This is a genomic window from Micromonospora sp. WMMA1949, from assembly GCF_027460145.1.
Classification (GTDB): Bacteria; Actinomycetota; Actinomycetes; order Mycobacteriales; family Micromonosporaceae; genus Micromonospora.
Window position 1 is genome coordinate 1,314,566 of the sequence record NZ_JAPZBG010000001.1, and the last position, 56,606, is coordinate 1,371,171.

At 73.7% G+C, this 56,606-nt stretch carries 51 protein-coding genes, 3 tRNA genes and 1 pseudogene (1 of these 55 cut by a window edge); 18 read left to right on the forward strand and 37 right to left on the reverse strand.

Annotated elements, in window-relative coordinates:
- The first annotated feature begins 131 nt into the window (after positions 1-131).
- Positions 132-977, forward strand: a complete 846-nt coding sequence (locus O7607_RS05880; RefSeq protein ID WP_269701553.1) for a helix-turn-helix domain-containing protein — start codon at positions 132-134, stop codon at positions 975-977.
- A 4-nt stretch (positions 978-981) separates the two neighbouring features.
- A complete protein-coding gene (locus O7607_RS05885) occupies positions 982-1,173 on the forward strand; it encodes a DUF397 domain-containing protein (RefSeq protein WP_269701554.1) in 192 nt (63 codons plus the stop codon).
- 57 nt (positions 1,174-1,230) lie between these two features.
- Here O7607_RS05885 and O7607_RS05890 read toward each other — a convergent pair whose 3' ends face one another.
- The 5 genes from O7607_RS05890 to O7607_RS05910 form a co-directional block, all read right to left on the reverse strand.
- Positions 1,231-2,280 (reverse strand): ROK family protein, encoded by a 1,050-nt coding sequence (locus O7607_RS05890; protein WP_269701555.1) that lies wholly within the window; start codon positions 2,278-2,280, stop codon positions 1,231-1,233.
- Positions 2,281-2,365: 85 nt separating this feature from the next.
- The gene (locus O7607_RS05895; RefSeq protein WP_269701556.1) at positions 2,366-3,157 is read right to left on the reverse strand and encodes a putative protein N(5)-glutamine methyltransferase; all 792 of its coding nucleotides are present in this window, start codon (positions 3,155-3,157) and stop codon (positions 2,366-2,368) included.
- 172 nt (positions 3,158-3,329) lie between these two features.
- Positions 3,330-4,448, reverse strand: coding sequence for a cystathionine gamma-lyase (locus O7607_RS05900; protein ID WP_269701557.1), 1,119 nt, complete (start codon positions 4,446-4,448; stop codon positions 3,330-3,332).
- Between the two features lie 11 nt (positions 4,449-4,459).
- Positions 4,460-5,467, reverse strand: coding sequence for an NAD(P)H-dependent glycerol-3-phosphate dehydrogenase (locus O7607_RS05905; protein WP_269701558.1), 1,008 nt, complete (start codon positions 5,465-5,467; stop codon positions 4,460-4,462).
- On the reverse strand, positions 5,464-6,189 hold the full coding sequence (locus tag O7607_RS05910) for a lysophospholipid acyltransferase family protein (RefSeq protein ID WP_269701560.1): 726 nt from the start codon (positions 6,187-6,189) through the stop codon (positions 5,464-5,466). The genes O7607_RS05905 and O7607_RS05910 overlap by 4 nt, the downstream gene beginning before the upstream one ends.
- A gap of 95 nt (positions 6,190-6,284) precedes the next feature.
- Here O7607_RS05910 and cofC point away from each other — a divergent pair.
- The 3 genes and pseudogenes from cofC to O7607_RS05930 all read left to right on the forward strand — a co-directional run.
- A pseudogene (cofC, locus tag O7607_RS05915) lies at positions 6,285-6,908 on the forward strand (2-phospho-L-lactate guanylyltransferase); the annotation flags it as partial.
- 276 nt (positions 6,909-7,184) lie between these two features.
- The gene (locus tag O7607_RS05925; RefSeq protein WP_269701562.1) at positions 7,185-9,491 is read left to right on the forward strand and encodes an RNA degradosome polyphosphate kinase; all 2,307 of its coding nucleotides are present in this window, start codon (positions 7,185-7,187) and stop codon (positions 9,489-9,491) included.
- Between the two features lie 7 nt (positions 9,492-9,498).
- Positions 9,499-10,416, forward strand: coding sequence for an NUDIX hydrolase (locus O7607_RS05930; protein ID WP_269701564.1), 918 nt, complete (start codon positions 9,499-9,501; stop codon positions 10,414-10,416).
- A gap of 16 nt (positions 10,417-10,432) precedes the next feature.
- Here the strand turns inward: O7607_RS05930 and O7607_RS05935 are convergent, their stop codons facing one another.
- The 4 genes from O7607_RS05935 to leuC all read right to left on the reverse strand — a co-directional run bounded on the left by O7607_RS05935 (position 10,433) and on the right by leuC (position 15,344).
- Positions 10,433-12,397 (reverse strand): endonuclease/exonuclease/phosphatase family protein, encoded by a 1,965-nt coding sequence (locus tag O7607_RS05935; protein WP_269701565.1) that lies wholly within the window; start codon positions 12,395-12,397, stop codon positions 10,433-10,435.
- Between the two features lie 135 nt (positions 12,398-12,532).
- The gene (locus O7607_RS05940; protein WP_332367298.1) at positions 12,533-13,138 is read right to left on the reverse strand and encodes an HU family DNA-binding protein; all 606 of its coding nucleotides are present in this window, start codon (positions 13,136-13,138) and stop codon (positions 12,533-12,535) included.
- A gap of 160 nt (positions 13,139-13,298) precedes the next feature.
- Positions 13,299-13,886 carry a 3-isopropylmalate dehydratase small subunit gene (gene leuD, locus O7607_RS05945; RefSeq protein WP_269701568.1) on the reverse strand — a complete coding sequence of 196 codons (588 nt, stop codon included), beginning with the start codon at positions 13,884-13,886 and terminating at the stop codon, positions 13,299-13,301.
- A 15-nt stretch (positions 13,887-13,901) separates the two neighbouring features.
- The gene (gene leuC, locus O7607_RS05950; RefSeq protein WP_269701570.1) at positions 13,902-15,344 is read right to left on the reverse strand and encodes a 3-isopropylmalate dehydratase large subunit; all 1,443 of its coding nucleotides are present in this window, start codon (positions 15,342-15,344) and stop codon (positions 13,902-13,904) included.
- Positions 15,345-15,393: 49 nt separating this feature from the next.
- Here leuC and O7607_RS05955 point away from each other — a divergent pair, with 49 nt between their 5' ends.
- Positions 15,394-16,080: an IclR family transcriptional regulator gene (locus O7607_RS05955; protein WP_013284529.1), complete on the forward strand. Its 687-nt coding sequence runs from the start codon at positions 15,394-15,396 to the stop codon at positions 16,078-16,080.
- A 177-nt stretch (positions 16,081-16,257) separates the two neighbouring features.
- Here the strand turns inward: O7607_RS05955 and O7607_RS05960 are convergent.
- From O7607_RS05960 to O7607_RS05975, 4 genes are all read right to left on the reverse strand, one after another.
- A tRNA-Glu gene (locus O7607_RS05960) sits at positions 16,258-16,330 on the reverse strand.
- A 151-nt stretch (positions 16,331-16,481) separates the two neighbouring features.
- Positions 16,482-16,554 (reverse strand) — tRNA-Glu (locus O7607_RS05965).
- 74 nt (positions 16,555-16,628) lie between these two features.
- Positions 16,629-16,700: transfer RNA gene (locus O7607_RS05970), tRNA-Gln, on the reverse strand.
- 107 nt (positions 16,701-16,807) lie between these two features.
- On the reverse strand, positions 16,808-17,611 hold the full coding sequence (locus O7607_RS05975) for a fumarylacetoacetate hydrolase family protein (RefSeq protein ID WP_269701572.1): 804 nt from the start codon (positions 17,609-17,611) through the stop codon (positions 16,808-16,810).
- Between the two features lie 214 nt (positions 17,612-17,825).
- On the opposite strand from O7607_RS05975, the gene O7607_RS05980 reads away from it, so the two are divergent.
- Positions 17,826-19,277 (forward strand): hypothetical protein, encoded by a 1,452-nt coding sequence (locus O7607_RS05980; RefSeq protein ID WP_269701574.1) that lies wholly within the window; start codon positions 17,826-17,828, stop codon positions 19,275-19,277.
- Positions 19,278-19,311: 34 nt separating this feature from the next.
- Positions 19,312-20,196 carry a 3-methyladenine DNA glycosylase gene (locus O7607_RS05985; RefSeq protein ID WP_269701576.1) on the forward strand — a complete coding sequence of 295 codons (885 nt, stop codon included), beginning with the start codon at positions 19,312-19,314 and terminating at the stop codon, positions 20,194-20,196.
- Between the two features lie 24 nt (positions 20,197-20,220).
- Here O7607_RS05985 and O7607_RS05990 read toward each other — a convergent pair whose 3' ends face one another.
- The 9 genes from O7607_RS05990 to O7607_RS06030 all read right to left on the reverse strand — a co-directional run bounded on the left by O7607_RS05990 (position 20,221) and on the right by O7607_RS06030 (position 27,603).
- The gene (locus tag O7607_RS05990; RefSeq protein ID WP_269701578.1) at positions 20,221-21,378 is read right to left on the reverse strand and encodes a cellulose binding domain-containing protein; all 1,158 of its coding nucleotides are present in this window, start codon (positions 21,376-21,378) and stop codon (positions 20,221-20,223) included.
- An 86-nt stretch (positions 21,379-21,464) separates the two neighbouring features.
- Positions 21,465-22,037: a GNAT family N-acetyltransferase gene (locus O7607_RS05995; RefSeq protein WP_269701580.1), complete on the reverse strand. Its 573-nt coding sequence runs from the start codon at positions 22,035-22,037 to the stop codon at positions 21,465-21,467.
- A gap of 49 nt (positions 22,038-22,086) precedes the next feature.
- The gene (gene arfB / locus O7607_RS06000; RefSeq protein WP_030270056.1) at positions 22,087-22,512 is read right to left on the reverse strand and encodes an alternative ribosome rescue aminoacyl-tRNA hydrolase ArfB; all 426 of its coding nucleotides are present in this window, start codon (positions 22,510-22,512) and stop codon (positions 22,087-22,089) included.
- Positions 22,513-22,521: 9 nt separating this feature from the next.
- Entirely contained in the window at positions 22,522-22,818 is a 297-nt protein-coding gene (locus O7607_RS06005) for a hypothetical protein (RefSeq protein WP_269701581.1), read from the reverse strand.
- 154 nt (positions 22,819-22,972) lie between these two features.
- Entirely contained in the window at positions 22,973-23,833 is an 861-nt protein-coding gene (locus O7607_RS06010; protein WP_269701582.1) for a S1C family serine protease, read from the reverse strand.
- Positions 23,834-23,870: 37 nt separating this feature from the next.
- A complete protein-coding gene (locus O7607_RS06015; protein WP_269701584.1) occupies positions 23,871-24,830 on the reverse strand; it encodes a VWA domain-containing protein in 960 nt (319 codons plus the stop codon).
- Positions 24,827-25,843 carry a DUF58 domain-containing protein gene (locus O7607_RS06020; RefSeq protein ID WP_269701586.1) on the reverse strand — a complete coding sequence of 339 codons (1,017 nt, stop codon included), beginning with the start codon at positions 25,841-25,843 and terminating at the stop codon, positions 24,827-24,829. Before O7607_RS06020 ends, O7607_RS06015 begins: the two co-directional genes overlap by 4 nt.
- Positions 25,840-26,889, reverse strand: a complete 1,050-nt coding sequence (locus tag O7607_RS06025; protein WP_269701587.1) for an AAA family ATPase — start codon at positions 26,887-26,889, stop codon at positions 25,840-25,842. Before O7607_RS06025 ends, O7607_RS06020 begins: the two co-directional genes overlap by 4 nt.
- Before the next feature lie 192 nt (positions 26,890-27,081).
- Complete coding sequence (locus tag O7607_RS06030; protein ID WP_269701589.1) at positions 27,082-27,603, reverse strand: hypothetical protein; 522 nt, start codon at positions 27,601-27,603, stop codon at positions 27,082-27,084.
- Between the two features lie 285 nt (positions 27,604-27,888).
- Here O7607_RS06030 and O7607_RS06035 point away from each other — a divergent pair, with 285 nt between their 5' ends.
- The gene (locus tag O7607_RS06035; protein WP_269706902.1) at positions 27,889-28,872 is read left to right on the forward strand and encodes an endonuclease/exonuclease/phosphatase family protein; all 984 of its coding nucleotides are present in this window, start codon (positions 27,889-27,891) and stop codon (positions 28,870-28,872) included.
- Between the two features lies 1 nt (position 28,873).
- Here O7607_RS06035 and cimA read toward each other — a convergent pair whose 3' ends face one another.
- Positions 28,874-30,472: a citramalate synthase gene (gene cimA, locus O7607_RS06040; RefSeq protein ID WP_269701591.1), complete on the reverse strand. Its 1,599-nt coding sequence runs from the start codon at positions 30,470-30,472 to the stop codon at positions 28,874-28,876.
- Positions 30,473-30,711: 239 nt separating this feature from the next.
- On the opposite strand from cimA, the gene O7607_RS06045 reads away from it, so the two are divergent.
- The 3 genes from O7607_RS06045 (at position 30,712) to O7607_RS06055 (ending at position 32,634) form a co-directional block, all read left to right on the forward strand.
- Complete coding sequence (locus tag O7607_RS06045; protein ID WP_013284513.1) at positions 30,712-31,242, forward strand: carboxymuconolactone decarboxylase family protein; 531 nt, start codon at positions 30,712-30,714, stop codon at positions 31,240-31,242.
- A gap of 135 nt (positions 31,243-31,377) precedes the next feature.
- Positions 31,378-31,842, forward strand: coding sequence for a PRC-barrel domain containing protein (locus O7607_RS06050; RefSeq protein WP_269701593.1), 465 nt, complete (start codon positions 31,378-31,380; stop codon positions 31,840-31,842).
- A 51-nt stretch (positions 31,843-31,893) separates the two neighbouring features.
- Positions 31,894-32,634 carry a tyrosine-protein phosphatase gene (locus O7607_RS06055; protein WP_269701595.1) on the forward strand — a complete coding sequence of 247 codons (741 nt, stop codon included), beginning with the start codon at positions 31,894-31,896 and terminating at the stop codon, positions 32,632-32,634.
- A 51-nt stretch (positions 32,635-32,685) separates the two neighbouring features.
- Here the strand turns inward: O7607_RS06055 and O7607_RS06060 are convergent, their stop codons facing one another.
- Positions 32,686-33,780 (reverse strand): branched-chain amino acid aminotransferase, encoded by a 1,095-nt coding sequence (locus O7607_RS06060; protein WP_269701596.1) that lies wholly within the window; start codon positions 33,778-33,780, stop codon positions 32,686-32,688.
- A gap of 188 nt (positions 33,781-33,968) precedes the next feature.
- Positions 33,969-35,000 carry a 3-isopropylmalate dehydrogenase gene (locus O7607_RS06065; RefSeq protein WP_269701597.1) on the reverse strand — a complete coding sequence of 344 codons (1,032 nt, stop codon included), beginning with the start codon at positions 34,998-35,000 and terminating at the stop codon, positions 33,969-33,971.
- A 218-nt stretch (positions 35,001-35,218) separates the two neighbouring features.
- On the opposite strand from O7607_RS06065, the gene O7607_RS06070 reads away from it, so the two are divergent.
- The gene (locus tag O7607_RS06070) at positions 35,219-36,088 is read left to right on the forward strand and encodes an FAD:protein FMN transferase (protein WP_269701599.1); all 870 of its coding nucleotides are present in this window, start codon (positions 35,219-35,221) and stop codon (positions 36,086-36,088) included.
- A gap of 310 nt (positions 36,089-36,398) precedes the next feature.
- Positions 36,399-36,755 (forward strand): hypothetical protein, encoded by a 357-nt coding sequence (locus O7607_RS06075; RefSeq protein WP_269701601.1) that lies wholly within the window; start codon positions 36,399-36,401, stop codon positions 36,753-36,755.
- Positions 36,756-36,816: 61 nt separating this feature from the next.
- Here the strand turns inward: O7607_RS06075 and serA are convergent, their stop codons facing one another.
- Complete coding sequence (gene serA, locus O7607_RS06080; protein WP_269701603.1) at positions 36,817-38,415, reverse strand: phosphoglycerate dehydrogenase; 1,599 nt, start codon at positions 38,413-38,415, stop codon at positions 36,817-36,819.
- Between the two features lie 265 nt (positions 38,416-38,680).
- On the opposite strand from serA, the gene O7607_RS06085 reads away from it, so the two are divergent.
- On the forward strand, positions 38,681-40,363 hold the full coding sequence (locus tag O7607_RS06085; protein ID WP_269701605.1) for a tetratricopeptide repeat protein: 1,683 nt from the start codon (positions 38,681-38,683) through the stop codon (positions 40,361-40,363).
- Positions 40,364-40,444: 81 nt separating this feature from the next.
- On the opposite strand, the gene ilvC is transcribed toward O7607_RS06085, so the two are convergent.
- The 4 genes from ilvC to O7607_RS06105 all read right to left on the reverse strand — a co-directional run bounded on the left by ilvC (position 40,445) and on the right by O7607_RS06105 (position 46,556).
- Positions 40,445-41,458, reverse strand: coding sequence for a ketol-acid reductoisomerase (gene ilvC, locus O7607_RS06090; protein ID WP_269701606.1), 1,014 nt, complete (start codon positions 41,456-41,458; stop codon positions 40,445-40,447).
- 58 nt (positions 41,459-41,516) lie between these two features.
- On the reverse strand, positions 41,517-42,032 hold the full coding sequence (gene ilvN / locus O7607_RS06095) for an acetolactate synthase small subunit (protein ID WP_018786257.1): 516 nt from the start codon (positions 42,030-42,032) through the stop codon (positions 41,517-41,519).
- Entirely contained in the window at positions 42,033-43,928 is a 1,896-nt protein-coding gene (locus O7607_RS06100) for an acetolactate synthase large subunit (protein ID WP_269701607.1), read from the reverse strand.
- 180 nt (positions 43,929-44,108) lie between these two features.
- Positions 44,109-46,556, reverse strand: a complete 2,448-nt coding sequence (locus tag O7607_RS06105) for a putative bifunctional diguanylate cyclase/phosphodiesterase (protein ID WP_269701608.1) — start codon at positions 46,554-46,556, stop codon at positions 44,109-44,111.
- A 110-nt stretch (positions 46,557-46,666) separates the two neighbouring features.
- Here O7607_RS06105 and ilvD point away from each other — a divergent pair, with 110 nt between their 5' ends.
- Positions 46,667-48,514 (forward strand): dihydroxy-acid dehydratase, encoded by a 1,848-nt coding sequence (gene ilvD / locus O7607_RS06110; RefSeq protein ID WP_269701609.1) that lies wholly within the window; start codon positions 46,667-46,669, stop codon positions 48,512-48,514.
- Positions 48,515-48,596: 82 nt separating this feature from the next.
- Positions 48,597-49,319, forward strand: coding sequence for a hypothetical protein (locus tag O7607_RS06115; protein ID WP_269701610.1), 723 nt, complete (start codon positions 48,597-48,599; stop codon positions 49,317-49,319).
- A 94-nt stretch (positions 49,320-49,413) separates the two neighbouring features.
- Here O7607_RS06115 and O7607_RS06120 read toward each other — a convergent pair whose 3' ends face one another.
- Both O7607_RS06120 and O7607_RS06125 read right to left on the reverse strand, forming a co-directional pair.
- Entirely contained in the window at positions 49,414-49,587 is a 174-nt protein-coding gene (locus O7607_RS06120) for a hypothetical protein (RefSeq protein ID WP_269701611.1), read from the reverse strand.
- Complete coding sequence (locus O7607_RS06125; RefSeq protein ID WP_269701612.1) at positions 49,580-50,317, reverse strand: TetR/AcrR family transcriptional regulator C-terminal domain-containing protein; 738 nt, start codon at positions 50,315-50,317, stop codon at positions 49,580-49,582. The genes O7607_RS06120 and O7607_RS06125 overlap by 8 nt, the downstream gene beginning before the upstream one ends.
- Before the next feature lie 88 nt (positions 50,318-50,405).
- Here O7607_RS06125 and O7607_RS06130 point away from each other — a divergent pair, with 88 nt between their 5' ends.
- Positions 50,406-51,092, forward strand: a complete 687-nt coding sequence (locus tag O7607_RS06130) for a DUF4386 domain-containing protein (protein WP_269701613.1) — start codon at positions 50,406-50,408, stop codon at positions 51,090-51,092.
- Here O7607_RS06130 and O7607_RS06135 read toward each other — a convergent pair.
- The 5 genes from O7607_RS06135 to O7607_RS06155 form a co-directional block, all read right to left on the reverse strand.
- Entirely contained in the window at positions 51,089-52,783 is a 1,695-nt protein-coding gene (locus O7607_RS06135) for a SulP family inorganic anion transporter (RefSeq protein ID WP_269701614.1), read from the reverse strand. The two genes, O7607_RS06130 and O7607_RS06135, sit on opposite strands and share 4 nt — an antisense overlap.
- Entirely contained in the window at positions 52,780-53,118 is a 339-nt protein-coding gene (locus tag O7607_RS06140) for an ArsR/SmtB family transcription factor (RefSeq protein ID WP_013284484.1), read from the reverse strand. The genes O7607_RS06135 and O7607_RS06140 overlap by 4 nt, the downstream gene beginning before the upstream one ends.
- 78 nt (positions 53,119-53,196) lie before the next feature.
- Positions 53,197-55,644 (reverse strand): glycoside hydrolase family 2 protein, encoded by a 2,448-nt coding sequence (locus O7607_RS06145; RefSeq protein ID WP_269701615.1) that lies wholly within the window; start codon positions 55,642-55,644, stop codon positions 53,197-53,199.
- Positions 55,641-56,501, reverse strand: a complete 861-nt coding sequence (locus O7607_RS06150) for a carbohydrate ABC transporter permease (RefSeq protein WP_269701616.1) — start codon at positions 56,499-56,501, stop codon at positions 55,641-55,643. Before O7607_RS06150 ends, O7607_RS06145 begins: the two co-directional genes overlap by 4 nt.
- On the reverse strand, positions 56,498-56,606 hold the final stretch of the coding sequence (locus O7607_RS06155; protein ID WP_269701617.1) for a carbohydrate ABC transporter permease. It continues 905 nt past the right edge of the window; the window shows 109 of its 1,014 coding nt (coding positions 906-1,014); its start codon lies beyond the right edge, outside the window; it ends in the stop codon at positions 56,498-56,500. Before O7607_RS06155 ends, O7607_RS06150 begins: the two co-directional genes overlap by 4 nt.

A 56,606-nucleotide genomic window follows, 5' to 3' on the forward strand; every position in this document is an offset into this window, starting at 1 on the left:
CACCACCACCGTCGCCACGACAACCGGCGGTGAGGACGCCGTCACACAGTGACAGGTTTACCGGCGTGAATGCAACTCTCATCGACTTTCTCTCATGCCCGCTTTCCCGCCGGATGTGCGACCATCGATGCATGGCGCCGAAGACCGCCCGGGCCCGACGGCTCGGCATCGCCCTGCGGACCCACCGGGAGGCCGCCGGCCTCACCCTGGAGGCCGCGGCCGACGAGATCAACAGCACCCGGAGCACGTTGTCCCGCTACGAGAACGCGCAGACGCTGGTCAGTCCGGCCACCGTGCGCGCGCTGCTGACCAGCTACGGCGTGGGTCCGGCCGACATCGCCGCGGCGGTCGAGCTGGCGAAGGACGCGCGCAAGCCGGGCTGGTGGGTGTCCTATTCGTACCTGCTGGACCAGCGCACCATCGACTTCATCGCGCTGGAGGCCGAGGCGACGGGCATCGCGAACTTCGAACCGTCGGTGGTGCCCGGCCTGCTCCAGACCGCCGACTACATCCGCGGCGTGATGCGCGGCGGTCCCCACACGCTCACCGACGAGCAGGTGGAGCAGCGGGTCCAGCTACGGCTGGACCGCCAGCAGCGGCTCTCCGGCGCCGAGCCGCCGATCCTCGACGCCATCATCGACGAGGGCGCGCTGCTGCGCCCGGTCGGCGACCGCTCGGTCATGTCCGGCCAGCTCCAGCACCTGCTGAAGATGGCCGAACTGCCGAACGTCACGGTGCAGGTGATCCCGCTGGCCGCCGGCTACCACCGGGGCACCCGGGGCTCGCTGCACATCCTGGAGTTCGCCGACCCGGAGGACCCGATCATCGCCTCGGTGGAGACCGTCGCCGGGCAGATGGTCCTCGACCGGCCGGGTGACCTGCGCACCTGCGCCAAGATCATGGAGCACCTGCGGACCGTGGCGCTGAGCCCCGCGGCCAGCCGGGACCAGCTCCTCCGCCTGCTGAACGAGAGGTGACCAGATGAACGGCACGAATCCCGCACCGGCCCGCTGGCGCAAGAGCAGCCACAGTGGCGACGAGGGCGCGTGCGTGGAGATGGCGCCGCTGCCCGCAGCGGTGGCTGTCCGCGACTCGAAGGACCCGGCCGGCCCGGTGCTGATGTTCCCGCCGCACGCCTGGGCGGCGTTCACCGCCGCGCCGCCGCGCGCCTGAGCCCGCCCGCCACCGCACCGACCGCCACCGCGCGCCTGAGCCGGCCGGCAGGCGACGTCAGCCGAGTGGGGCGGCGGCGGTGACGGTCCCGCGGATCGCCTCCAGCGCCGCGATGGCCACCCCCCGCGCGCCGGCCATGTCCCGGTCCGGCACCAGCGCGAACGTGGCCACCGCGCGCTGCTCCTCCCGGAGCACCGTGTGCTCGGCGACAGCGGCGAGGAACCAGTCCCGGAACTCCGGCGCCGCCTCCACCACGCCCCCGCCGACGAAGTACGCGTGCGGGTCGGTGAAGTTGGCCGCGATGGTGAACAGCCGCCCCAGCGCCTTGGCCTGCTGGCCGAACACCTGACGGGCCAGCGGGTCGCCACGTTCGCCGTAGCCGCGCAGCAGCTTCGCCGCCCGGTCCGGCTCCTGTGCCGCGAGCGGATGCTCCGGGTGCCGGGCCAGCCAGTACGGCAGCAGGTTGCGCCGGATCGCGGTGAGCGAGGCGACGCTCTCCGCGTCCCCGGTGAAGCCGCAGGCGCAGACCGGTGCCGCCTGGTCCGGCTCGACCAGGCCGTCCAGCGGGATGTGCACGTGCCCGAACTCGCCGGCCATGCCGGCCGCGCCGCTGACCACCCGGCCGGACTCCACCACGCCCCCGCCGAGCCCGGTGCCGACGATCGCCGACACCGACGACCGGGCCATCGCCTCGGTGCCGAAGTGCACGTGGTGGGCGTAGAGCGCGGCGGCGTTGCCGTCGTTCGCGTACACCACGGGCAGGCCCAGCCGCCGTTCCAGCGCGGTGCGCACGTCGAAGCCCCGCCAGGCGGGCTGGGAGAAGTTCGTCGAGCCGCGCGAGGAGATCACGCCGGTGGCGCTGGCCGGGCCGGGCGTGTCCAGCCCGACCGCGCGGACCAGGTCACGCGGCACGCCGGTGTGGGCCAGCACGCCGTCGAACGCCCGCGCCAGCGCCTCCACCGCCGCCTCCGGCCCGGCGCCGACCTCGCTCGGGATCTCCAGCAGCCCGTCCACCAGGAACCGGCCGTCGACGGTCAGCACCGTGGCGTTGTCACTAGTGCCCCCGTTGTCCAGCCCCACCACCACCGGCACACCTGCGCTGCCCACCGCCACCGCCTCCCGCCGCGCCTGACCCGAGGCTAGTTCCCGTCCGGGCCACCCGCCATGCCCCGGCGGGACTCCCCCGCCATGGTCAGCCGGGGCGGCGGGCGGTCACCGCTGTGGCCTCGCGCTCCTCGTCGCGGACCACCGCCGGTTCCAGCCCGGCGGCGGCGAACACGGCGCACAGTTCCGGGGCCTGCGCGACGCTCGCCTCGACCACGACGTGCCCGCCCGGGGCGAGCCACTGCGCCGCGCCGGAGGCGACCCGGCGCAGCACGGCCAGGCCGTCCGCGCCGCCGTCCAGCGCCACCGGGGCCTCGTACAGGCGCGCCTCGGCCGGCAGGGAGGCCACCGCGGCGCTCGGCACGTACGGCGCGTTCGCCACCACCAGGTCCAGCGTCCCGCGCCGGCCGGCCGGTACCGCGTCGAACAGGTCGCCCTCGTAGACCGGGACGCCCAGCGGTTCGAGGTTGCGCCGGGCGCAGGCCACCGCCACCGGGTCGATGTCGGCGGCGGCCAGCCAGCGGGGCGCCAGCCGCTCGTGCAGCACCACCGCGGCGGCGCCGGAGCCGCAGCACAGGTCGAGCACCGCCGGCGCCGGCCCGGCGAGCGCCGTCGCCGCGTCGACGAGCAGGGCGGTACGACCGCGCGGCACGAAGACGCCCGGGTGCACGGCGATCCGCCGGCCGCAGAACTCGGCCCAGCCGAGCAGGTGCTCGAGCGGCAGGCCGGCGACCCGACGGTCGGCCAGCCGGGTCAGCGACTGCGCCGAGTCGGCGGCGGCGATCAGCAGGTCCGCCTCGTCCTCGGCGAAGACGCAACCGGCGGCGCGCAGCCGCCGGACGAGGGCGGGACGGTCGGGGGTGAACACGGTGGATGCCATGGCAAGCCTTTCGGGAAGCGCTCGTCGGCGCCCCCGGCGTCGCCTCAGCCCCGAGGCGACGCGGACTCGGAGGGAGCGCCGGTCCTCTGCTTGTGGATCGGACTCACCTCCTCGGGTCGGGGCCGCACGGGCCGTGGCTGCCCGTCACCATAGCCCAGCGGCCGATACGCCGTCAGCCCGCCGCGTCGAGCGCCGCCGCCACATCGGCGAGCAGGTCGTCGGTGTCCTCGACGCCGCAGGAGAAGCGCACGAAGCCCGGCGCCGTGTCGTCGCCCCACTGGGCCCGCCGGTCGGCTGTGGTGTGCAGGCCGCCGAACGAGGTGGCGGCGGCCACCAGCCGGGCCGCGCCGAGGAACCGGGCCACCCGGCCCTCGTCGCCCAGGTCGAACGAGAGCACACCGGGCACGCGCCGCATCTGGGCCGACGCGACCGGGTACGCCGGATCCTCGGGCCGGCCGGGCCAGCGGACCCCGGTGACGTCCGGCCGGGCCGCGAGCAGATCGGCCAGCGCCCGCGCGTTGGCGGTCTGCCGGGCCAGCCGCAGGTCGAGCGTGGCCAGCGAACGGTGCGCCAGCCAGCAGTCGAACGCGCCGGGCACCCCGCCGGTGGCGTTGCGCCACGTGGTCACCGCGTTCCGCAGCCCGGCGTCGCGGGTCGCCAGGTAGCCCAGCAGCAGGTCGGAGTGGCCGGTCAGCGCCTTGGTGCCGGAGGCGACCACCACGTCCGCGCCGAGGTCCAGCGGGCGCTGCCCGAGCGGCGTGGCGGTGGTGTTGTCCACCGCCACCAGCGCACCGGCGGCGTGCGCGGCGGCGGCCACCGCGCGCACGTCGGCGACGTCCAGGCCGGGGTTCGCCGGGGTCTCCAGCAGCACCAGCCGTACGCCGTCGAACGACGGGTACGGCCCGGCCGTCGGCACGAGCACCACGCGTACGCCGAGCTGTTCCAGCGTGTCCGAGGCGAACGCGCGCACCGAGTAGTAGCCGTCGGCGGGCAGCAGCACCGTGTCGCCGGGGCGCAGCAGTGTCAGCAGCAGCCCGGTGATGGCGGCCTGGCCGCTGGCGAAGACCCGGCAGTCGCCGCCCTCCAGCTCGCCGACCGCCGTCTCCAGGAGCCGCCGGGTGGGGTTGTCGGGCCGCCCGTACCCGTTCGTCGCCGCGGACGGGCCGCGCTCCGGGTCCAGGTGGTACGGCGCCGCGAAGACCGGGCCGGGCAGGAACGGCTGCCCGGGTACCGCGTCCGGCAGGCCGGCGTGCACGCTGCGCGTGCCGTCACCCCAGTGCTCGCTGCTCATCCCCGCTCCGCTCACTCGTACGACTCGGGCTTGGCGGTGCGGCTCATCAGCGCGTCCACCGCCAGGCGCGGATCCATCCCCTCGTGGCAGATCCGCTCGATCTGCTCGGTGATCGGCATCTCCACCCCGTGCGCGCGGGCCAGGTCGCGGATGGCCAGGCAGCTCTTGACGCCCTCGGCGGTCTGCCGGGTGGCCGCCTGGGCCTGTTCCAGCGTCTCGCCCCGGCCCAGGTGCTCGCCGAAGGTGCGGTTGCGGGCCATCGGCGACGAGCAGGAGGCGACCAGGTCGCCCATGCCGGCCAGCCCGGCGAACGTGATCGGGTCGGCCCCGAGCGCCACGCCCAGCCGGGCGGTCTCGGCGAGCCCCCGGGTCATCAGCATGGCCCGGGTGTTGTCGCCGAAGCCCATCGCGGTGGCGATGCCGTACGCCAGCGCGATCACGTTCTTCACCGCGCCGCCCAGCTCGCAGCCGATCACGTCGTCGTTCGTGTACGGGCGGAAGTACGGCGTGCGGATGGACGCCTGCACCAGCGCGGTCCGGCGGCTGTCGGCGCCGGCGACCACGGTGGCGGCCGGCTGCTCGGCGGCGATCTCGGGGGCCAGGTTGGGCCCGGAGACGACCACCACCCGGTCGGCGGGCACCCCGGCGGTCTCCGTGATCACCTGGCTCATCCGCTTGGTGGTGCCCAGCTCAATGCCCTTCATCAGCGACACCAGCGTGGCGTCCGGCGCCAGGTACGGCGTCCAGTCGGCGAGGTTGCCGCGCAGCGTCTGCGAGGGCACCGAGAGCACGACCACCTCGGCTCCCTCGATCGCCTCGGCGGCGTCGCCGGTGGCTGTCACCCGCTCGGGCAGGCGGATCCCCGGCAGGTACTCCGGGTTGTGCCGCCCGGTCCGGATCGCCTCGGCCACGGCGGCCCGGCGGGCCAGGACCGTCACGTCCCGCCCGGCGTCGGCGAGGATCTTGGCGAACGCGGTCCCCCAGGAACCGGCGCCCAGCACGGCGACGTGCCCGCTCATTCGGTGACCTCCCGGGTGCCGGTGCGGGCGGGCCGCTGCCAGAGCGGCGGTGGTGTGCCGCCGCGGATCTCCGCGACCAGATCCCGGATGCGCAGCATGATGGTGTCCGTCATCTCCTCCAGGATCGGCCGGGTCGGCGTGGCGCCGGCCCAGGGGCTCAGGTCCACCGGCGGCCCGGCGATCACCGTCACCGGCGTGCGCGGGCGCAGCCCGAACCGGGCCGTACGCGGGTCGAACATCCGTTCCGGGCCGACCATGGCGATCGGGACCACCGGGGCGCCGGTGGCGAGCGCCAGCCGGGCCGCGCCGGTCTTGCCCTTCATCGGCCACAGGTCCGGCTCCCGGGTGGTGGTGCCCTCCGGGTAGATCACCACGGCGCCGCCCTCGGCCAGCGCGGCGACGAGCTTGTCCAGCGACTTGACCGCCTCGACGGTGCCCCGCTCGACCGGGATCTGCTGGCACCGGTGCAGGATCGCGCCGACCACCGGCACCCGGAACACGCTGGCCTTGCCGAGGAAGCGCGGCCAGCGCCCGGCGTCGTAGATGTAGTGCGCCACCACGAGCGGGTCGGCGTGCGAGATGTGGTTCGGCACGAGGATCACACCGCCGTCGTGGCGCAGGTGCTCCATGCCCCGCCAGGTGCGCCGGGTCCAGACGGTCATCAGCGGCTTCACCAGCACCACGGCGAGCCGTCGCCAGAACCCCAGCCTGCGCCGTGCCACAGTGCCTCCTCGATCCGCCCTCGCGCCCCGGCACAGAATCATGCCTGTTCGCCCCCGCTGCGGCCAGTGCGGGTGTCGGCGCTCCCGCTGGCAGGATGGTCGGCGTGTCTGAGGCCCGCTGGACCGTGGTGATGCCGGTGAAGCGCCTTCCGGCGGCGAAGAGCCGCCTGCGGGGCGCGCTGCCCGGCGTACCCCACGAGGAGCTGGCGCTGGCCCTGGCGGCCGACACGCTGCGCGCGGTGCGGGCGTGCCCGGCGGTCGCCGGGGTGCTCGTGGTCACCGACGACCCGCGGGTGGCCGCGGCGGCCGGCGCGGCGGGCGCCCGCGTCGCGAGCGACCCCGGCGGCGGCCTGAACGCGGCGTTCCGGCACGGCGCGGCGGTCGCCGGGCCGCGCGCCGCCGTGGCCGGCCTGACCGCCGACCTGCCGGCGCTGCGACCGGCCGACCTGGCCGCCGCCCTGCGTGCCACCCAGGGGGTACGCGGGTTCGTGGCGGACGCCCCCGGCGGAGGCACGGTGCTGCTCGCCGCGCCGGCCGGGGCGCCGCTGGCGCCGCGGTTCGGGCCCGGCTCGGCCGCGGCGCACGCGGCGGGCGGGGCGCTGCCGCTCGCCGGGGACTGGCCCAGCCTGCGCCGCGACGTGGACACCCCGGCGGACCTGGCCGACGCCGCCGGGCTGGGCGTGGGGCCGCGCACCGCCGCGCTGCTGGCCCGGGTCGCCGGGGCGGTCCGGTACGGTGCTGGCATGCAGGGCACGGTGGCGACCTACGACGCGTCGACCCGCAGCGGTGTGCTGCTGCTCGACGACGGCACCGAACTGGCGTTCCCGGCCCGCGCGTTCGACGCCTCCGGGCTGCGGCTGCTCCGTCTGGGGCAGCGTGTCCGGATCGAGCGGGACGCCGACGGCGAGGTGGTCCGGGTGACCTTGCCGACGATGGCGTGAACAACCTGGCCCGAGTTCATTTTCCGTTCACCCTTATCGGGGAATCATGAGGTGGTGAGCACCCCTCGCGAGCACCCCGACGGCCCGCCGCCGATCCTCGACCCCGGCACGCCCCGCAACGGCCGCCCCACCCGCGGCTCGGACGGGCGGTTCCGCCAGACCCGGCCCCCGGAGGAGCGCCTCGGCGCCGATCCGGACGCGACCGCCGCCACCGGGCTGGACGAGCCGCTGGACCCGGTCGAGGGTCCCGGCCCGGCCGACGGGACCGCCGCGGACGCCGGGCCACCGACCACGCCGCCGCTGCCGGAGGACCGCTTCCTCAACCGGGAGCTGTCCTGGCTCGACTTCAACGCCCGGGTGCTGGCGCTCGCCGAGGATCCGCGCACCCCGCTGCTGGAACGGGCGAAGTTCCTGGCCATCTTCGCCAGCAACCTCGACGAGTTCTACATGGTCCGCGTGGCCGGGCTGAAGCGGCGGCTCTCCGCCGGCCTGCCGGTACGCGGCGGTGACCGGCTGCCGCTGCGCACCCAGCTCGACCTGATCACCTCCAAGGCCGCCGGCCTGGTCGCCCGGCACGCCGCCTGCCTCGTCGACGACGTGCTGCCGAAGCTCGCCGCCGAGGAGATCCGCATACTGCGCTGGAGCGACCTGGACGACGCCGAGCGGGAACGGCTGCGCACCTGGTTCCGGGAGCACATCTTCCCGGTGCTCACCCCGCTGGCGGTCGACCCGGCGCACCCGTTCCCGTACATCTCCGGCCGGTCGCTGAACCTGGCCGTGTCGGTGCGCGACCCGGACGGCGGCTCGGAGCTGTTCGCCCGGGTGAAGGTGCCGAACAACGTGCCCCGGTTCGTCCGGGTGCACCGCGACCAGCCGGGCGTGCGGTTCCTGCCGGTCGAGGATCTCATCTCGGTGCACCTCGGCCAGCTGTTCTCCGGCATGCAGGTGGTCGAGTGCCACCTGTTCCGGGTGACCCGCAACGCCGAGGTGGAGGTGGACGAGGACCGCGACGAGGACCTCCTCCAGGCGCTGGAACGGGAGCTGGCCCGGCGCCGGTTCGGCCCGCCGGTACGCCTCGAGGTCGCCGCCTCCATCTCCGACCACATGCTGGAGCTGCTGGTCCGGGAGCTGGACATGGACGGCCACGACGTGTTGCGCGTACGCGGCCTGCTCGACCTCTCCGCGCTCTGGCAGGTCTACGGCGAGGCGGACCGGCCCGACCTGAAGGACCCGTCGTTCGTGCCGGCCACCCATCCGCGTCTTGCCGAGGGTGAGGTGCCGCGCAGCGTCTTCGCCACGCTGCGCGACGGCGACGTGCTGGTGCACCACCCGTACCACTCGTTCGCCACCAGCGTGCAGCGCTTCGTCGAGCAGGCGGCGGCCGACCCGAACGTGCTCGCCATCAAGCAGACGCTCTACCGCACCAGCGGCGACTCCCCGATCGTCGACGCGCTCGTCGACGCGGCCGCGGCCGGCAAGCAGGTGGTGGTGCTGGTCGAGCTGAAGGCGCGCTTCGACGAGGTGGCGAACATCGGCTGGGCGCGCACGCTGGAACGGGCCGGCTGTCACGTCGTCTACGGCCTGGTGGGGCTCAAGACGCACTGCAAGACCGCGCTGGTGGTACGCCAGGAGGGCAACCAGATCCGCCGCTACTGCCACATCGGCACCGGCAACTACCACCCGAAGACGGCCCGGCTCTACGAGGACTTCGGCATGCTCACCGCCGACCCGGAGATCGGCGCCGACCTGACCGACCTGTTCAACGTGCTCACCGGCTACAGCCGGCAGACCGCGTTCCGGCGGCTGCTGGTGGCGCCGCAGGGCATCCGCAGCGGCCTGATCGAGCGCATCGACAGGGAGATCGAGCACGTCCGGCTGGGCATGCCCGGGCTGGTGCAGTTCAAGGTGAACTCCCTGGTGGACGAGGAGATCACCGACGCGCTCTACCGGGCGTCGCGGGCAGGCGTGCACGTCGACCTGCTGATCCGCGGCATGTGCACGTTGCGGCCGGGCGTGCCGGGCCTGTCGGAGAACATCCGGGTCCGCTCGATCCTCGGCCGGTTCCTGGAACACTCCCGGATCTTCCGGTTCGGCAACAACGGCGACGCCGAGTTCTGGATGGGCTCGGCCGACCTGATGCACCGCAACCTGGACCGCCGGGTGGAGGCGCTGGTGCAGGTGAGCGACCCGGTGGCCCGGGCCGAGCTGGACCACGTCCTCACCGCCGCGTTCGACAGCGACGTGGACGCGTTCGAACTGGCCGCGGACGGCACCTGGCACCGGCGAACCGGGGACGGCGACGTGCCGCTGACCCACCTCCAGGATCTGTTGCTGCGCCGGGTCGGCGGCCGGGCGGACTGACCGGGCCGTGGCGCGTGCCGGGCGGGCATACGGTGAGCGGGTGAGCGACGACGAACCGGTACGGATCCGGGCTGCCGGCGGCGTGGTGTGGCGCCCGGGTCCGGCCGGCGTCGAGGTCTGCCTGGTGCACCGCCCCCGGTACGGCGACTGGTCGCTGCCGAAGGGCAAGCTGGACCGCGACGAGCATCCGCTGGTGGCGGCCGTCCGCGAGGTGGCCGAGGAGACCGACGTCCGGGCCGTGCCGCAGGTCCGCCTGCCCACGGTCCGCTACCGCAGCGAGGGGCACGCCAAGGCGGTCGACTACTGGTCCATGCGGGCGGCGGGCACTGGCGGTTTCCAGCCCGGCACCGAGGTCGACGACGTGGCCTGGTTCCCGGTCGACGACGCGGTACGCCGGGTCAGCTACCCGCACGACGCCGAGGTGATCGCCGCGTTCGCGGCGCTGCCGCCGGTCACCGCGACGGTGCTGCTGGTCCGGCACGCGCACGCCGGCAAGCGCGGCACCTGGACCGGCCCGGACCACGGCCGCCCACTGGACGAGCAGGGGTGGACGCAGGCGCGGGCGCTGGTCCCGCTCGTCGCGCTGGTCCGCCCGGCCCGCCTGTTCTCCGCCTCGGCCCGGCGCTGCGTGCAGACGCTGGACCCGTCGGCGGCCCGGCTGGACCTGCCGATCGAGGTCTGCGGCGACTTCGACGAGCCGGCGCCGGGCCAGCAGGTCGAGGAGTGCGCGCTCGCCGCCGCGGCCCGGCTGACCACGCTGGCGCAGGCCGTCGGGACGGTCGCGGTGTGCAGCCAGGGCAAGGTGATCCCGGGTGCGCTGGAACGCCTCACCGGCCGCGTGGGCGAGGACTTCACCACCGCGAAGGGCGGCGGCTGGCTGTTGCCGTTCGCCGGCGACCGGCTCGTGCTGCCCGACCGGTTGTGAGGCGGGCGGCGGCGGTTCAGGGCAGCGTGACGGTGAGCGTCACCGGCAGGTGGTCGCTGGCCTCGGTGCGCGGTGCGCGTACCTCGCCGGCGGTCAGGCCCGGCGAGGTGAAGACGTGGTCGATCTGGGTGCGGGGGTCGTCGGCCGGGCTCGTCCGCAGCGGCCGGGCCGCGGCCAGCGCGTCCACCAGCCCGGTGCGGGTGAACTCGGCGAACGCCGCGTCGTCCGGCTCGGTGTTCAGGTCGCCGCCCAGCACCAGTGGACGGCCGTTCGCGTACCGCCCGGCGAACGCGGCCACCTCGCCCGCCTGCTCGACCGGATCCCGGCCGGGCGGCGGCTGCAGGTGCGTGGCCACCACGGCCAGTTCCCGGCCGCCGAGGTCGAGCGTGACGCCGAGCGCCTGCGCCCCGGTCGGCGCGCCGTGCGCCCTCAGCCGCCGGGTCTGCCCGGACCGCATCGGGAAACGGCTCAGCACCGCGTCGCCCCAGACCGGATCGGCGGCGGGCGCGAAGACGTACGGCATCTCCAGCCGCCCGGCCAGCAACGCCAGCGTGTCGTGGCCGCCGTTGAGCCACCAGCCCCGGTCGACCTCGCTGAGCAGCACCACGTCCGCGCCGCGCAACTCCCGGGCCACCGCGTCCAGGTCCAGCCGGCCGTCCAGGCCGAACCCCATCCGGATGTTGTACGCCGCCACCCGTACCGTCGCCGTGGCGCTCGTGGCGCGGGCCGGTGCCGGTGGCACGTGCAGCGCGGCGGCGAGCCCGGCCAGCGCGGTGAGCCCCGCCAGGGCAGCGATCCGGGCCGCGGCGGGCAGCACCGGGCCGGGAACCGCCGCGCCGGACGACGCCGGTGCGGGCCGGAGAGGCGCCGTAGCGGCCACCAGAGCCACCAGGACGGCCGTGGCGACCGGCGCCCAGCCGTTGGGGTACCCCAGGTCGTAGGCGGCGTAGTAGGCCACCGTGGCCACCGCGAACACCAGCATCCCGAGCGCCGGCGCCCGCCCGCGCCGCGCCCCCGCCCGCCCGCCGTCCGCGTCTCGTCCGTCGGTGGCGGCGGCCCGGTCGGCGGCCGCGTCGGTGAGCGCCAGGCAGCCGCCGAGACCGGCGGCGGTGAGCAGGTACGCCGGGACGAGAAGCCCGGTCACGAACAGCACCGACCCGGCGAGCAGCGCCAACGGCCACAGCATCCGCGCCACGTGCACCGGTGCCCGGAACAACGCCGCCGCGAGGAACAGCAGCACCGCGAGCGCGCCCAGCAGGTGTCCGCCGGCCGGGCGGGCGAGGCCCGGGAATCCGGGCGATCCGGTGCCGGCGGCGGCGCTCCAGAGCGCCGGGGCGAGCGCCACCTGACCGGCCAGCAGCAGCGCCGGCCCGCACAGCAACCAGGCCCGGCGACCCGGGACAGGCACGCGCCGCCCGGCGTCGCCGTCGGCCGCACCGGCCGTTCCCGCCGCGTCGCCGCTCGCCCGCTCCCGCCGTACCGCCACCGATGCGGCCAGGAACACCAGCACCAGCAGGGCGCTCAGGCTCCAGGCGAGCGCACCGCCACGCCACACCAGGTCCTCGGTGCCGAGCAGGGCGTGCCCGACCGCGTTCCCGGCCAGGCCGAGCGCCAGCCCGGCGACCGGGCGCGGCACGGTCGCGGCCACGGCGGCGAGCCAGACCAGGCCGGCGAGCAGTCCGGCGCAGGCCAGCCAGAGCTGGGCCGGGCCACCGGGTTGCGCGGTCAGCGCCAGCCGGGCCGCGGCCAGCACACCGGCCGCGACCAGACCGACCGGGGCGGGGCCGACGCGGCGTACGAGCGTGGGCGCGCCGAGGGCGAGCAGGAACCAGCCGAGCGCGAACGCGCCGAGCAACTCTGCGGGCGTCTCGGCGGCCCGGCCGAACAGGGTGATGACCGACGGGAGCCAGACCCGCAGCACGTCCAGCAGGACCGCGACACCGAGCGCGAGCGTGAGGGTGGAGAGGTGACGGTGCCGCACGGGCGCCTCTTCTCGTGACCGACGGGGGATTTCGGCACGGCGATTCTGCGGGGCGCGACGGCGGGCGGTCAACGGCGTACCCGTGCGAAAGGGCGCCCACCGCGAACGGTGGGCGCCCTTTCGTGGGCCGTCCGGTCAGCGCCGGGTGGCGGCCTTCTTGGCCGGTGCCTTCTTCGCGGGCGCCTTCTTGGCCGCCGTGGTCTTCTTGGCCGTGGCGGACTTCGCCGCGGTCGTCTTCTTGGCGGCAGTGGTCTTCTTGGCCGCGGTGGACTTCGCCGCGGTCGTCTTCTTCGCCGCCGTGGTCTTGGTCGCGGCGGCCTTCTTCGCCGGCGCGGCCTTCTTGGTAGCGGTGGTCTTGGTGGCCTTCGCCGCCGTGGTCTTCTTCGCGGCCCCGGTGGTCTTCGCCGCCGTGGTCTTCTTCGCGGCGCCGGTGGTCTTCTTCGCGGCGGCGGTGTCCTTGGGCACCTTGCCGCTGGCCACCATCTCCTTGAAGCCCGCGCCCGCCCGGAACGTCGGGACGGAGGTCTTCTTGACCTTCACCGCCTCGCCGGTCCGTGGATTGCGCGCTGTTCGGGCTCCCCGGACGCGCTTCTCGAACGCTCCGAAACCGGTGATCGCCACCTTCTCGCCCTTGGTGACCGCCGCCTGGACCTCAGCGAGAACCGCGTCGAGCGCGGCCGTCGCCGTCTTCCGGTCCCCCAGGCGAACGGCGAGCGCCTCGATGAGCTCGGCCTTGTTCACGACTTCCTCCCGATTGTGCAACTGACTCGACGCGAGCCATTCTGCGCGCACGGTATGCCCTGTGCTGCCTGGACACAAACATTCGGTGGAAAAAAGCCCTTGTGTCGCAACGGATTCGCCCCCACCAGCGAGGCCGGTGGGGGCGAAATGCGGTCTGCGGTCAGGCTACCGACGGCAGGAACGACGGCCGGGACGCCTCGAAGGCGCTGATGTCGGCCTCGTGCCGGAGGGTGAGTCCAATGTCATCCAAGCCCTCCATCAACCGCCAGCGGCTGTGGTCGTCCAGCGGGAAGGCCCAGGTGGCGTCACCGGCGTGGACCTGGCGGGAGGCGAGGTCGACAGTGATCGGAGTGCTCGGCTCCGATTCCACGAGATCCCACAATTCTTCCACGGCTTTCAATTCCAGCTCGACCGGAAGGAGGCCTTCCTTGAGCGCGTTGCCGCGGAAGATGTCGCCGAAGCGAGGCGAGATGACGGCCCGGAAGCCCCAGTCCCGCAGCGCCCAGACGGCATGCTCCCGGGAGGATCCGGTGCCGAACTCGGGACCGGCGATCAGAATCGACGCACCCGAATGAGCCGGATCGTTGAGGACGAATGACTTGTCCTCCCGCCACGCGCTGAACAGCCCGTCGGCGAAACCGGTCCGGGTCACCCGCTTGAGGTACACCGCCGGGATGATCTGGTCGGTGTCCACGTTGGATCGGCGCAGCGGCACGGCGGTGCCCGTGTGGGTGGTGAACTTGTCCATCTCTCGGCTGCCCTTCTACAGGTCGGCGGGAGCGGCCAGGCGGCCGACGACCGCGGTGGCGGCGGCGACCGGCGGGGACACCAGGTGCGTACGCCCGCCCCGGCCCTGCCGTCCCTCGAAGTTGCGGTTGGAGGTCGAGGCGGAGCGCTGGCCCGGCTTCAGGGTGTCCGGGTTCATGCCCAGACACATCGAGCAGCCGGCGAAGCGCCACTCGGCGCCGGCGTCGGTGAAGACCTTGTCCAGCCCTTCGATCTCGGCCGCCTCCCGGACCGCGGCGGAGCCGGGGACCACCAGCATGCGTACGCCGTCGGCGACCCGCCGTCCGCGCAGCACCTCGGCGGCGGCCCGCAGGTCCTCCAGGCGGCCGTTGGTGCAGGAGCCGACGAACACCACGTCCACGGCGAGGTCGCGCAGCGGGGTGCCCGGGGTGAGGTCCATGTACTCCAGCGCGCGCCGGGCGGCGACCCGCTCCGGCTCGGTGACGAACTCCTCCGGGTCCGGCACGGTGGCGCCCAGCGGCGCGCCCTGCCCGGGGTTGGTGCCCCAGGTGACGAACGGCGTGATCCGGCTCGCGTCGAGGGTGACCTCGGTGTCGAAGGTCGCGCCCTCGTCGGTGGGCAGCGTCCGCCAGTACTCCAGCGCCGCGTCCCAGTCGTCGCCCTGGGGCGCGTTGGGCCGGCCCTTCAGGTACGCGAACGTGGTCTCGTCCGGCGCGATCATGCCGGCCTTGGCGCCCCACTCGATGGACATGTTCGCGATCGTCATCCGCCCCTCCATCGAGAGGTCGCGGATCGCCTCGCCCCGGTACTCGACGATGTGACCACGCCCACCGCCGGTGCCGACCTGCGTGATCAGCGCGAGCACCAGGTCCTTGGCGGTGACGCCGGGGCCCAGCTCGCCGACGACGTTCACGGCCATGGTCTTCGGGCGGGCCTGCGGCAGCGTCTGCGTGGCCAGGACGTGTTCGACCTCACTGGTGCCGATGCCGAACGCCAGCGCTCCGAAGGCGCCGTGGGTCGCGGTGTGCGAGTCGCCGCACACGATCGTCATGCCGGGCTGGGTGAGGCCCAGCTGCGGGCCGATGACGTGCACGATGCCCTGGTTGTCGTCGCCCAGCGGGTGCAGGCGGATGCCGAACTCGGCGCAGTTGCGGCGCAGCGTCTCGATCTGGGTGCGGGAGGTGGGATCCGCGATCGTGAGCAGGTCGCCGCGCCGGGAGCGGAACGCCGGGTCGTCGTACCCGGTCGGGGTGTTGTGGTCCTCGGTCGCGATCGTCAGGTCGGTACGGCGGACCCCGCGCCCGGCCAGACGCAGCCCGTCGAACGCCTGCGGGCTGGTCACCTCGTGCAGCAGGTGCAGGTCGATGAAGAGCAGGTCCGGCTCGCCGTCGGCGGCGCGGACCACGTGTGCGTCCCAGACCTTCTCGGCCAGGGTCCTCGGTTGAGTGACTCCCACCATCTGGACATCCTAAATTCTGGGAGGTAAATTTCGGCTTGTGGGACACAGTATGAGCGGTGTCGGCGTTCTCGACAAGGCGGTGGTCATCCTGGCCGCCTGTGTCGACGGCGCCAGCCTGGCCGAACTCGTTGAACGCACCAAGCTGCCCCGGGCCACCGCGCACCGGCTGGCACAGGCGCTGGAGATACACCGGATGCTCGTCCGGGACACCCAGGGGCGCTGGCGCCCGGGTCCACGCCTGGGCGAGCTGGCCAACGCGGCCCCGGACGTGCTCCTCACCGCCGCCGAGCCGCTGCTCGCCGCGCTACGGGACGCCACCGGCGAAAGCGCCCAGCTCTACCTGCGCCGCGCCGACGAGCGGATCTGTGTGGCCGCCGCCGAGCGCGCCAGCGGCCTGCGGGACACCGTCCCGGTCGGCTCGGTACTGCCGATGACCGCCGGGTCGGCGGCGCAGATCCTGCTCGCCTGGGAGCCCCCGGAGGCGGTCATGCCGCTGCTCCCCCGCTCCAAGTTCACCGGCCGCACGCTGGCCGAGGTGCGGCGGCGCGGGTGGGCCCAGAGCGTGGCCGAGCGGGAGGCGGGTGTGGCAAGCGTCTCAGCGCCGATCCGCGACCGCACCGGGCGGGTGATCGCCGCGATCAGCATCTCCGGCCCGATCGAGCGCCTCGGCCGCCGCCCCGGCGAACGCCACGCCATGGCCGTCGTCCGAGCCGGCCAGCGCCTCTCCGGCCTCTGACCGCCCAGCCGCGAGGCCGCCCCCACCCCGGTGATCAAGGAGTTTGGGGCGGATTTCGGTGGCTCCGAGGACACAAATTCCTTGATCAACGAGGCGGTCGGGCGGAGTGGGGGCCGGGGCGGGGTGAGGAATGCGAACGGCCCGCCTCGCGGATGCGAGACGGGCCGTTCGTGGATGTAGCCCCGACCGGATTCGAACCGGCGCTACCGCCTTGAGAGGGCGGCGTCCTGGGCCGCTAGACGACGGGGCCAGGCACTTTTCCTGCTTCACCACCCTGCCGGGCGGCGTGGCAGTAGTCTAGCGGCATCCCGTCCGGCACCACTGAGGGGGGTCACCCCCTCCGGACGGGGCCAGGACAGCAGAAAGCCCGCCCCGAAGAACGGGACGGGCTGTCGGTGCTGTAGCCCCGACCGGATTCGAACCGGCGCTACCGCCTTGAGAGGGCGGCGTCCTGGGCCGCTAGACGACGGGGCCAGAACCTTCGTGCATTCCGCCGGCGTGAGCTGACGGGATCCAGCGTCCGGGGCTCTTGCGAACCCGCGGCTGCGCTGGGGTACCAGGACTCGAACCTAGACTAACTGAACCAGAATCAGTCGGGCTGCCAATTACCCCATACCCCATTGGCCCCTTGCGGCGCCGGGAATGAACTTTACCCTCCCGGTGCCGACAGGCCAAATCCAACCCCTCGAAACCCACCTGACCAGCGGAAACGAGGCATCGGAGCGAATCAGGCGACAGGGACCACCGGGTTGCTGAGCTCCCCGATCCCCTGGATCCGCACGGTGACCGTATCCCCCTCGGTGAGCGGACTAACCCCCGCCGGCGTGCCGGTCAGGATCACGTCGCCGGGCAGCAGCGTCATCACGTGCGAGATGTACGACACCAGGCCGGGCACGTCGAACACCATGTCCTTGGTCCGGCCGAGCTGGCGTACCTCCATCTCCTCCGGATTGCGACCCACCTCACACCGGATCTCCAGGTCGCTGACGTCGAGACCGGTGGTGATCCACGGCCCGATCGGGCAGAACGAGTCGAAGCCCTTGGCGCGGGTCCACTGCCCGTCGGAGCGCTGGAGGTCCCGCGCGGTGACGTCGTTGGCGCAGGTGTAGCCGAAGATGGCCCGTTCGGCGGCGGCCCGGTCGGCCCGGCGGGCACCCGGGGCGCCGATCACCACGGCGAGTTCCGCCTCGTGCTCGACCTGCTTGGAGAAGATCGGCAGCCGGATGGCGTCGCGGGGGCCGATCACCGAGGTGGACGGCTTGAGGAAGAGCAGCGGCTCCTTCGGCACCTCGCTGCCGTGCTCGGCGGCGTGCTCGGCGTAGTTACGGCCGACACAGACCACCTTGCTGGGCAGGATCGGCGACAGCAGCCGGACGTCGGAGAGCGCCCAGCGGGCGCCGGAGAACTGGATCTGCCCGAACGGGTGGCCCTCGATCTCGGCGATGGTCAGGCCCTGCGGCCCGGCCTCCGGCTCGCCCTCGACGGCTCCGAACGACATTCCCTTGGCATGAGCGAAACGAGCGATACGCACCCGGCCAATCTATCCCCGCCCGCGCGCCGCCCGGCGGACACCGGCAGGCGGCACGCCCGGCCGCCGCGCGCCGGGCCCTCGCCGGCCCCTGGCGGCACCGGATCGGCAGGGGCCGGCAGGGTACGCGTGATCGCGCCGGACGGGGCGGGAATGGCGGCTTCGTACCCACCCGGCGGCCCCCGGCCCATAGCTTCGGGTCCGGAGGTTCGTTGGTATGCCTGCATCGAGACGACACCAGAGGGCCCTGGCAGTGTTCGTGAACTGCCTCGGCGTCATCGCCGCCGTACCGGCGCTGTCCCCGGCGACGCCCGGCGCGGCCGCCGCCGCCCGTCCAGTCCCGGCACCGGCTGTCATCCCGGGTGCCGCGGCCACCCCGATCCCGACCGGCGTGCCGGCGGTGCCCCCGGCGGTGCCGACCACCGGCCCGGCGCCGGTCCGGCCGTCGATGCCCCCGGTCAGCGTGGCGGTGGGCGCGTCGGGCACCCCGGCACCGGGTTACCGGATCGAGGTCCGCAACGCCGGCACGGCGCCGGTCGACACCATGGTCCGGCAGGAACTGCCGAACGGGTCGCGGGCCACCACGGTGACCGGCGGTGGGCGGACCAGCCGCCCCGCCGGCACGAGCGCCGGTGAGGTGACCTGGCGGCTGCGCCTGCCGGCGAAGAGCACCACCACGTTGCACACCGCGCTGTCCGTCCCCGGTCCCGGCCGCTCGGTGACGGCACCCACCTGCGTCTACGGCACGGACGGCACGCGCCCGTTCGACTGCGCCACGGCCACGTGGGTGGGCGCCGCGACGGCCCCGGCGGCGCAGGTCACCGCCGCTCCGGCCTGGCGGCGGCCGCCGGTGCTGCTGGCCGCGTTCACCGCGCTGCTGGTGGTCACCGCCGGTGTGGTGTGGTGGGCGCTCCGGCGCCGCCGCCGGCGCACGGCGGCGGGAGGCGTCGCCCTGCACACCGGCGCCCCCGAAGGCGGCGTGCCCGGCCTGGGCATGCCGGGCGGAGCCGGCCCCGGCCGGGGCGGAACGGGCCACGGCGGAGCAGGCCAGGGTGCGCAAGGCCACAGCGGGCCGGCCGAGCGCGGCACCGTCTACCCGCGTACGGCGGTGCCGTCGCCCGCGAGCCGTCGTCGCCGGCCGCCGGTGTGGCTCGTGGTCGGCGTGGCGGCGGCCGTGCTGGCCGGTGTGGTCGGCGCGGCGGCCTGGTCGGCCACGCAGCGGGTGGCCGCGATGGACACCACCAAGCAGCCGACGAGCGGCGCGTGGGTGGGCAGCAGCGTCACCGGCGCGCTGGGTCAGCCGCTGCGCGAGACCGCGTTCGAGTTCACCGTCTACCGCATGAGCTGCGGCACCGACGTCCTGCCGGCGGCACCGGGCGGGGGGCGGCCGTGCCTGGCCACGGTCGGGGTGCGCAACCTCACCAACGAGGAGCAGACCTGGCACGGGCAGTTGCAGCGCGCGTACCTGCCGAGCGGGAACTGGGTGGCCGCCGACGAGGACGCGACCCGGGTGGCGAACCTGGGCCGGGACGTCTTCTCCCAGCCGGTGGCCGCCGGGCGGCGGGTGCTGCTGCCGCTGGTGTTCACCATGCGCGGCGACGAGCCGCCGAAACGGTTGGAGCTGCGCAGCGGCGTCTTCTCGGCGGGCGTGCGGGTGGACGTGGCGTGATCCGGGCACGGGCGGCGGTCGTACCCTGGGGTGTGTGACTGCCGCCCTCGCCCCCGCGCTCGACCTGGCCGACTGGCAGGCGCGCCGGCACGCCCACGAGGCGCGGGTGGACGCCTGGCTGACGCCGCACCTGGCCCGCCGCCGCACCGGGGTGAAGCACCCGGTGGAGGACTTCCTGTTCACCTACTACTCGCACCGCCCGGCGCAGCTGCGCCGCTGGCACCCGGGCGCGGGCGTGGTGCTGCGCGACGCCGACCCGGCCGGTTTCGGCCCGGACTACACGGCGGGCGCCGCCGGGCTCACCCTCGACACCGATCGGGTACGCGCGCGGCGCGCCGAGTCGATCGCCTGGATCCGTACGCTGCTCGCGGCGACCGCCGGACGCCCGGCGCAGTTCGGCTGTTTCGGCATGCACGAGTGGGCGATGGTCTACCGGCAGACCCAGGAGCAGGTTCGGCACAACGCCTGGCCGCTGCGGCTGAGCCCGGCGGCGACGGCGGCGGTGGTCGAGGAGCGCAGCGTGCGGTGCAGCCACTTCGACGCGTTCCGGTTCTTCACCGCGCCGGCCCGGCCGCTCAACGTGCTCCAGCCGACCCGGGAGGGCCAGCACGCGCTGGAGCAGCCGGGCTGCTTGCACGCCAACATGGATCTCTACAAGTGGGCGTACAAGCTGTCGCCGCTGGTGCCGTCGGAGCTGGTGGCGGACTGTTTCGCGCTGGCCCGGGAGATCCGGGCGCTGGACATGCGGGCCAGCCCGTACGACCTGGCCGACCTGGGCTACCCGCCGGTGCCTGTGGAGACGCCGGAGGGCCGGGCCGAGTACGCCGCCGCCCAGCGCGGGTTCGCCGAGCGGGCCGCCGGGTTGCGGGCACGGCTGCTGGCCGCGCTGGACCGGGCCGTGCCGGCCGACCGCCGCTGAGCGCGGGGCCGGCCGGCGCGGGGATCAGTTCGCGGCGCAGGTCACCGCCGGGGCCGGGCTCGGGACGGCACCGTCGGCCAGGAACCCGAACGTGGTCTGGGCGGCCGGGGCCAGCGTGCCGTTCCAGCTCGCGTTCCGGGCGGTCACTGTGGTTCCGCTCTGCGTCACGTCGGCGCTCCACGCCTGGCTGACCCGCTGGCCGGCGGCGAGCGGGAAGCGCACGGTCCAGCCGGCGATCGGCGCGGCGCCGTCGTTGCGGACGGTCACCTCACCCTGGAAGCCGCCCGGCCACTGACCGGCGATCCGCCAGGTGGCGGTGCAGCCACCGGCCGGGGGCGTCGGACCGACGGTGGGCGACGGGCTGGTCGTCGGTGACGGGCTGAGCGTCGGTGAGGGGCTGACGGTGGGCGACGAGGTGGGGCTGACGGTCGGGGACGTGGTCGGACCGGGCGTGGTGCGGCCCAGCGCGGCGACCAGCGCCGGGTACCACCTGTCGGCCATCTTCTGGTCCCCGGCCGCGTTCGGGTGCACGCCGTCGTACGTGTCGGTGGCGGTGCTGAACCCGGTCCACTGGTCGACCACCACGATCGGCGAGGCGGCGGTGGTCTTCCCGGCCGCCCAGCCGTCGACGAGCGCGTTGAGCGCCACGGTCCGCTGGCCGCACTCGGGGCAGCTCGCCGGGTTCATCGGGATGATCTTCGCGACCAGCACCGTCGTGGCCGGGTTGGCGGCCCGCATCTGGTCCACCAGCTTCGAGTACGCGGCCAGGACGGTGGCGGGCGCGATGTTGCTCCACACGTCGTTGGTGCCGAAGTGCATGAGCACGACGTCCGGCCGGGTGGCGGCCAGCCAGCCAGGCAGCAGGTTCTGGTTGGCCACGTTGGTGGCGAGGTAGCCGCCGTGCCCCTCGTTGTCGCCGTCGTACGGCACGCCGCAGCCCTGCGGCCCGAGCGTGCCGACGAAGTCGATGTCGGTGTGGCCGGTGGACTGGAGGCGGTTCCAGAGCATCGCGCGCCAGCAGCCGGGCGACCCGGTGATGGAGTCGCCCAGCGGCATGACGCGGACCGGGGTGGCCGCAGCGGCGGCCGGAGGCGTGGTGGTGGTGAGGGCGAGGCCGAGGGCGAGCACCGGTAGCAGCGCGGCGAGCGCGGTCAGCGCGGCGCGCAGGGGGTTTCGGGACATGCGCAAGGGACTCCTGTCACTGTGACGTGGTGGTCGGTGACGGCCCTGAGCTCCCGTACGCATTGAAGCGCTTCGACGCCTCCGGCTCAACCCTCCGGGTGTCCCCGGTGCCGGTTCCACTCCGGAGCGAGGATCGACATGACAGTGGCGTCCACCCAGTCGTCGCCGTCGCGCAGCACCTGCCGCAGCGTCCCCTCGGCGACGAAGCCCACCTTCTCGTAGGCGCGCCGGGCACGCGGGTTGAACGCGAACACCTCCAGCCCGATGCGGTGCAGGCCGAGCTGCTCGAAGCCGTACCCGACGATCAGCCGGACCGCCTCGGTGCCGAGGCCGCGGTCGCGGCCGCCGGGGCCGATCAGCGTGCGGAAGTTGCAGCTCGCGTTGGCCCGGTCCCACTCGTTGAGGACCACCTCGCCGACGCAGGTGCCGCTCGCCCGGTCCACCACCGCGAGGTCGAGCCGGTCGTCCTGGCTGTTGCGGGTGCCGTACCAGGCCCGCAGCCGGGACGGCTCGAACGTCTCGCCGGCCGGGCTGCCGGTCAGCCGGACCACCTCCGGGTCGGTCAGGATCTCGGCGAGCGCCGGCAGGTCGTCGTCCTGGAACGGGCGCAGCACCACACGCTCGCCGGTGAGCGTGGGCTTGACGGAGAAGGCGATCACGTGGCGAAATTCTCCGGGCGGCGCGCTCGGCGGCTCAACAGATTTTCGGTCAGTCGCCGTCCACCCTGCGGTCGCGTTTGCGCTGGGACTGGCGCTTCTTCTCGGCCAGGCGGCGCTCCTTCGCGCCACGGGAGGGGCGGGTCGGGCGGCGCGCCTTCGGCGGCGGGGCGACGGCCTCGCGCAGCAGCGCGGCCATCCGCTCGCGGGCTGCCTCCCGGTTGGCCAGCTGGGCACGGTGCTCGCTGGCGGTCACAGTGAGCACGCCGCCGACCAGCCGGCCGGCCAGCCGGGCCAGCGCCCGTTCCCGCAGTGTCTCCGGCACGCTCGGCGAGCCGCCCAGGTCGAAGCTCAGCTCCACCCGGGAGTCGGTGGTGTTCACTCCCTGCCCACCCGGCCCGGACGAGCGGGAGAACCGCTCCCGCAGCTCGGCGGCGGGCACCACGAGCCGATCGGTGACCCGCAGTCCGTCGTCCACTCCCCGAGGCTAGCGCCCGGCGCGGTGACTCGGGGTGGGGGTGGCGCTCGGCGTGGGACCGGTCCGTTCCTCGCCGCCGCCGGACGCCGCGTACGCGGCCGCGCCGACGAGCAGCAGGGCGATCACCGCGAGCTTGACGACCACACCCCGGATCGCGAGCCAGGCGTTGCGCCGGGCGCCGGGGACACTGGTCCGGATCGTCTGGTAGTCCGTCCAGCCACGCTTCGCACGCGCGTAGGACGCGCCGACACCGGCGCCGATGACAAGGCCCACCAGGAGGAGGGCCGCAATGACAGCTTGCTCCACCTCCGCCAGTATCCATACTCAGCGTAATATTTCTATGCCCCAATGATCCCACGCCGGATATCCGACACTTCGCACCGATCTTGCGACGCTTGTGCAGGTCAGCGCCGCGCCGCGCGCCCGGCCGGCGCCGCGCGGGCGGTCGCGCCCGTACGACTCAGCCGCCCCGGCCGATGATGGTGTCGGCGGTCTGCTGGACCTGGTCGATCGGGATGGCGAAGCCGATGCCGATGGACCCGTTGCCGTCGATGGTGGCGATCGCGGTGTTCACGCCGACCACCTCACCGCGCGCGTTCACCAGCGGTCCGCCGGAGTTGCCCGGGTTGATCGAGGCGTCGGTCTGCACCGCCGTGTGCCGGCCGTTGCCGATCCGTACCTGCCGGTTGAGCGCGCTGACGATGCCGGCGGTGACCGTGCCCGCGAGCCCGAGCGGCGACCCGACCGCGAGCACCGGCTCCCCCACCCGCGTCGAGTTCGCCTTCGCGAGCGGCAACGGCGGCAACCCGGCCGACGCGGGCACCCGGAGCACGGCCAGGTCGCTGGCCGGTTCCCGGCCCACCACCTCGGCCGGGAAACGCCGTCCGTCCGATGTCTCCACCGTCACCGCGCCGGAACCGCCCCGGGCCAGGATGTGGTCGTTGGTGACGATGTGCTGCTCGTTGTCGATGGCGAACCCGGAGCCGGACGCGGACGCGCCGGAGCGGCCCCCGACCATCACCGAGACCACCCCGGGCACCGTCTTGCCGGCGGCGGTGACCAGCTCCGCCGGCACCGGCGCGGCGGACGCCGCGGTCGGACCCGGCGCGCCCCGGTCGGCCGCCCAGGTGCCGGCCGCCGCGCCGGAGACGGTGGAGAGCGCCACCACCGCCGCCACGCTCAGCAGCCGGTGCCGTAGGCTCCGCCGCCCGGCCTCCGGCCCGACCCCGGGTACGTCCCGGTGGCCGCGCCCGTCCGGGTCCAGCTCCGGCGAGACGAACCACGGACCGCGTGGTTCGCCGAGTCCGGTCTGCACTGCCATGCTGGCTCCTCACGTGTCGTGCGGTAGTGGTGTGCGGTCAGGGCAGGCGGGAGAACCACCGCAGCGAACCGGCCGCGGCGCCCATGGCCAGGACCAGTCCGAGGCCGATGAAGCGGGCCGAGATGTCCTGCCGCTCGGTGCGGTAGCCGACCGAGGTGCCGATGTCCTCGTAGACGTCCTTCAGCTCGGCGGTGGTGGACGCCTCGTGGAAGCCGCCGCCGGTCTGCTCGGCGACCGCCCGCAGCGTCTGGCCGTCCACCGGCACCTGGATCGCGCGGCCGCCCCTGTCGACCGAGCCGCCCGGGGTGCCGAAGGAGATGGTGTGCACCGGCACCTTCGCGGCGACCGCCTGGTCGGCGGCCTCCATCGGGTCCATGCCGGAGGTGTTCGCGCCGTCGGAGAGGATGATGATCCGGGCCGGTGGCGGATCCTTGGCGGCGGTGGCGTCCAGGCTCTTGACCGCGCCCAGCGAGGTGCTGATCGCCTCGCCGATGGCGGTGCCCTGCACGCCGGTGATGCCTTCGGCCAGCCGCCCGATCCCGTCGTGCAGCGCCTCCCGGTCGGTGCTCGGCGGCACCAGCACGGCCGCGCTGCCGGCGAACGCGACGAGCCCGACGTTGAACTCGTCCGGGAGCCCGTCGACGAACCGGCGGCCCGCCTCCTTGGCCGCGCTCAACCGGTCCGGGTCCACGTCACCGGCGAGCATCGAGGTGGAGACGTCCACCGCCACCATCACGGTGGCCCGCTCCCGGGGCACCCGCACCTCCGCCTCGGGCCGGGCGAACCCGACCACCAGCAGCGCGAGCATGCCGAGGAACAGGCCCGCCGGGACGTGCCGCCGCCAGGCCGGGCGGCGCGGGGCGACCCGGTCGAGCAGGCGCAGGTTGGTGAAGCGCACCGCGTACCGGCTCTGCCGCCGTTGCAGCACCAGATAGCCGGCGACGAGCGCGACGACGGCGAGCAGCAGCCAGAGACGGGCGGGTGACTGCCAGGTCATGCGACACCTCCGCGGGCGGCGGCCGGCACGGTGGCCAGCCGGCGCTGCTCGTGCACGTACCGGACGACGTCCGCACACCAGTCCCGGTCGGTGCGCAGCGCCAGGTGGGTCGCGCCGGCCCGGCGCAGCGTGCGGCGCACCTGGTCGCGCTGCTCGGCGGCGGCGCGCGCGTACCGCTCGCGCAGGCCCGGGTCGCCGGTCCACACCTCGCGGTGCCGGCCGCTCTCCGGGTCGACGAGCGTGATCAGGCCGACGTCCGGCAGTTCCAGCTCGCGCGGGTCGGTCACCTCGACCGCGAGCACCTGGTGACGTACCGCGAGGCGGCGCAGCGCGGCCGCCCACGGCGGCGGCGCGGCGTCCGGGTCGTCGGGCAGCTCGTCGAGGAAGTCGGAGACGATCACCACGAGCCCGCGCCGGGTGGCCACGCGCTGGAGGCCGTCCAGCCCGTCGACCAGGCCCGGCGCCGCGTCCCGCGGGCCCGCGCCGGCCGCGCCCGCGCCGCCGGAGTCCGGCAGGTCGCCGGTACGCGGGGCGCCGAGCAGCGCGCGGAGCAGCCCGAGCAGATGGGTGCGCCCGCTGCGGGCCGGGAACCGGCGCAGCCCGTCCGAGGTGAGCACCTGAGCGCCGAGCCGGTTGCCGACCCCGGCGGTGAGGAAGCCGACCGCCGCGACGGCGGCCACCGCCAGTTCCCGTTTGTCCAGCGTGGACGTGCCGTACTCCATGCTGGGGCTGGCGTCGACGAGCAGCCAGGTGGTCAGTTCCCGGTCCGCGTCGACCTCCCGTACGTGCGGCACCGTGGTCCGGGCGGTGACCGCCCAGTCCATCCGTCGTACCTCGTCCTCGCCGGGCCGGTACTCGCGGCTGCCAGCCGCCTCGCTGCCGGGACCGGGGAGCAGCCCCCGGTACCGCCCGTGCAGCAGGCCGTCGAGCCGTCGGGTCACCGTCAGCTCCAGCCGGCGCAGCCGCTGGTCCGGGGCGAGGTCGGCGAGCCCCGGTTCGGCTCCGCCGGTCATGCCGCCGCCAGGTCGTTCATCGTCTCGGTGGGGCCGTTCACCAGCCGGGGAGGCGGCACCGCCTCGATCACGCGGCGCACCACGTCCTCGCCGGAGATCCCGTCGGCGATCGCGTCGAAGGAGAGCACGAGCCGGTGCGCCAGCACGTCCACCGCCAGTTCCCGGATGTCCTCGGGGAGCACGTAGTCCCGTCCGTGGATCAGCGCCTGCGCTCGGGCGGCGGCCACCAGGCCGAGCGTGGCCCGGGGGCTGGCCCCGTACGCCAGCAGGGGCGCGACGTCGGGCAGGCCGAAGCGTTCCGGGTCGCGGGTGGCGAGGATGAGCCGGACCACGTACTCGGCGAGCGCGTGGTGGACGAAGACGTCGGTGGCGCGGCGCTGGAGGTCGCGCAGCCGGGTCGGGTCGAGCACGGTACTCGCGGTGGGCCGCTCGGTGCTCATCCGGTAGAGGATGGCCAGCTCGTCGGCGTCGCTCGGGTAGTCGACCACGACCTTCATCAGGAAGCGGTCGCGCTGCGCCTCGGGGAGCTGATAGACGCCCTCGGACTCGATCGGGTTCTGGGTGGCCAGGACGAGGAACGGGTCCGGTACCGGCCAGCTCCGGCCGGCGATGGAGACCTGCCGCTCGGCCATCGCCTCGAGAAGCGCCGACTGCACCTTGGCCGGGGCCCGGTTGATCTCGTCGGCGAGCACCAGGTTCGCCATGATCGGCCCCAGCTCCACGTCGAACTGCTCGGTGGAGGCGCGGTAGATGCGGGTGCCGACGATGTCGGAGGGAACCAGGTCGGGGGTGAACTGGATGCGGGAGAACGTGCCACCGACCACTGTGGCGAGCGTCTGCGCCGCCAGCGTCTTGGCCACCCCCGGGACGCCCTCCAGCAGGCAGTGGCCGTCGGCGATCAGGGCGGTGAGCAGGCGGTCGACGAGCCGATCCTGCCCGACGATCACGCGTTTGACCTCGACGAGGGTCTGTTCCAGCTCGACGCCACTCGCGTCGGCGTCGACCGGGCTGAGCACGCTGGCCGGGGTGTCCGAGATGTCCGTCACGGTGCTTGCTTCCCGTGCCGGACCGGCGACAAACGTCGGATTATCGGCCCCTGGCCGGTGGTCGGCGGGCCGGACCGGCAGCATCTCCCCAGTCGGGCGGGAACGGCACGAAGCGGTGCGCCACCGGCCGGACCGGTACGGAACACGACACCGGCCCCCGCCGGAGCGGGGGCCGGTGCGGGGCCGGACGGGTCAGTTGGCGATGACCAGGTGGAACGGCCGGTCCGAGGCGCTGCCGGAGGAGCTGCGCGTCTGCACGAAGACGGCGTTCGGGGTCAGCGTGCGGGGCGCTACCGACACCTCACCGGCCGGCGGCACGTTCGCCGTGTCGTTCGTGCCGATCGTCGCCACGTACGCCTTGGCGGACACGTTGTAGTCCAGCAGCACCTGGTACTGCCCGGCGGACACCCCGACGCCCGGGGTGAACCGGAACGAGGACACCACGTTGCCGGAGTGCTGCAGCAGCGTGCCGTTGGCCGCCACGACGGCCCAGGCGACCTGGCCGGCCGCCGGCGGGGCCAGGGTGGCCCGCATCGCGGTCCGGGCGGCCTGCCGCTCGGCGGCGGTCACCGGCGGCTGGGCCGTGGAGTGCCGGGGGCCGGGCTGCGGCTTCGCCTCGGACTGGGCGGCCGCGGCGATCCCGCCACCGGCCAGGCTCAGCGACAGCGCGGCGAGCGCCACCACCGTCGCCTTGCGCTTGAAGAATGTGGCCATGAGTTCTCCCTTTGTAGACCGTGGTGATACGGCGACTGCGCGGGAAATTGCGGATCATCGAATATCCGCCAGGGAGCGCACCGCTTGTGAGCTGGCCTTACTACAGAGAGTCGCGACGTCTCAACCAGGTGGAACCTAGCACCGGAAAATGCGGGCGGTCAATAGCACTATTGCGTGTCCGACCGATCCGCAAAGCTGCCCGAAATTGCGAGGAACAATTCACGAAATTGTTTCGGAGGGCACCACGCCGACCCGGCTCCGGGTAGCCTGACCCTCATGATCACCATGGCGGGTCCACCCCGGGCGGGCACCCGGGGCGGCCGCCTGGCCACCGCCGCGTGCTGGCTCGCGGTCGCGCCGGTCGCCGCGTGGGCACTGGTACGCCTGACCGGGCTGGAACGCGGTCCACTGGTGCTGGCGATCGCGTTCACGCCGTACGTCGCCGCCGTGGCACCGGTCGTGGCGGTGGCGGCGCTCGCCCTGCGGCGCCGCGCGCCGGCGGTGGTCGCGGTGCTGGCCGCGGTGGCGCTGATCGGCGCGGTGGCGCCCCGCGCGATCCCCGGCGACCGGCCCGCCGCCGACGGGCCGACGCTGCGGCTGCTCACCGCCAACCTGCGCCTCGGCTCGGCCGACCCGGCGGCGCTGGTGGACCTGGTCCGGAACCGCCGGGTCGACGTGCTCACGGTGCAGGAACTCACCCCGCCGCTGGCGGCCGAGCTGGACCGGCTCGGCCTGGCCACGCTGCTGCCGCACCGGTCGCTGAGCCCGGAGGTCGGCTCGACCGGCTCCGGCGTGTACGCCCGGCACCCGCTGCGCGACACCGGTCACCGGCGCAACCAGGGGTTCTTCTTCACCCAGGCGTACGCGACGGTGGTGGTGCCGGGGGCGCCGCCGCTGCGGGTGGAGTCGGCGCACCCGGCCGCGCCGTACGCCCTCGACGTGGTGCCGGACTGGTGGACCGACCAGCGCGCCCAGCCGCCGGCCACCCCGCACGGCGGGCTGAGCGTGCTGGCCGGGGACTTCAACGCCACGCTCGACCACGCCGCGCTGCGGGACCTGATCGCCACCGGCTACACCGACGCGGCGGACGCGGCCGGAGCCGGGTTCGGCGGCACCTGGGGCCCGTACGACGGCGACCCGATCCCGCCGGTCACCATCGACCACGTGCTCGTCGACCGGCGCATCGCGGTGCGCGCCGCCGGCACCCATCCGGTGCCGGGGAGCGACCACCGCGCGCTGCTGGCCGAGCTGCGCCTGCCCGCCGGATGAGTCAGGCCGCCGTCCCGCCCGCCACCCGGGCCCGGTCCAGGCCGTAGGTGAGCGCGTCGACAAGGGCGTGCCAGCTCGCCTCGACCACGTTCGGGTGCACGCCCACAGTGGTCCAGTCGCGGCCGACGCCGGCGGTCTCCACCAGCACGCGCGTCACCGCGCCGGTGCCGTGGCTGCCCTCCAGGATGCGGACCTTGTAGTCGGCCAGCTCGAAGTCGCGCAGCTCCGGGTAGTGCCGGGCCAGGCCGACCCGCAGCGCCTCGTCCAGCGCGTTGACCGGGCCGTTGCCCTCGGCGGTGGCGATCACCCGCTCACCGCGTACCCGGATCTTCACCGTCGCCTCGGAGACCACGGCGCCGTCCTCCCGGTGCTCGACGATCACCCGGTACGACTCCAGCGCGAACGGCCGGGCCGGCGCGGCATCCGGCAGCTCGGAGCGGACCAGCAGCTCGAACGAGGCGTCGGCGGCCTCGAACGACCAGCCGTCGGCCTCCAGCTCCTTGACCCGCCCGGTGACCCGGGACAGGGTGTCCGGATGGCCGGCCAGGTCCAGACCGAGCTCACGGCTCTTGAGCTCGATGCTGGCCCGGCCGGCCATCTCGGTCACCAGGATCCGCATGTCGTTGCCCACCACAGTGGGTTCCACGTGGTTGTAGAGCAACGGGTCGACCTTGATCGCGCTCGCGTGCAGCCCCGCCTTGTGAGCGAAGGCGGCGGCCCCGACGTAGGCCTGGTGGGTGTCGGGGGCGATGTTGGCGATCTCGGCGATGGCGTGCGAGACCCGCACCATCTGTTCCAGGCAGCCCTCCGGTAGGACGGGCATGCCCAGCTTGAGCTGAAGATTGGCGACGATCGCGAAGATGTCGGCGTTGCCGGGGCGTTCGCCGTACCCGTTGGCGGTGCCCTGGACGTGCCGGACGCCCGCCTCGACCGCGGCGATCGTGTTGGCGACGGCGCAGGCGGTGTCGTTCTGCGCGTGCATGCCGAGGCGTTCCGGCGCGATCCCGGTCCGCGCCACCAGTTGCTCGACCACGGCGGTGACCTGGGAGGGCAGCATGCCGCCGTTGGTGTCGCAGAGCACGAAGCGCTCGGCGCCGGCGGCCAGCGCGGTCTCCGCCACGGCCGAGGTGTAGCCGGGGTCGAACCGGAACCCGTCGAAGCAGTGCTCCCCGTCGACGAAGACGCGCCGCCCCTGCGCCACCAGGTACGACACGGTGTCGCGGATCATGGCGAGGTTCTCCTCGGCGGTGGTGCGCAGCGCCCGCTCCACGTGCCGCAGGTCCGCCTTGGCGACCAGGGCCACGGCCGGGGTCTGTGCGTCGAGCAGGCCGCGCACCTGCGGGTCGTCCTCGACCGCGAGGCCCGCCTTGCGGGTGGCTCCGAAGGCGACCAGGATCGCGTGCCGCAGCTCCAGCTCGGTGCGGGCGCGGCGGAAGAACTCGGTGTCCTTGGGCACCGCGCCCGGCCAGCCGCCCTCGATGAAGCCGACTCCGAGGTCGTCGAGCAGGCGGGCCACCGCCAGCTTGTCGACCACCGAGTACGTGAGCCCTTCGCGCTGCGCGCCGTCGCGCAACGTCGTGTCGTACACCTGGAACGTCATCGGAGTCCTCTTCTCGTGCCCTGGGGAGCAAACAAAAAGACCCCCCGCGGATGCGGGAGGTCTGCGCGCTCGGCGAGGGAAGGCCGGCGCGCTAGCTGCTAATGATCAGGACGAAGCTGGTCACGACCCGTACTCTGCCACCCCGCCCCGGGTTTTGGGAGGCGAAACCCATATTCCGGGACGACAGCCCGCGCGACGCTCGACGCCGAGGCGCTCCTCGCCGGCGCCGGGGCCTGACCATGGGTCTCGACGCGATCAAGGCGGGCCTGCCCGAGTACGCCAAGGACATCCGGCTCAACCTCGGCTCCACCATCACCACCTCGACGCTGAAGCCGGAGCAGGCGTGGGGCACCGCCCTGGCCTGCGCGGTGGCGGCCCGCAACCCGGTGGTGCTGCGGGAGATCGCCGCCGAGGCGGCCGGTCACCTCACCCCCGAGGCGGTCGAGGCCGCCAAGGGCGCGGCGGCGGTCATGGCGATGAACAACGTCTACTACCGGGCCAAGCACCTGATCGGCGACGAGCAGTACGCGTCGCTGCCGGCCCGGCTGCGGATGCAGATCATCGCCCGCCCCGGCGTGGAGAAGACCGACTTCGAGCTGTGGTGCCTCGCCGTCTCGGCGATCACCGGCTGCGGCGTCTGCCTGGAGTCGCACGAGAAGACGCTGCGCGCCGCCGGGTTCAGCCGTGAGCAGGTGCACGAGGGGCTGCGGATCGCCGCCGTCGTCCACGCCGCCGCGGTGACCCTGGACGCGGAGGCCGCACTGGCCTGATCCACCGGCCCGCGCGCCCCGACCGGCACCGCGCGGGCCGGCCCTCCGGCGGTTGACCCCCGGACAGCGTGGGTAACCCTCCCGACTGATGACGGCGCCGCGACGGCCGCGGCCCTGGAGGACGGGAGGCGGCACATGGACGAACTGGACCCGCGCGCCACGCACGGCGGCACCGAGCCGATCCTCGACGACGGCCGGGGCGCGGTCGCCGGCGGCGCTCCGGCCGGTGCCTTCGACCCGTGGCGTTACCGCGACGAGGCGGGTGTGGCGAGCGCCGACCTGACCGGCTACAAGGTCGAGGCCACCGACGGCGCGATCGGCAAGATCGACCGGGCGAGCCACGAGGTGGACGACAGCTACCTGGTCGTGGACACCGGGCCGTGGATCTTCGGCAAGAAGGTGATGCTCCCGGCCGGCACCGTGAACCACGTCGACCACGACGCCCGCACCGTGCACGTCGACCGGGAGAAGGACCAGATCAAGGCCGCTCCCGAGTACGACGAGTCCAGCCACGCCGACCCGGGCTTCCGGGACCGGCTGGGCGGCTACTACGGCGAGAACCACTCGGCGCTGCCGCCGGACGTACCGCCGCGCATCTGACACCTCGGCGACGGCCGGCGGGGACGTACATACGCCCCGCCGGCCGTTACCGTGTCAGATGTGGACGCTCCCGAGAGCCCCTTCCCCGCCCTGTTCAACTTCCGCGACGTCGGCGGCTACGCCGCCGGTGACGGGCGCACCGTCCGCCGTGGCCGGCTCTACCGCTCCGACTCGCTGCACCGCATCGACGAGACCGACCGGACCGCGTTCACCGCGCTCGGCATCCGCACCGTGATCGACCTGCGCCGGCCGTCCGAGGTGGAACGCGACGGGCGGGTGCCCGACTACGACGGCCTGACCTACCGGCACATCCACCCCGAGCACGCAGACTGGGGCGCGAACCGGTTCGACGACTCCGGCGTCAGCCTGGCCCGCTACCTGGCCGACCGGTACGCCGACCTGGCGCGTACCGGCACCGCCGGGCTCGCCGAGGCGGTCGGGCTGATCGCCGATAGCGCCAACGCCCCGGTGGTGGTGCACTGCGTCGCCGGCAAGGACCGCACCGGCATCGTCTGCGCGCTCACGCTCTCCGTGCTCGGGGTGCCCGACGAGGACGTGATCGCCGACTACGCGCTCAGCACCGCCGCGTCGCGGCGCTTCACGGAGTGGGTCCGGGCCACGCTGCCGGACGCGGAGGAACCGCCGCCGCCGTTCCTGGAGTCACCGGCCGAGACGATGGAGCTGTTCCTCACGGAGTTGCGCACCGGCTACGGCTCCGTCGAGGGCTACCTGACCCACGCCGGCGTCACCGACGCGCAGCTGGAGTCTCTGCGCACCCACCTGCTGGACTGACCTGCCCCGCGGTGATCGAGGAGCGAACCCCTCGATCACCGCGAAGGGCCGTCAGAGGACCCGGGTGACCCAGCCGTGCGGGTCGGCGGCGCGGCCGCGCTGGATGTCGACGAGCTTCTGCCGCAACGCCATCGTGGCCCGGCCCGGCTCGCCGCCGCCCACGAGGAACTCGCCGTCGGGGAAGCGCACGCCGCCGATCGGGGTGATCACGGCGGCGGTGCCGCAGGCGAACACCTCGCGCAGCCGGCCGCTCGCCGCGTCGGCCCGCCAGTCGTCGAAGCTGACCGGCGCCTCCCGCACCTCGTGCCCGGCCTCGGCAGCCAGGGTGAGGATCGCGTCGCGGGTGATGCCCGGCAGGATCGTGCCGCCCAGCGGCGGGGTGACGATGCTGCCGTCGTCGTAGACGAAGAAGACGTTCATGCCGCCCAGCTCGTCGACGTACCGCCGCTGCACCGCGTCCAGGAACACCACCTGGTCGCAGCCGGCCTCGATCGCCTCGGCCTGCGCGGCGAGCGAGGCGGCGTAGTTGCCGCCGCACTTGGCCGCGCCGGTGCCGCCGGGCGCGGCCCGGGTGTAGTCCGGCGAGACCCAGACCGTCACCGGCTTCACGCCACCGGCGAAGTACGCCCCGGCGGGCGAGGCGATGACGCAGTAGAGGTATTCGTTGGCCGGGCGCACCCCGAGGAAGACCTCGCTGGCGAACATGAACGGACGCAGGTAGAGGCTGGCGTCCTCGTGCTCGGGAATCCACGCCTGGTCGATCTCGACCAGGCGGCGCAGCGACTCCACGAACGTCTCCCCCGGCAGCTCCGGCATGGCCAGCCGGCGGGCGGACGCGTTGAACCGGGCCGCGTTGGCCTCCGGGCGGAACATCGTCACCGCGTCACCGGTGCGGTACGCCTTCAGCCCCTCGAAGATCTCCTGCGCGTAGTGCAGCACGGCCGCGGCCGGGTCCATCGGGATCGGCGCGCGTGCCTCCAGGCGGGCGTCGTACCAGCCCTTGCCCTCGGCGTAGCGGATGGTGACCATGTGATCGGTGAACACCCGGCCGAAGCCCGGGTTCGCCAGCAGGGCGGCCCGGTCGGCGGCGGATACCGGCGCGGGATTCGGACGGATCTCGAAATCGAGCATGTCACCACCGCTCATCGCGCTGACCTCCCTGCGGGTTGACGGCATGCGGGATCGCACGCCGACGTCACTGGTGCCAGAAACTTACCCCGAACGGTCGTTCAGCGGATAGCTCCGCCCCGGCGGAAGCGACGCGCCGGACGGTCGGGTGGGCCCGGTGACGGGTCTGGCGGCCCGGTACCGGGCCGCCAGGAAGGTCGGCCCGGTCAGGCTACGGCGTACGCGGCGAGCCGGTCGCCGACCTCCTCGGTGCGCAGCGGCGCTCCCGGCGTACGCGCGGCCAGCTCGGTGCCGACCGCGGCGGTGACCCGGGCGGCGGCGTCGGCGTGGCCGAGCTGGTCCAGCAGCAGCGCGGCGGACAGCACCGCGGCGACCGGGTCGGCGACGCCCTGGCCGGCGATGTCCGGCGCCGAGCCGTGCACCGGCTCGAACATCGACGGGTAGCGCCCCTCGGGGTTGATGCAGCCGCTGGCCGCGAGCCCGATGCCACCGGTCACGGCGGCGGCGATGTCGGTGAGGATGTCGCCGAACAGGTTGTCGGTGACCACCACGTCGTACCGGGACGGGTTCGTCACCAGGAACATCGCGGCGGCGTCGATGTGCTGGTACTCCGTGGTCACGTCCGGGTGCTCGGCGGCCACCGCGGCGAAGGCCCGCGCCCAGAGCGACCCGGCGTGGGTGAGCACGTTGGTCTTGTGCACGAGCGTGACCTTGCGCCGCTCCCGGCGGCCGGCGCGGGCGAACGCGTCGCGGATCACCCGCTCGACGCCGTGCCGGGTGTTCAGGCTCTCCTCGGTGGCCACCTCGGCCGGGGTGTCCCGGTGCAGCGCGCCGCCGGCGCCCGCGTACAGCCCCTCGGTGCCCTCGCGGACCACCACGAGGTCGACCTCGCCGGGCTTGACCGCGGCGAGCGGGCCGGCGACGCCGGGCCAGAGCCGGGACGGGCGCAGGTTGACGTACTGGTCGAAGGCGAACCGCAGCTTGAGCAGCAGGCCGCGCTCCAGCACGCCCGGCGGCACCGTCGGGTCGCCCACCGCGCCGAGCAGGATCGCGTCGTGACCGGCCAGCTCGTCGAGGACGGAGTCGGGCAGCACCTCGCCGGTGCGGTGATAGCGCGCCGCGCCCAGGTCGTACTCGGTGGCCTCGATCCCGGGCACCACCGCGTCGAGGACCTTGCGGGCCTGCGCGACCACCTCGGGTCCGATGCCGTCGCCGGCCACCACCGCGATGTGTGCCACCTGAGGCTCCTCGTCTCGTCGTTAGGCGCAACCGTACGTCGCCGTCCCGGCCCCCGGTACGAATCTTCCAACATCCGGGACGGTGAATCACAGGAGGCTCCCAGCCGACACTCATGGTGCGGTCATCTCCACTGCTTAGGGTCGGGGTCACGGGTCGACGGGGGCCCGGAATCCGGCACCGCCGCGACGCGGCGGCGACCACCGAGGGGGCAGGTGTCATGCGGATCGAGCACCGGCGAGCCCACTGGGCGGACGAACAACCACGTACCCGTTGGATCGACCAGTCCGCGTTCCGCCCGCTCCGGCCGGACCTGCACCTGGGCGCCAACCACCGCGTCGAGCGGGCCGGCACCGCGACCTCCGGCCGGATCAGCGTCCGGCACACGGTGACCACCTCGACCGCCGACTACACCCTGCTGCTCAACGCGCCGGAGTGGTTCGGCCACCGGGCGGTGAGCGAGGCGCTGCGTGACGCCGTCGCCGAGCTGCGCGCCGTCGACCTCACCTACGGCCCGAACCGGCCGGACAGCCTCGTGTCCCGGCTGCGCCGCGAGGAGATCAGCCCCGACTCGTACCCCCCGCTGGCCGACCTGATCGACCTCTGCGCCGCGATGCGGGCGGCGACCGACGGCTGGTTCGACGCCTGGGCGGTGCCCGGCGGCTTCGACCCGGGCGGCCTGCTCGGCGGCTGGGCGGTGGAGCGGGCCGCGGCGCGGTTGCGCGCCGCCGGCATCCACGACTACGCCGTGCTCACCGGCGCCGACCTGACGGTACGCGGACACGCGGCGCACGGCGGGCCGTGGCGCGTCGCGGTGCACCACCCCACCGACACCCGGCGCACGCCCGTCGTGCTGGAGATGACCACGGGCTCGGTCGGCACCTCCGGCGTCACCGGCCGCCGCGGGCACGTCGTCGACCCGCACACCGGGGAGCCGACCGACCGGCTGGTGGCCGCCACCGTGCTCGGGCCGAACCTGGCAGTCGCCGACGCCTACGCCACCGCCCTGTACGCCGCCGGACCGGCCGGGCTGGCCTGGTTCCGCCACGACGCGGACTACCGCCCCCTGTTCGCGCACCACCGGCGCTGATCTGCTGTCTGGCGCGGAGCGCGATCGGCCCCCACGGTCTCGGCAACGACCGTGAGGGCCGGTCAGCGACGAGTGCGCGTGGCTCGCGCAATCGAGGGGTGCGGGCCGAGGGGCCGGGCGCCCGACCGCGCCACCCGAAGACGGGCCGGGGATCGACTCAGCGGAAACCGCATCGGTACGCTAGCGAATCGACGCAACTCGAGGCAAGAGTCTCCACAGCGGACGTCGCGGGAACGATGTCGGCAATCAGCGGTGAACGCACGGTGGGGCAGAGGTGACGGGCCCGGCCCGGGATGGCACGCTGTCCGCCGTGAGTTTCGATCTGAGCGTGTGGGCCCTGCCGAACGGGGCGACACCGGAGCAGGTGCGGGCGGCCGTGCAGCAGTGCCGCGAGGGCTGGCACAGCGAGCAGCACCCCGATCCGCGACTCGTCGCCTTCTACCGGGCGATCACCGCGAGCTACCCGGACCGTCCGGCCCGGCCGGATACGCCGTGGGAGGTGGCGCCGTTGCACACGGCCGCCGACCACATCGAGATGAACCTGCATCCGACCTGCCCGGATCAGGTCCTGCTGGACATCGAGCGGCTGGCCGGCGAGCACGACCTGATGCTCTTCGACGCGCAGGACGGCTCGGTCTACCCGCCACCGGCCCGCGTCCGTTCCTGACCCACCGGAACGACGAAGGGCCCGGCCGATGCGGCCGGGCCCCGATCCGTCTGCGTCCGGACTACTCGTCGCGCAGGTCGGCCGCGCTGGCCGCGACCGCGCCGATCGAGTCGGCCGCGGAGGTGAGCAGGTCGGCGCCGAGCGCCTGGTCGACGGTGAGCGTCATCAGCGTCTCACCACCGGCCTCGCGGCGGGCCACCTGCATGGCGGCGATGTTGACGCCGGCCTCGCCGAGCAGGGTGCCGACGGTGCCGACCACGCCGGGCCGGTCGGCGTAGCGCAGGAAGACCAGGATGCCCTCCGCGCCGATCTCCACGTCGAAACCGTCCACCTCGGTCAACTTGAACACGTCGCGGGTGCCGGTGTGCGCCACGGTGCCGGAGACGCGGACGGTGCGCCCGTCCGGCAGCGCCCCGCGCACGGTCACCAGGTTCGGGTGGTCGACCGTCTCGCCCGGCGTGGCGAGCGTGACCTCGACACCCCGCTCGGCCGCCAGGTGCGGCGCGTTGACGTAGGTGACCTGCTCCTCCACCACGGAGCTGAACAGCCCCTTGGTCGCGGCGAGCTTGAGCACCGACACGTCGTGGGCGGCGATCTCGCCGCGCACCTCGACGGTGACGCTGGCGGCCACCCCGCCGGCCAGGGCGGTGAACGCCCGGCCCAGCTTCTCGGCCAGCGGCAGGAGCGGGCGGACGTCCTCGGCGACCACGCCGCCGGCCTGCACGTTCACCGCGTCCGGGACGAACTCGCCCTGCAGCGCGAGCTTGACGCTCTTGGCCACCGCGAGGCCGGCCTTGTCCTGCGCCTCGTTCGTGGAGGCGCCCAGGTGCGGGGTGGCCACCACGTTGTCGAAGGCGAACAGCGGCGAGGAGGTGCACGGTTCCTTGGCGTACACGTCGACGCCGGCGCCGGCGACCCGGCCCTCCGCGATCGCGTCGGCGAGCGCCTGCTCGTCGACCAGACCGCCCCGGGCCGCGTTGACGATCCGGACGCCCGGCTTGACGATCGCCAGTTCCTTCTCGCCGATCAGGCCGACCGTCTCCGGCGTCTTCGGCAGGTGGATCGAGATGAAGTCGCTCTCCCGCAGCAGCTCCTCCAGCCCGACCAGGCGGACACCGAGCTGCGCGGCGCGGGCCGGCTGGATGTACGGGTCGTACGCGATCAGCCGGGTGCCGAACGCGGCGATGCGCTGCGCGAAGAGCACGCCGATACGGCCGAGGCCGACCACGCCCACGGTCTTGCCCTGGATCTCGACGCCGGTGTACTTGGACCGCTTCCACTCCCCCGCCTTGAGCGCGGCGCTGGCGCTGGCGGTGTTGCGGGCCACGGCGAGCAGCAGCGCGAGGGCCTGCTCGGCGGCGGAGACGATGTTGGAGGTGGGAGCGTTGACGACCATGACGCCACGTGCCGTGGCGGCGGGCACCTCGACGTTGTCCAGCCCGACGCCAGCCCGGGCGACCACCTTCAGCCGCGGCGCGGCGGCGATCGCCTCGGCGTCGATCTGGGTGGCGCTGCGTACGATCACCGCGTCGGCCTCGGAGAGGGCGGAGAGCAGAGCGGGGCGGTCGGTGCCGTCCACGTGGCGCACGTCGAAGTCGTGCGCGAGCACCTCGATGGCGGCGGGGGCGAGTTCTTCGGCGATCAGTACGACAGGATTCATCGGTCCTCGTAGACGCTCGGTAATGGTTCGGCCTGGGGCGCCGGGACGCCGCGCTGCGCCCTGCGCCGATCCGTGCCACGGCCGTCGGGTGCGCTCGGGCACCACACCAAGGATGGTAGGTGGCTGCTCGCCCGGCGTGTCCCGGAGTGCGGGGTGAGGGCCCTCACACAGGCCCGTCGCACGCTTGTCATCCCCCGTTCACCGGACGCCGCGCTGGCAGCAGCCCGCTACAACGGGAGCTGTCGTCACGAGGGAGGAAGCGCCGATGTCGGTGGTCGTCCGGATCGCGCTGCTGCGGCCGATGGCTCGGCTCGACCCGGTCGACTGGGGGCCGAGGCTGGCCGAGGCGTTGATCACCCGGTCCCAGGTGGTGAGCGCCCTACGGGGCGGAACGGCCCGGCGGACGGCCGCCGCCGACGAGGCGGTGGCGCTCTGCCGCCGGCTGGTCGCCGACCCCGCGGATCGGCACCGGACGACTCTGGCCCGGGCGCTGGTGGCCCGCGCCGGCGTGCCGGACGTCCGTCCCACGACCGTGGTCACCGCCGAGCTCACCGAGGCGATCGGGTACGTCGAGGGATCGTCCGATCGGCTCGGGCTCGTGGCGCTCGCCACCGCTCGGTTGCTGCTCGCCCGGCGCCGGAGCCAGCTCGGCGAGGTTCGGGAGGCGCTCGCGTTGGCGCGGCTGGCGTTGCGCGCCTGGGCCGACGCGGAACCGCTCACCGCCGACGACCGGGCGCGGCGGATCAACACCCTGCTGGTCGTCGCGGAGTGCGCGCAGACGCTGGAGCGGCACGACGAAGCGCTCGACGTCCGCCGGCAGGCCCGGGACGCGTACCGTGCGTTGCCCTGGCGGTACCGGCTCCGCTGGAAGGGCCTGGACGCCGCAACAGCGGTGCCACTCGCGTCCAGCATGGCCGCGGACGGTCGGCACCGGGAGGCGCTGGACCTGCTGACCGCCGCCGACCTGGCGCTGGAGCTGACCCGCTCCGTCACACCGGAGCCCGGACACGTCCTCTCCGCCCGAGCGCTGCTGGTGGAGTCGCTGTGCCGGCAGGCCATGGGAGAGGTCGACGCGGCCGAGCGGACCGTCGTCCGGGCGGTCGACCTTCTCCGGCCCTGGGTCGGCCGAATTCCCGACGGAGGCGGAGCCCACCTGGCCTCCGCGCTACGGGCCCACGGCGCTCTGCTGCTGGAGACGGGCCGAGCGGACGAGGGCGTCGCCCGCCTCGAAGAGGCAGCCGAGGTGGCGCGCGAAGTCGGGGACATCGAGCGGGCGCGGTCACTGGTGTCGCTCGTCTGGGCGCGGATGACTGCCGGGGCGTGGGACGACGTGGAGCCGCTCCTTGCGGAGTTGCTGCCGCTGTGCCGGCGGCGGGCCGACGACCTGCCCGAGGTGTTCCGCCCGCTGCTCGTCACAGGCCTGTACCTCGTCACGAGAATGACCGACTCCAGACGGGGCGACGCGGAGCCGCCGCCGCCCGGCACCCGGATCTCCGGCCTGACCGGGACGGCGGCCGGACGGGAGGCGGTCGCGCTGGCCCGGGCACTCGTGACCGGACAACCGGCCCACCGCACGGTGCTGCGTTCCACCCTGTTCGGCCTGGTACGAGTCCTGCGCCGGTCCGGTGACGTGGCGGGAGCAGCCGACGCGATGCGGGAGTGCGTGGCCGTGCTCCGGGAACTGGCCGACGAGGATCCGGCCCACCGGGCCGACCTCTCCCGCGCCCTGGGCGTTCTCGGCCTACATCTGGACGAGCTGGGCCGGCTCGACGAGGCGTACGACGCGCACCGCGAGTCGGTGGAGCAGGCTCGTGCGGTGGACGGCGGGCTGCCGCCCGCGGAGATGGCCGACGCGCTGCGCGACCTGGGCAGATCACTGGCTGCGCTCGGCCGCTTGGAGGAAGCCGGGCGGGCGCACGCCGAGGCGGACCGGCTGCCGGCCACCTGACCGGCGGTGGGCGGAGCGGACTGCGGCCGGCGGCCCGACGCCGGGGAGAGCGTCGGGTCGCGGGCCGCACGTGGGGAGGGCTCAGGCGGTCTCGGTGATCGGCCGGTCGACCCAGCTCATCATGCCGCGCAGCTTCTGCCCGGTCTCCTCGATCGGGTGCGCCGCGCCCTCGGCCTGCCACTTGGCGAAGTTCGGCCGGCCGGCCTCGTCCTCGGCCACCCACTCGCGGGCGAACTCGCCGGACTGGATCTCGCCGAGGATCTTGCGCATCTCGTCCTTGACCCGGGAGTCGATGACGCGCGGGCCACGCGACAGGTCGCCGTACTCGGCGGTGTCGGAGATGCTGTAGCGCATCCGGGCGATGCCGCCCTCGTACATCAGGTCGACGATGAGCTTCAGCTCGTGCAGGCACTCGAAGTAGGCCACCTCGGGCGCGTAGCCGGCCTCGGTGAGCACCTCGAAACCGGTCTGCACCAGCGCCGCCGCGCCACCGCACAGCACCGCCTGCTCGCCGAACAGGTCGGTCTCGGTCTCCTCGGTGAACGTGGTCCGGATCGCACCGGCCCGGGTGCCGCCGATCGCCTTGGCGTACGCCAGGGCCAGGCCGAACGCGTTGCCGCTGGCGTCCTGCTCGACGGCGACCAGGCAGGGCACGCCCTTGCCGTCGACGTACTGGCGGCGCACCAGGTGACCGGGGCCCTTCGGGGCGACCATCGCCACGTCCACGTCGGCCGGGGGCTTGATCAGGCCGTACCGGATGTTGAAGCCGTGCCCGAAGAACAGCGCCTTGCCCGCGGCCAGGTTCGGCGCGATGGCCTCGGCGTAGATGTGCCGCTGGGCGGTGTCCGGCGCCAGGATCATGATCACGTCGGCCTCGGCCGCCGCCTCGGCGGGAGTGAGCACCCGCAGGCCCTGCTCCTCGGCCTTCGGCCGGCTCTTCGACCCGGCGGGCAGGCCGATCACCACGTCGACGCCGGAGTCGCGCAGCGACAGCGCGTGCGCGTGGCCCTGGCTGCCGTACCCGATCACGGCGACCTTGCGGCCCTGGATCAGGCCCAGGTCGGCGTCGTCGTCGTAGAACACCTCAACGCTCATTGACTTCCCTTTCGTACGGCGGTGCCCGTCGGCCCGTCGAAAAACTTGTGGGTACGGATCAGGCGGCGCGCAGGGCCGGGCCGGCGGTGATGGCCCGCGAACCCCGCCCGATGGCCACGGTGCCGGACTGGACCATCTCCTTGATCCCGAACGGCTCCAGGTCGCGCAGCAGCGCGTCGAGCTTGTCCGGCGTGCCGGTGGCCTCGATGGTCAGCGTGTCCGGCGCGACGTCGACCACCCGGGCGCGGAACAGGCCGACCGTCTCCAGCACCTGCGCGCGGGCCGTGCGGTCGGCGCGGACCTTGACCAGCAGCAGCTCCCGCGCCACCGACACCTGCGGGTCCAGCTCCACGATCTTGAGCACGTTGACCAGCTTGTTGAGCTGCTTGGTCACCTGCTCTAACGGCGAGGACTCGGCGTTGACCACGATGGTGATGCGGGAGACGTCCGGGTTCTCGGTCTCGCCCACGGCGAGGCTGTCGATGTTGAACCCGCGCCGGGAGAACAGCCCGGAGACCCGGGCGAGGACACCCGGCTTGTTCTCCACGAGCACGGACAGCGTGTGCATAGTCATTTAGAGTTCGTCCTCGTCGAACGCGGGGCGCACACCCCTGGCGAACATGATCTCGTCGTTGCTGGTGCCGGCGGCGACCATCGGCCAGACCATCGCGTCCTTGCCGACCACGAAGTCGATGACCACCGGCGCGTCGTTGATCGCCATGGCCGCCTCGATGGTCTTGTCCACGTCGGCGGCGTTCTCGCAGCGCAGTCCGACGCAGCCCAGGGCCTCGGCGAGCTTGACGAAGTCCGGGATGCGGTGCTTGTGGGTGCCCAGCTCGGTGTTGGAGTAGCGCTCCCCGTAGAACAGGGTCTGCCACTGCCGCACCATGCCCAGGTTGCCGTTGTTGATCACGGCCACCTTGATCGGGATGCCCTCCAGGGCGCAGGTGGCCAGCTCCTGGTTGGTCATCTGGAAGCAGCCGTCGCCGTCGACCGCCCACACCGTGGTGTCCGGCTTGCCGACCTTGGCTCCCATCGCGGCCGGGACGGCGTAGCCCATGGTGCCCAGGCCACCGGAGTTGAGCCAGGTGTGCGGCTTCTCGTACGAGATGAACTGGCTGGCCCACATCTGGTGCTGGCCGACGCCCGCCACGTAGACCGCGTCCGGGCCGGCGATCTCGCCCAGCCGCTTGATCACGTACTGCGGGGAGAGCGTGCCGTCGGCCGGCTCCTCGAAGCCGAGCGGGTAGCGCTCGCGCAGGTCGTCGAGCTGGGCCCACCAGTCGGTCAGGTCCACCGACGGGTGCGCGGCCTGCTCGGCGGTGACCGCCGCGATCAGCTCGTCGATGACGTGCCGCGCGTCGCCCACGATCGGGACGTCGGCGTGCCGGTTCTTGCCGATCTCGGCCGGGTCGATGTCGGCGTGCACCACTGTCGCGTCCGGCGCGAACGAGTCGAGCCGGCCGGTCACCCGGTCGTCGAAGCGGGAGCCCAGCGCCACGATCAGGTCGGCCTTCTGCAGGCCGTAGACCGCGGCGACGGTGCCGTGCATGCCGGGCATGCCCAGGTGCTGGCGGTGCGAGTCGGGGAACGCGCCCAGCGCCATCAGCGTGGTGACCACCGGGATGCCGGTCTGCTCGGCCAGCTTGCGCAGCCCCTCGGTGGCGCCGGCCTTGAGCACGCCGCCGCCGACGTAGAGGACCGGGCGACGGGCCGAGGTCATCAGCCGGGCCGCCTCGCGGATCTGCTTGCCGTGCGGGTGCAGCGTCGGGCGGTAGCCGGGCAGGTCGAGCGTGGGCGGCCAGGAGAAGGTCGCCGGCGCCTGGAGCACGTCCTTGGGGATGTCGACGAGCACCGGGCCGGGGCGGCCGGTCGCGGCCAGGTGGAACGCCTCGGCCAGCACGCGGGGGATCTCGTCGGCGGTCTGCACCAGGAAGTTGTGCTTGGTGATCGGCAGCGTGATGCCCTGGATGTCCGCCTCCTGGAAGGCGTCCGTGCCGATCGACGGCCGGGCCACCTGCCCGGTGATCGCCACCATCGGGACCGAGTCCATGTACGCGTCGGCGATCGGCGTCACCAGGTTCGTCGCGCCCGGACCGGAGGTGGCGATGCACACACCGACCCGGCCGGTGGCCTGCGCGTAGCCGGTGGCCGCGTGCCCGGCGCCCTGCTCGTGCCGGACCAGGATGTGCCGGACCGTGGAGTCGTAGAGCGGGTCATAGGCGGGCAGGATCGCGCCGCCCGGAATGCCGAAGACCACGTCGACGCCGAGCGCCTCGAGCGACCGCACGAGCGAACCGGCGCCCGAGACCTGCGCGGTGGCGGGCTCCCGTACGGGCGTCTCGGTGGTGGCGGCCGCCGGAACGGTACGGCCGGAGCGGGCGGCGGGGTCGGAGTCACCGGCCGCGCCGGTGCCGGAACGGGCACGGCGGGCGGAGTGGGCGAGGGTCTCTGGCGTGGGTCTCGTCATGGCGGTTCAAGCCTTCGGAAGTGAGTGGGTGACGCGCTTCTCAGGATGGGACGGCGAGGTCCCGGCGATGGTCCGACGGCAACAAAAAAGCCCACGTGCAGGATGCACGGGGCCAGCGCACTCTCGGTGGGAGAGTGCGCTCAGGTAAGTACTCGCGGCGACCGGTTCGACGACATGCGGCTAAGCCTGACGCATCTCACGCGATGAGTCAACTGATCCCACATTTTGGTTCACGGACGTGGGCGTGTCGACCACCGGGACCCCCTCCGCGCCCGGCGCCACCTGCGAAGATCCCTCCAACGGGGGACGCTGGGCGGGCACCGCGGCGGGCGGATTGTTGCGCAGCCGGGGCAGCAGCGGCGAGGGGGCGCGAACCGGGGCGGGCGGCGGCACCGGCGGCATCGCGGTGTGCCGGTTGCCGGGCGCGGTGGCCGCCTCCAGCATCGCCTCCAGGTGCTCGGCCGGTACGCCCCAGCCGAACAGCGCGCCCTGCCCGAACCGGCAACCGGCGGCGACCACGGCGGCCAGCTCGGTCGGGTTGGTGACGCCCTCGGCGATCACCTCGAGCCCGAGCTGGTGGCCCAGGCGCATGACGATGTCGACCATCGGGGCGAACGCCGGGCCGTCCCGCCCGACCGGCCGGACCGGCTCGTGCTCGGCGACCAGACTGTGGTCGATCTTGAGGATGTCGATCGGCAGCCGCCGGAGCTGGCCGAGCGACGAGTAGCCGGCGCCGAAGTCGTCGAGCGCGATCCGGACGCCGGTCAGCCGCAGCGCGGTGAGCCGCCGGATCAGCTCGTCCAGGTCGGTGGCGACAGCGTGCTCGGTGACCTCCAGCACCAGCCGCTGCGGCGGCACGTGGTGCGCGCGCAGCGCGTCAGCGACCTGGACCACGTACTCGGGGGCGTGCAGCTCGCGCGGCGACACGTTCACCGACACCCAGACGTCGTGCCCGTCGGCCAGCCAGCGGGAGAGCTGGAAGCAGGCCTGGTGCAACACCCAAGCGCCGAGCTTGGCGATCATCCCGCACTCCTCGGCGAGCGGGATGAACTCGTCCGGCCGGACGTTGCCCAGCTCCGGGTGCCGCCAGCGCAGCAGCGCCTCCGCGCCGACCGGCCGCACCGACGGCAGCGAGGCCACCGGCTGGAAGACCAGCCGCAGCTCGTCGCGCTCGATCGCGCCGCGCAGCTCGTGCTCCATCCGGGTCCGCCGGCTCAGCAACTGGTCGTACGTGGCGTCGTAGCGCTCGATCCGGTTCTTGCCCCGCTGCTTGGCGTAGCGCAGCGCCAGGTCGGCGTTGCGCAGCAGCAGTTCGACGTCCTGCTCCCCCTGCCCGGCGGCCACCCCGATGCTCACCGACAGGAAGACCGGCCCGTCCCCCTGCTCGTACGGGCGGCCGAGCACCCCGAGCAGGCGGTCGGCGACCGGGCCGGGGTCGGCCGCCCCGTGCATCAGCACCGCGAACTCGTCACCGCCGAGCCGGGCGGCCAGGTCGCCCGGCCGCAGGTTGCCGCGCAGCCGCCGCCCCACCTCGATCAGCACCGCGTCGCCGACGTCGTGCCCGCGCATGTCGTTGACGTTCTTGAAGCCGTCCAGGTCGAGCCCGAGCAGGACGCACGGCCCGCCCGCCTCGGCGCTGCGGTGCAGGGCACGCAGCAGCCCGCGCCGGTTCGCCAGCCCGGTCAGCGGGTCGGTGTGCGCCAGCTCGCGGAAGTGCGCCTCCCGCTCGGCGAGCCGGATCGCGTAGCCGCGGACGTCGTTCAGCGCCAGGTACTGCCGGGTGACAAGGGCGAACCCCTCGACGGTGCCGGCCACGATGGCGTAGCCGTCGAACCCGCCGCCCTGCACCAGGTGGTACATCGCGGAGGCGGCCATGGCGAACATCGGCACGAAGGCGTACTCGCCGTCGCGGCGGATGAAGTCGACGTCGAGCTGCGTGAGGTCGGCCCGGCGCCCGGCCACTGCGGTGGCCAGCAGCCCGGCGGCGGTCAGCACCGCGCCGGTGAGCACCATGCCCGGGCCGGCCTGGCAGAGCCCGGCGGACACGGCCAGCCCGCCGGCCGTCACCGCTATCGCGCCGGCGGCGAGCAGCGTCAGCCACCCGCGCGGCGGCGCGACCCGCAGCACGACGATCATCGTGAGCCCGGTGGTGAGCGCCGCGCTGACGGTGGCCAGCACGATCGGCAGGCAGGCCACCGGGGTGGCGTCGCCGAGCAGCCGAGTCGGCTCGCTGAACGCCACCCAGCCGACGAACCAGAGCGCGCTGCCCATGATCAGGCCGTCGAGCAGCAGCCGGGCGGTGGCCGCACGGGTCGCGGCGGCGCCGGGCAGCCGCAGGACGGCGGCGCCGAGGCCGAGCGCGGCGAGCGTCGTACCGACGGAGACGAGGACCGCCCATCCGGTCCGCTGGCCCTGCCGGTGCGCCCAGTGGTCACCGGCGGCGAGCAGGCCGCCGAGACCGACCAGGAGGCTGAACAGGGCGGCACCGGCGGCGACCGCGAGCAGCAGGTGTGCCGGACGGCGGGGGCCGGTGCGGCGCCGCACCGACGCGGCGAGCAGCACGGCGGCGCCGGTCGCGGCGATCCCGCTCACCACCGCGACGGAGACCATCCCCGGGGACGACTGCACGCGTCAACTCTGCCGGATGAGCGCCTCTCGTGGGGCACCGGGTGTGCAACTGTTGGGACACAGGGTGCGCGCGGCGGGGTTGCCGCGCGAATGGTGTCAGACTGGTTGTCATGCCTGAGCTGCGGTCGAGGACCTCCACCCACGGTCGGACGATGGCCGGCGCCCGGGCCCTCTGGCGGGCCACCGGGATGACCGACGACGACTTCGGCAAGCCGATCGTCGCCATCGCGAACAGTTTCACCCAGTTCGTACCCGGTCACGTCCACCTCAAGGACCTCGGTGGCCTGGTCGCCGACGCGGTGGCCGAGGCCGGCGGCGTCGGCCGGGAGTTCAACACGATCGCCGTGGACGACGGCATCGCCATGGGCCACGGCGGCATGCTCTACTCGCTGCCCAGCCGGGAGCTGATCGCCGACGCGGTGGAGTACATGGTCAACGCGCACTGCGCGGACGCCCTGGTCTGCATCTCCAACTGCGACAAGATCACCCCGGGGATGCTCCTGGCCGCGCTGCGGCTCAACATCCCGACCGTCTTCGTCTCCGGCGGCCCGATGGAGGCCGGCAAGACGGTGGCGATCGAGGGCGTGGTGCACTCCAAGATCGACCTGATCGACGCCATGATCGCCTCCTCGAACGAGGCGGTCACCGACGACCAGCTCGGCGAGATCGAGCGCTCCGCGTGCCCCACCTGCGGCTCCTGCTCCGGCATGTTCACCGCCAACTCGATGAACTGCCTCACCGAGGCCATCGGCCTGGCGCTACCAGGCAACGGGTCGACGCTCGCCACCCACGCCGCGCGGCGGTCGCTGTTCGTCGAGGCCGGGCGCACCGTCGTGGAGATCGCCAAGCAGTGGTACGAGAACGACGACGCCTCGGTGCTGCCGCGCTCGATCGCCGGCCGGGAGGCGTTCGAGAACGCGATCGCCCTCGACGTGGCCATGGGCGGCTCCACCAACACGGTGCTGCACCTGCTCGCCGCCGCCCGCGAGGCGGAGCTGGACTTCGGCGTCGCCGACATCGACGCGATCTCCCGGCGGGTGCCGTGCCTGGCCAAGGTCGCCCCGAACTCGCCGAACTACCACATGGAGGACGTGCACCGGGCCGGCGGCATCCCCGCCATCCTCGGCGAACTGGACCGCGCCGGGCTGCTGCACCGCGACGTGCGCGCGGTGCACTCCCCCAACCTCGACACGTGGCTGGCCGACTGGGACGTCCGGGGCGGCTCGGCCACGCGCGAGGCGGTCGAACTGTTCCACGCCGCCCCGGGCGGCGTGCGGACCACCGAGCCGTTCTCCACCGCCAACCGCTGGTCGTCGCTGGACACCGACGCGGCCGGCGGCTGCATCCGGGACCGGGAGCACGCGTACAGCGCGGACGGCGGCCTGGCCATCCTGCACGGCAACCTCGCGCCGGCCGGCTGCGTGGTGAAGACCGCCGGTGTGCCCGAGGAGTGCCTGACGTTCCGCGGCCCGGCCAAGGTCTACGAGTCGCAGGACGACGCGGTGACCGCGATCCTCGCCAAGGAGATCGTCGCCGGGGACGTGGTGGTGATCCGGTACGAGGGCCCGAAGGGCGGCCCCGGCATGCAGGAGATGCTCTACCCCACGTCGTTCCTCAAGGGCCGTGGGCTGGGCCGCTCCTGCGCGCTGCTGACCGACGGCCGGTTCTCCGGTGGCACCTCCGGCCTGTCCATCGGGCACGTCTCCCCGGAGGCGGCCTCCGGTGGACTGATCGCGCTGGTCCGCGACGGCGACGAGATCGTCATCGACATCCCGGGCCGGTCGATCGAGCTGAACGTGCCCGCCGACGAGCTGGAGGCGCGCCGGGTGGCCGAGGAGAAGCGGGACCGCCCGTACACCCCGCTCGACCGTCAGCGTCCGGTGTCGGCGGCGCTGCGCGCGTACGCGTCGATGGCGACCTCGGCCAGCGACGGCGCCTACCGCCGCGTCCCGGAGTGACGTAAGGAAGGGTCCCTTCTTAACGCCTCCGGTAGAGGAGGGGGCCCTTCTTAACACCCGCGCGCCGGTAACGTCCGGCGGCGTGGAGACGACGGTGAACTATGCGCGACTGGTCCGACCGGCGATCGACCGGGTCTACGTGGGCGCCCGCTGGGGAGCGCGCGCCCGGATGGAGGCGTTCTACGCCGAGCGGGGCTGCACACTCGGCGCGGAGAACAGCTTCTTCTCCGGCGTGCTGGCCCGGCCGATGCCCGCCGAGGCTCTTGCCGACGGCCTGATCTACACCTCCGGCAGCATGGACGAGGAGCTGGCGCAGGGCGTCGTCGTCCGGGACGCCGAGGGCGCCTGGCACCTCACCGACCTGGGGCGCGAGCTGACGCTGTTCGCCCAGCGGGCCACCGGTGAGGCCGCCGAGGAACTGTGGTCGACGCTGCCCGGAGTGCTGCCCGGCCTGAGCATCGTGCCCCGCCTCGCCGACCTGGTCGGCCGGGTGCTGGCACACGCGCAGGCCACCGGCGGGCCGGTGTTCCGGGCGATGTCCCCGCCGTACGAGCCGGAGGGCGCCTCCCCGGCGCTGCTGCTGGTCACCCGGCTGGGCTCGCTGCGCCACCACCGCTCCGACGCGCACCGGGCCGCGTGGCGGGCCGCCGGGCTGACCGCCGACGAGATCCGCGCGCTGCCGGACGGCCCGCAGCGCGCGGCGATCGAGGCGGACACCGACCGCCGCGACGCGCCGGCGTACGCGGCGCTCACCGAGGCCGAGCGGTGGGAACTGCTGGCCGGCCTCGCCGCCCTGCCCAACTAGCGCCCGCAGCCTTAACAGCCGTCGGGTGGAACGCCATGGGTGTCAAACGGTGCCGTAGACACCCATGACGTTCCACTCACGGCGCAGCGGCGCGTCAGGACTGGGCGGGGTCCTCCTCGGCCGGGGCGGTGCCGTCTATCGGCAGGCCGAACTCCGCCGGTGAGTTCTCGTCGGTCCCGTCCAGGTCGGCGTGCGGGTCCTCCGGGGTGACGTCGTCGGGGTCGGCGCCTCCGGCGTGCAGTTCGGACAGCTCAACCGGATCAGTCATGCCGTCCTGGTACCCGCCGGGCGCCGCCCGAACCCGGCAGGTGTCGTTCCAGGCCGTCGAAGAGCAGGTCGAGGGTGAACTCGAACTCGGTCTGGGAGTCGCACCATCCGAGCGTCGGATCCGCCGCGTCGTGCGTCTCGGCGGCGACCATCGCGGCCAGGTGGGGCAGCCGTTCGGCCAGCGCCACCATCTCGGCCTCCGCGGCCTCCGCGTCCGCCTCCCCGCCCGCGTCGGGCCGGAACACCTCCTGGGCGAAGCCGAGCGCCAGGCTGCCGAAGGCGTGCAGCGCCCGGTGGGCGATCCGGTACGAGAAGCCGCCGTCGACGAGGGTGGCGAGGATGCCGTCGTAGTAGGCGTACACCCCGGCGGGGACGGTCGGGCGGGAGCTGAGCAGCGCGGGCGCCCACGGGTGCCGCAGCATGACCGCACGCGCGGCGAGGAAGCGCAGCCGCAGCCGGTTGCGCCAGTCTCCGCCGGGCGCGTCCGCCTCGGCACGCTCGGCGGCTTCGGTGATCTCGGCGGCGACGGCGTCCACGAGGCCGTCGAGCAGCCCGGCCTTGCCGGGTAGGTGGTGGTAGAGCGACATCGCCTCGACGCCGAGTTCGGCGGCGAGCCGGCGCATCGTGAGCGCCGCCATCCCTTCGGCGTCGACGAGGGCGATCGCGCTGGCCAGGGCTCGCTCGCGGCTGAGCGGCTCCCGTGGCTTCCTCGCTCCCATCCGGCTCTCCATCTCCCCTTGACCTTACAACGTATGGTTGGCCTTACGACGTAAGGCAACCCCCGCCACGGGCACGTCGATCACCCCCGAAGGAGCCGCCATGCACCAGCTGATCCGTACCGCCCGCGTGACCGGGCTGTTCTACCTCGGGCTCGCCGTCACCGGCGCCCTGGGGTTCCTCACCGTCCGGCCCATGATCTTCGACGCTGACGACGCGGGCGCGACGCTCGCCAACCTGGTGGCCCACGAGTCGCTGGCCCGCGCCGGCATCGCCCTCGAACTGCTCGTCGTGCTCACCCAGGCGCTCACCGCCGTCTGGTTCCACCGCCTGTTCCGTACCGTCGACGGCACCGCCGCGGGCAGCATCGCCGCCTTCGGGCTCGTCAACGCGGTCGCGATCCTCGGCAGCGCCGCCGTTCTCGGGACAGCTTTGCGGGTCGCGACCGGCGGGCCGGGCGACGCCGACACCGTCCAGCTGCTCTACCTGGTCAGCGGGAACCTGTGGGAGGTGGGCGGCCTCTTCTTCGGCCTCTGGCTCGTGCCGATGGGCTGGTGCGTGCTCCGGTCCGGCTGGATGCCCCGGCCGCTGGGCTGGGTCCTCGTCGCCGGTGGTGTCGGCTACGTGCTCATGACGTTCGTCGCGTACCTCGCCCCCGGCGCCGGCATCGTCGGGGACCTGCTGGTGGTGCCCGCCACGGTGGGCGAGGTGTGGATCCTCGGCTACCTGATCGTCTTCGGCGTGCGGAAGGAGGAGGTGAAGGTGGACGCCGAGGTGACGAAAGCCTAGGCCGGGCTCGCGGCGAGGGCGACACCCCGGGCGTACCTGATGGCGGCCGGGGTGTCCGTGAACACCAGGCCCTCACGGCGCAGTTCGTCGGCGACGCCGAGGGCGCTGAGCACCTGGTCGTGGCCCGGCGTGATGCCCGAGAGCAGCACCGTGATCCCCCGGGCGCGCAGCCGGGCGATGGCGTCGCCGAGCACCTGCGCGCCTGTCGCGTCGACGGTGGAGACGCGGGACATCCGCAGGATCACCACCCGCACGTCGGCCACCTCGGCCAGTTCCAACAGGAAGGTGTGCGCGGCGGCGAAGAACAGCGGCCCGTCCAGCCGGTACGCCACGATGTGCTCGGCGAGCAGCGCGTGCTCCTCGGCGCTGTGCTCGCCGGTGTCCAGCGGCACCTGTTCCAGCTTGGCGCTGCGCGCCACCGCTCGCAGCGCCAGGACGGCAGCCACGGCGAGCCCGACGACCACCGCTGTCACCAGGTCCCAGATGACAGTGACTGCGAACGTCAGCACCAGCACCACCGCGTCGGCCCGGGTGGCCCGCATCAGCGCCAGCAGGGAGGCCGCCTCCACCATCCGTATCGTGGTGGCGAGCAGCACCCCGGCCAGGGCGGCCAGCGGGATGCGGCCGACGAGCGGGGCGGCGGCGAGCGCGATCGCGGCGAGGGCCACCGCGTGGGTGAGCGCGGCGAGCTTCGAGGACGCCCCGGCGCGGACGTTCACCGCCGTACGGGCGATGGCGGCGGTCGCCGGGATGCCGCCGAAGACCGGGGAGGCGAGGTTGGCCAGGCCCTGGCCGAACAGTTCCCGGTCCGGGTCGTGCCGCTCGCCGACAGTCATGCCGTCCGCCACGGTCGCGGAGAGCAGGCTCTCCAGGGCGGCGAGCGCGGCCACGGCCAGGGCGCTGGGCAGCAGGACGCCCAGCGCGCCGAGATCCAGGAAGCTCAGCGACGGCGCGGGCAGCCCCTGAGGCAGCTCACCGATCCGGGCCAGGTCGATCGGGGCCAGCTCGGCGAGAACAGTCGCGGCGGCCACGCCGACCAGGGAGAACGGCACGGCGGGCCGCCACCGGCCGCCGAGCAGCATGAGTGCCGCCACGCCGAGCGCCACGGCGATCGCGGCGGGCCGGGGATGCGCGGCGAACCGGGCGACCGCGTCGGCTGCGACCGCCCACACCTTCTCGCCGTGCGCCCCGGCGACGCCGAGCGCGGCCGGCACCTGTTGCAGCGCGATCACCATGGCGATGCCGGCGGTGAAGCCCTCGATGACCGGGGCCGGCAGGTAGCGGACGTACCGGCCCAGGCGGGCCAGGGCGAGCGCGATCAGGATCAGCCCGGCCAGCGCGCCGACCATCAGCACGCCTCCGGCGCCGAACTGCTGCACCACCGGCACCAGCACGACTGTCATCGCCCCGGTGGGGCCGGAGACCTGGAGGTTGGAGCCGCCGAAGACCGCCGCGACGGCTCCGGCGACGACGGCGGTGACCAGGCCGGCCTGCGCACCGAGCCCGGAGGTGACGCCGAAGGCGAGCGCCAGGGGCAGCGCCACCACCGCGACGGTGAGCCCGGCGAGCAGGTCGCGCCGGGGCGAGCGGCGCGCCGCCGCCCAGTCGGCCCGGCCGGGCAGCAGCGCGCCGAACAGCCGGCCCGCCCGCCGGACGACGTCACCGGCGCGAACGGCAGCCGCCGCGCTCACCGGTCCGTCCCCGAGGCCCGCAGCTCGTCCAGCAGGGCGTCCCGGTCGGTGAGGACCGCGCCGAGGATGCGCCGGCCGGCGGCGAGCAGGTCGGCGACGTCGGGGGTGCTGAGCGCGTACATGACCAGGGGGCCGTCCCGGTACGAGGTGACCATGCCGGCGCGGCGCAGCACGGCGAGCTGCTGGGAGAGGTTGGACGCCTCCACGTCGATGGCGGCGAGCAGGTCGCGGACCGGCTTGGGCCCGTCCTGGAGCAGTTCGAGCACCCGGATGCGCACGGGGTGCCCGAGGGTCCGGAACAGCTCCGCCTTGGCCTGGTACAGCGGCACCGACACGACTCACCCCTCCGACGACTCTGAAGACTTTAGCACTTGCAGAAATCTTCAAATCGACGGAGATGGCGGGCGTCCCTCTCAGGCCAGGTCGTTGACGCAGCGCAGCACCGGCCGGGAGGTGAGCGCCTCGGCATCCAGCGGGCACGTGGTGCTCACCGTGAAGACGACGCTCTCCCCCGGCAGCAGCGTCACCAGGGCCCGGTCCACCTGCGCGGCCGGATCGAGGCGGTCCGGGAACAGCGTCAGGTCACGCAGCACCGTCCGCGCGGTCACCCGGACGCGCCGGCCGCCGCCGGTCGGCTCGACCGCCGCGTCCCACTGCGCCGCCGGCCACCGCACGTCGCGGTCCTCGGCGAAGAACCACAGCGCGCGCTCCGCGGCGTCCCCGGCGTCCGCGACGAGCAGTTCCGCGCGGCCGTCGTCCGGCCGCGCCACCTCCGCCGGCAGTTCCACCACGACCGAGGAGTACGCGGGGACGTCGAGGTCGACCGAGGTCTTCGCCCTCGGCTCCCCGGTGAGGGCCAGCCGGGTGACGGTGGCCGGCCCGCGCCACGCGTCGGCGGTCTCGTTCACCGCCACCAGCGCCGGCCCGCCGTCGCGCGGCTGCACCGTCAGCAGCCGGTCGGCGTAGGCGCGGCGCAGCGCGTACCACAGGGGTTTGCGGCGCCCGTCGCCGTCAATCGCCGACCAGGACGTGACCGGCCAGCAGTCGTTGAGCTGCCACACGACGGTGCCCGCGCAGACCGGCCGGTGCGAGCGGAAGTGCTCCACGCCGAGCTGGATGGCGCGGGCCTGGTTGAGCTGGGTGAGGTAGTGCCAGTCGTCGAAGTCGGCGGGTGGCGGCAGGTGGGCGTCGAGCCCGCGCCGGAGCTTGCAGTCCCCGTCGGCGGCCTTCTGGTGGTGCGCCATGCCCGGCGAGTCGGGCGCGAGCGGGTCGTCGGAGAGGGCGCGGCGCAGCGTCGCGTACGCGGGCGGCGCCTGGTAGCCGAACTCCGCCACGAAGCGGGGCACGTAGTCCCGGTAGCGCGTGTAGTCGTCGGTGTTCCACACGTCCCAGATGTGCGTGGTGCCGTGCGCCGGGTCGTTGGGGTGAAGCTCCTCGCTGCCGGACCAGGGACTGCCCGGCCAGTACGGGACGGTCGGGTCCAGCTCGCCGACGATCGCGGGCAGCAGCTCCAGGTAGTAGCCGCGTCCCCAGGTGCGCCCGGCCAGGGGTTCCTGCCAGTCCCAGTCGTGCCAGCCCCAGATGTTCTCGTTGTTGCCGGTCCAGAGCACCAGCGACGGGTGCCCGGCGAGGCGGGTCACCTGCTCCCGCGCCTCCGCCTCGACCTCGGTGCGGAACGGTTCCTCCTCCGGGTACGCCGCGCAGGCGAACAGGAAGTCCTGCTGCACCAGCAGGCCCATCTCGTCGGCGAGGTCGTAGAAGTCGTCGGACTCGTACCGGCCGCCGCCCCAGACGCGCAGCAGGTTGACGTTCGCCCCGGCCGCCTGGCCGAACCGCTGCGCGAGGCGGTCGCGGGTGACCCGGTTGGGGAACGCGTCGTCGGGGATCCAGTTGACGCCCCTGACGAACACCGGGACGTCGTTGACGTGCAGCGCGAACGGGGTGCCGTGGGCGTCGGGCGTGGTGTCCAGCCGTACCGAACGGAACCCGACCCGGCGGGACGCGGCGTCCAGCTCCCGGCCGTCGGCGCCGTGCAGGCTCACGTCGAGGTCGTAGCGCGGCTGGTCGCCGTACCCGATGGGCCACCACAGCGCGGGGTCCGCGACGGTGAGCGTCACGACGGCGGTCCGCTCCCCCGCCGGTACGGCGACCTCGGCGGCGACCCCGGCGACGGTGGCGCGGACGGTCAGCGGCTCGTCGCCGGCCCGCTCGACCCGCGCGTGCAGCTCCACCCGGCCGGTGCCGCCGACCACCGTGACGAGCGGCCGGACCGACGCGAGCCGGGCGGTGGACCAGGCGTGCAGGCCGATCTCCTGCCAGATGCCGGCGGTGACGAGCGTCGGTCCCCAGTCCCAGCCGAAGTTGCAGGCGGTCTTGCGGATGAAGGGGAACGGCTCCGGATAGGCGTTCGGCCGGTCACCGAGCCGGTCCCGGTGCGCCTCGGCGTACCGGTACGGGGAGTCGAAGCGTACGGCCAGGGTGTTGCGGTCCGGGCGCAGCAGCGCGCGGACGTCGAAGCGGTACGAGCGGTGCTGGTTCTCGGTGCGGCCGACCTCGACGCCGTTGAGCGTCACGGTGGCGACCGTGTCGAGACCGGCGCAGACCAGATCGATCCGGTCCTCGTCGCCGGGCTGCCGGGCGAACGTGGTCTCGTAGACCCAGTCGGTGCGGCCGATCCAGGTGAGGCGGTTCTCGTTGTCGTCCCGGTACGGGTCGGGGATGAGACCGGCCGCGAGCAGGTCGGTGTGCACACAGCCGGGAACGGTGGCCGGCACCGCCGTCCCGGCGATCTCCGGCGGCACCGCCGGACCGGGCTCGGCCCGCAGCGTCCACCCCTCGTGCAGCAGCGTTCGACGGCTCACGACTTCACCGCGCCTTCCATGATTCCGCGGACGATCTGACGTCCACCGATGAACAGCATGACCAGCAGGGGGACGGTCGCGATGAACGCGCCGGCGAGCACCCGCCGGTAGATCACGTAGGTGCCGCTGGCGAGGTCGGAGACCGCCACCATCGACGTCGGGTAGTCGGTGCCGCTGAGCGTGATCAACGGCCACTGGAAGTCGTTCCAGGTGGCCACGAACGTGAGCAGGCCGAGCACCGCCAGGGCCGGACGGATCGCGGGCAGCACGATCGTCGCGTACACCCGCATGGTCGTGGCGCCGTCGACCCGGGCCGACTCGATCAGCTCGTCCGGGACGGTGTTCACGATGAACTGCCGCATGTAGAACACGCCGAACGCGGTGACCAGGCCGGGCGCGATGACCGCGAGCAGCGTGCCGTTCCAGCCGAGCTTGCCCATCACGATGTAGAGCGCCACGATGCCGAGCTGGTTGGGCACGGTGAGCGTGAGCACCACGAACAGCATCAGCGCGCGGCTGCCCCGGAAGCGCAGCTTGGCGAAGGCGAAACCGGCCAGCGAGCAGAAGAACAGCACCGAGGCGGTCACCACCGCGGAGACGATGACGCTGTTGACCAGTGACGCGGCGAAGTAGACGTCCTGGAGGGAGAAGACCTCGTCGACGTTCGTGAGGAAGCGGTCGCCGGGGATCACCGCGGGCGGTAGCTTCGCCAGCGCCTCGTCGTCGCTGGTGGCGATGACGAACATCCAGTAGAGCGGGAACGCGGCGAACAGCATGCTCACCGCGAGCAGCAGGTAGGTCCCCAGTCCGGCCGGGGTGTCCTGTGGGGCCCGGGCCACCACGCGTCGCGTCGTCACCGGCGGCCTCCGGAGAGTCGGTTGGTCAGCAGGTAGTTGACGCCGGCCACGAGCAGGATGATCAGGAACAGCGCCCAGGACATCGCGGCGGCGTACCCGAGGTTG

What these genes read in the sequence shown, in the direction of transcription:
- O7607_RS06035 (WP_269706902.1), top strand. Translation starts at nt 27,889, where the DNA reads ATGGCGGGTCCACCCCGGGCGGGCACCCGGGGCGGCCGCCTGGCCACC.
- serA (WP_269701603.1), bottom strand. Translation starts at nt 38,415, where the DNA reads ATGAATCCTGTCGTACTGATCGCCGAAGAACTCGCCCCCGCCGCCATC.
- O7607_RS06060 (WP_269701596.1), bottom strand. Translation starts at nt 33,780, where the DNA reads ATGAGCGGTGGTGACATGCTCGATTTCGAGATCCGTCCGAATCCCGCG.
- O7607_RS05895 (WP_269701556.1), bottom strand. Translation starts at nt 3,157, where the DNA reads ATGGCATCCACCGTGTTCACCCCCGACCGTCCCGCCCTCGTCCGGCGG.
- O7607_RS05905 (WP_269701558.1), bottom strand. Translation starts at nt 5,467, where the DNA reads ATGAGCGGGCACGTCGCCGTGCTGGGCGCCGGTTCCTGGGGGACCGCG.
- O7607_RS06010 (WP_269701582.1), bottom strand. Translation starts at nt 23,833, where the DNA reads ATGGCAGTGCAGACCGGACTCGGCGAACCACGCGGTCCGTGGTTCGTC.
- O7607_RS06120 (WP_269701611.1), bottom strand. Translation starts at nt 49,587, where the DNA reads ATGACTGATCCGGTTGAGCTGTCCGAACTGCACGCCGGAGGCGCCGAC.
- O7607_RS06030 (WP_269701589.1), bottom strand. Translation starts at nt 27,603, where the DNA reads ATGGCCACATTCTTCAAGCGCAAGGCGACGGTGGTGGCGCTCGCCGCG.
- leuC (WP_269701570.1), bottom strand. Translation starts at nt 15,344, where the DNA reads ATGGTGGGAGTCACTCAACCGAGGACCCTGGCCGAGAAGGTCTGGGAC.
- cimA (WP_269701591.1), bottom strand. Translation starts at nt 30,472, where the DNA reads ATGACGTTCCAGGTGTACGACACGACGTTGCGCGACGGCGCGCAGCGC.
- O7607_RS06015 (WP_269701584.1), bottom strand. Translation starts at nt 24,830, where the DNA reads ATGACCTGGCAGTCACCCGCCCGTCTCTGGCTGCTGCTCGCCGTCGTC.
- O7607_RS06050 (WP_269701593.1), top strand. Translation starts at nt 31,378, where the DNA reads ATGGACGAACTGGACCCGCGCGCCACGCACGGCGGCACCGAGCCGATC.
- leuD (WP_269701568.1), bottom strand. Translation starts at nt 13,886, where the DNA reads ATGGACAAGTTCACCACCCACACGGGCACCGCCGTGCCGCTGCGCCGA.
- O7607_RS06070 (WP_269701599.1), top strand. Translation starts at nt 35,219, where the DNA reads ATGCGGATCGAGCACCGGCGAGCCCACTGGGCGGACGAACAACCACGT.
- O7607_RS05885 (WP_269701554.1), top strand. Translation starts at nt 982, where the DNA reads ATGAACGGCACGAATCCCGCACCGGCCCGCTGGCGCAAGAGCAGCCAC.
- O7607_RS06130 (WP_269701613.1), top strand. Translation starts at nt 50,406, where the DNA reads ATGCACCAGCTGATCCGTACCGCCCGCGTGACCGGGCTGTTCTACCTC.
- O7607_RS06045 (WP_013284513.1), top strand. Translation starts at nt 30,712, where the DNA reads ATGGGTCTCGACGCGATCAAGGCGGGCCTGCCCGAGTACGCCAAGGAC.
- O7607_RS06125 (WP_269701612.1), bottom strand. Translation starts at nt 50,317, where the DNA reads ATGGAGAGCCGGATGGGAGCGAGGAAGCCACGGGAGCCGCTCAGCCGC.
- O7607_RS05900 (WP_269701557.1), bottom strand. Translation starts at nt 4,448, where the DNA reads ATGAGCAGCGAGCACTGGGGTGACGGCACGCGCAGCGTGCACGCCGGC.
- ilvD (WP_269701609.1), top strand. Translation starts at nt 46,667, where the DNA reads ATGCCTGAGCTGCGGTCGAGGACCTCCACCCACGGTCGGACGATGGCC.
- O7607_RS06085 (WP_269701605.1), top strand. Translation starts at nt 38,681, where the DNA reads ATGTCGGTGGTCGTCCGGATCGCGCTGCTGCGGCCGATGGCTCGGCTC.
- O7607_RS06100 (WP_269701607.1), bottom strand. Translation starts at nt 43,928, where the DNA reads ATGACGAGACCCACGCCAGAGACCCTCGCCCACTCCGCCCGCCGTGCC.
- ilvN (WP_018786257.1), bottom strand. Translation starts at nt 42,032, where the DNA reads ATGACTATGCACACGCTGTCCGTGCTCGTGGAGAACAAGCCGGGTGTC.
- O7607_RS05955 (WP_013284529.1), top strand. Translation starts at nt 15,394, where the DNA reads ATGAGCGGTGTCGGCGTTCTCGACAAGGCGGTGGTCATCCTGGCCGCC.
- O7607_RS05990 (WP_269701578.1), bottom strand. Translation starts at nt 21,378, where the DNA reads ATGTCCCGAAACCCCCTGCGCGCCGCGCTGACCGCGCTCGCCGCGCTG.
- ilvC (WP_269701606.1), bottom strand. Translation starts at nt 41,458, where the DNA reads ATGAGCGTTGAGGTGTTCTACGACGACGACGCCGACCTGGGCCTGATC.
- O7607_RS06020 (WP_269701586.1), bottom strand. Translation starts at nt 25,843, where the DNA reads ATGACCGGCGGAGCCGAACCGGGGCTCGCCGACCTCGCCCCGGACCAG.
- O7607_RS05880 (WP_269701553.1), top strand. Translation starts at nt 132, where the DNA reads ATGGCGCCGAAGACCGCCCGGGCCCGACGGCTCGGCATCGCCCTGCGG.
- O7607_RS05980 (WP_269701574.1), top strand. Translation starts at nt 17,826, where the DNA reads ATGCCTGCATCGAGACGACACCAGAGGGCCCTGGCAGTGTTCGTGAAC.